56 protein-coding genes (1 of these 56 cut by a window edge) are annotated in these 54,706 nt (G+C 66.5%); 29 read left to right on the top strand and 27 right to left on the bottom strand.

What is annotated here, in order from left to right:
* Window positions 1-325, top strand: the 3' portion of a protein-coding gene (locus BFL28_RS03690) for a hypothetical protein (RefSeq protein ID WP_069319257.1). The gene continues 86 nt to the left of window position 1, outside the view; the window shows 325 of its 411 coding nt (coding positions 87-411); its start codon lies off the left edge, out of view; its stop codon occupies window positions 323-325.
* Between the two features lie 457 nt (window positions 326-782).
* On the opposite strand, the gene BFL28_RS03685 is transcribed toward BFL28_RS03690, so the two are convergent.
* From BFL28_RS03685 to BFL28_RS03675, 3 genes are read right to left on the bottom strand one after another with little or no spacing between them, the layout of a single operon-like run.
* On the bottom strand, window positions 783-1,760 hold the full coding sequence (locus tag BFL28_RS03685; protein WP_069319256.1) for an NAD(P)H-dependent glycerol-3-phosphate dehydrogenase: 978 nt from the start codon (window positions 1,758-1,760) through the stop codon (window positions 783-785).
* Entirely contained in the window at window positions 1,757-2,782 is a 1,026-nt protein-coding gene (gene tsaD, locus BFL28_RS03680) for a tRNA (adenosine(37)-N6)-threonylcarbamoyltransferase complex transferase subunit TsaD (protein ID WP_069319297.1), read from the bottom strand. The genes BFL28_RS03685 and tsaD overlap by 4 nt, the downstream gene beginning before the upstream one ends.
* Window positions 2,783-2,798: 16 nt before the next feature.
* Window positions 2,799-3,470, bottom strand: coding sequence for an MBL fold metallo-hydrolase (locus BFL28_RS03675; protein ID WP_069319255.1), 672 nt, complete (start codon window positions 3,468-3,470; stop codon window positions 2,799-2,801).
* An 80-nt stretch (window positions 3,471-3,550) separates the two neighbouring features.
* On the opposite strand from BFL28_RS03675, the gene pabB reads away from it, so the two are divergent.
* The 3 genes from pabB (at window position 3,551) to msrA (ending at window position 7,461) form a co-directional block, all read left to right on the top strand.
* Window positions 3,551-5,314 (top strand): aminodeoxychorismate synthase component I, encoded by a 1,764-nt coding sequence (pabB, locus tag BFL28_RS03670; RefSeq protein ID WP_173655667.1) that lies wholly within the window; start codon window positions 3,551-3,553, stop codon window positions 5,312-5,314.
* Between the two features lie 30 nt (window positions 5,315-5,344).
* Window positions 5,345-6,544: a pyridoxal phosphate-dependent aminotransferase gene (locus BFL28_RS03665; RefSeq protein ID WP_069319254.1), complete on the top strand. Its 1,200-nt coding sequence runs from the start codon at window positions 5,345-5,347 to the stop codon at window positions 6,542-6,544.
* 239 nt (window positions 6,545-6,783) lie between these two features.
* Entirely contained in the window at window positions 6,784-7,461 is a 678-nt protein-coding gene (gene msrA, locus BFL28_RS03660; protein WP_420911750.1) for a peptide-methionine (S)-S-oxide reductase MsrA, read from the top strand.
* 10 nt (window positions 7,462-7,471) lie between these two features.
* On the opposite strand, the gene BFL28_RS03655 is transcribed toward msrA, so the two are convergent.
* Both BFL28_RS03655 and mgtE read right to left on the bottom strand, forming a co-directional pair.
* Entirely contained in the window at window positions 7,472-7,867 is a 396-nt protein-coding gene (locus BFL28_RS03655; RefSeq protein ID WP_069319253.1) for a DUF1489 family protein, read from the bottom strand.
* Between the two features lie 31 nt (window positions 7,868-7,898).
* Window positions 7,899-9,296 carry a magnesium transporter gene (gene mgtE, locus BFL28_RS03650; protein WP_069319252.1) on the bottom strand — a complete coding sequence of 466 codons (1,398 nt, stop codon included), beginning with the start codon at window positions 9,294-9,296 and terminating at the stop codon, window positions 7,899-7,901.
* Between the two features lie 128 nt (window positions 9,297-9,424).
* Between mgtE and BFL28_RS03645 the strand changes: the two genes are divergently transcribed.
* The 4 genes from BFL28_RS03645 to ribA all read left to right on the top strand — a co-directional run bounded on the left by BFL28_RS03645 (window position 9,425) and on the right by ribA (window position 12,732).
* Window positions 9,425-9,883 carry a peptidylprolyl isomerase gene (locus BFL28_RS03645; protein WP_069319251.1) on the top strand — a complete coding sequence of 153 codons (459 nt, stop codon included), beginning with the start codon at window positions 9,425-9,427 and terminating at the stop codon, window positions 9,881-9,883.
* A 60-nt stretch (window positions 9,884-9,943) separates the two neighbouring features.
* Window positions 9,944-10,552, top strand: coding sequence for a LolA family protein (locus tag BFL28_RS03640; protein WP_079246907.1), 609 nt, complete (start codon window positions 9,944-9,946; stop codon window positions 10,550-10,552).
* A gap of 345 nt (window positions 10,553-10,897) precedes the next feature.
* Window positions 10,898-11,683, top strand: a complete 786-nt coding sequence (locus tag BFL28_RS03635) for an exodeoxyribonuclease III (RefSeq protein ID WP_069319249.1) — start codon at window positions 10,898-10,900, stop codon at window positions 11,681-11,683.
* Entirely contained in the window at window positions 11,680-12,732 is a 1,053-nt protein-coding gene (ribA, locus tag BFL28_RS03630) for a GTP cyclohydrolase II (RefSeq protein ID WP_069319248.1), read from the top strand. Before BFL28_RS03635 ends, ribA begins: the two co-directional genes overlap by 4 nt.
* A 101-nt stretch (window positions 12,733-12,833) precedes the next feature.
* Here the strand turns inward: ribA and ygfZ are convergent, their stop codons facing one another.
* The gene (gene ygfZ, locus BFL28_RS03625; RefSeq protein WP_069319294.1) at window positions 12,834-13,562 is read right to left on the bottom strand and encodes a CAF17-like 4Fe-4S cluster assembly/insertion protein YgfZ; all 729 of its coding nucleotides are present in this window, start codon (window positions 13,560-13,562) and stop codon (window positions 12,834-12,836) included.
* Between the two features lie 45 nt (window positions 13,563-13,607).
* Between ygfZ and BFL28_RS03620 the strand changes: the two genes are divergently transcribed.
* Window positions 13,608-14,933, top strand: coding sequence for a dihydroorotase (locus tag BFL28_RS03620; protein ID WP_069319247.1), 1,326 nt, complete (start codon window positions 13,608-13,610; stop codon window positions 14,931-14,933).
* Window positions 14,934-15,053: 120 nt separating this feature from the next.
* On the opposite strand, the gene BFL28_RS03615 is transcribed toward BFL28_RS03620, so the two are convergent.
* On the bottom strand, window positions 15,054-16,871 hold the full coding sequence (locus tag BFL28_RS03615) for an ABCB family ABC transporter ATP-binding protein/permease (RefSeq protein ID WP_173655666.1): 1,818 nt from the start codon (window positions 16,869-16,871) through the stop codon (window positions 15,054-15,056).
* Between the two features lie 113 nt (window positions 16,872-16,984).
* On the opposite strand from BFL28_RS03615, the gene BFL28_RS03610 reads away from it, so the two are divergent.
* The 4 genes from BFL28_RS03610 to BFL28_RS03595 all read left to right on the top strand — a co-directional run bounded on the left by BFL28_RS03610 (window position 16,985) and on the right by BFL28_RS03595 (window position 20,267).
* The gene (locus tag BFL28_RS03610; RefSeq protein WP_069319292.1) at window positions 16,985-17,212 is read left to right on the top strand and encodes a hypothetical protein; all 228 of its coding nucleotides are present in this window, start codon (window positions 16,985-16,987) and stop codon (window positions 17,210-17,212) included.
* 75 nt (window positions 17,213-17,287) lie between these two features.
* Window positions 17,288-18,481 (top strand): MFS transporter, encoded by a 1,194-nt coding sequence (locus BFL28_RS03605; protein WP_069319291.1) that lies wholly within the window; start codon window positions 17,288-17,290, stop codon window positions 18,479-18,481.
* Window positions 18,482-18,501: 20 nt separating this feature from the next.
* Window positions 18,502-20,085 carry a peptide chain release factor 3 gene (locus BFL28_RS03600; protein WP_069319246.1) on the top strand — a complete coding sequence of 528 codons (1,584 nt, stop codon included), beginning with the start codon at window positions 18,502-18,504 and terminating at the stop codon, window positions 20,083-20,085.
* Window positions 20,082-20,267: a hypothetical protein gene (locus tag BFL28_RS03595; protein ID WP_069319245.1), complete on the top strand. Its 186-nt coding sequence runs from the start codon at window positions 20,082-20,084 to the stop codon at window positions 20,265-20,267. The genes BFL28_RS03600 and BFL28_RS03595 overlap by 4 nt, the downstream gene beginning before the upstream one ends.
* 180 nt (window positions 20,268-20,447) lie before the next feature.
* On the opposite strand, the gene BFL28_RS03590 is transcribed toward BFL28_RS03595, so the two are convergent.
* Together BFL28_RS03590 and BFL28_RS03585 are read right to left on the bottom strand one after the other, a co-directional pair.
* On the bottom strand, window positions 20,448-21,713 hold the full coding sequence (locus tag BFL28_RS03590; RefSeq protein ID WP_069319244.1) for a spinster family MFS transporter: 1,266 nt from the start codon (window positions 21,711-21,713) through the stop codon (window positions 20,448-20,450).
* An 80-nt stretch (window positions 21,714-21,793) separates the two neighbouring features.
* Complete coding sequence (locus BFL28_RS03585; RefSeq protein WP_069319243.1) at window positions 21,794-24,109, bottom strand: TonB-dependent receptor; 2,316 nt, start codon at window positions 24,107-24,109, stop codon at window positions 21,794-21,796.
* Window positions 24,110-24,216: 107 nt separating this feature from the next.
* On the opposite strand from BFL28_RS03585, the gene BFL28_RS03580 reads away from it, so the two are divergent.
* On the top strand, window positions 24,217-24,876 hold the full coding sequence (locus BFL28_RS03580; protein WP_079246902.1) for a TetR/AcrR family transcriptional regulator: 660 nt from the start codon (window positions 24,217-24,219) through the stop codon (window positions 24,874-24,876).
* A 3-nt stretch (window positions 24,877-24,879) separates the two neighbouring features.
* Here BFL28_RS03580 and BFL28_RS03575 read toward each other — a convergent pair whose 3' ends face one another.
* The 3 genes from BFL28_RS03575 to BFL28_RS03565 form a co-directional block, all read right to left on the bottom strand.
* Window positions 24,880-25,971: an ATP phosphoribosyltransferase regulatory subunit gene (locus BFL28_RS03575; protein ID WP_173655665.1), complete on the bottom strand. Its 1,092-nt coding sequence runs from the start codon at window positions 25,969-25,971 to the stop codon at window positions 24,880-24,882.
* A 126-nt stretch (window positions 25,972-26,097) separates the two neighbouring features.
* Window positions 26,098-27,675, bottom strand: coding sequence for a phosphoglycerate dehydrogenase (gene serA, locus BFL28_RS03570; RefSeq protein WP_069319241.1), 1,578 nt, complete (start codon window positions 27,673-27,675; stop codon window positions 26,098-26,100).
* 96 nt (window positions 27,676-27,771) lie between these two features.
* Entirely contained in the window at window positions 27,772-28,932 is a 1,161-nt protein-coding gene (locus tag BFL28_RS03565; protein ID WP_069319240.1) for a phosphoserine transaminase, read from the bottom strand.
* Between the two features lie 338 nt (window positions 28,933-29,270).
* On the opposite strand from BFL28_RS03565, the gene rnk reads away from it, so the two are divergent.
* Genes rnk through BFL28_RS03550 form a run of 3 tightly spaced genes read left to right on the top strand, consistent with a single transcriptional unit; the run spans window position 29,271 to window position 31,320 of the window.
* A complete protein-coding gene (rnk, locus tag BFL28_RS03560; protein ID WP_069319239.1) occupies window positions 29,271-29,681 on the top strand; it encodes a nucleoside diphosphate kinase regulator in 411 nt (136 codons plus the stop codon).
* A 57-nt stretch (window positions 29,682-29,738) separates the two neighbouring features.
* Complete coding sequence (locus BFL28_RS03555; protein ID WP_069319238.1) at window positions 29,739-30,428, top strand: extensin family protein; 690 nt, start codon at window positions 29,739-29,741, stop codon at window positions 30,426-30,428.
* Window positions 30,429-30,450: 22 nt separating this feature from the next.
* Window positions 30,451-31,320: an LOG family protein gene (locus tag BFL28_RS03550; RefSeq protein ID WP_069319237.1), complete on the top strand. Its 870-nt coding sequence runs from the start codon at window positions 30,451-30,453 to the stop codon at window positions 31,318-31,320.
* Between the two features lie 92 nt (window positions 31,321-31,412).
* Here BFL28_RS03550 and BFL28_RS03545 read toward each other — a convergent pair whose 3' ends face one another.
* Entirely contained in the window at window positions 31,413-32,084 is a 672-nt protein-coding gene (locus tag BFL28_RS03545; protein ID WP_069319236.1) for a c-type cytochrome, read from the bottom strand.
* Window positions 32,085-32,202: 118 nt separating this feature from the next.
* Between BFL28_RS03545 and BFL28_RS03540 the strand changes: the two genes are divergently transcribed.
* Window positions 32,203-33,096 (top strand): prephenate dehydratase, encoded by an 894-nt coding sequence (locus tag BFL28_RS03540; RefSeq protein WP_069319235.1) that lies wholly within the window; start codon window positions 32,203-32,205, stop codon window positions 33,094-33,096.
* A 167-nt stretch (window positions 33,097-33,263) separates the two neighbouring features.
* On the opposite strand, the gene BFL28_RS03535 is transcribed toward BFL28_RS03540, so the two are convergent.
* On the bottom strand, window positions 33,264-34,277 hold the full coding sequence (locus BFL28_RS03535) for a polyprenyl synthetase family protein (RefSeq protein WP_069319234.1): 1,014 nt from the start codon (window positions 34,275-34,277) through the stop codon (window positions 33,264-33,266).
* Between the two features lie 99 nt (window positions 34,278-34,376).
* On the opposite strand from BFL28_RS03535, the gene BFL28_RS03530 reads away from it, so the two are divergent.
* The gene (locus BFL28_RS03530; RefSeq protein ID WP_069319289.1) at window positions 34,377-34,667 is read left to right on the top strand and encodes a chorismate mutase; all 291 of its coding nucleotides are present in this window, start codon (window positions 34,377-34,379) and stop codon (window positions 34,665-34,667) included.
* A gap of 112 nt (window positions 34,668-34,779) precedes the next feature.
* Window positions 34,780-37,182 carry a hypothetical protein gene (locus BFL28_RS03525; RefSeq protein WP_069319233.1) on the top strand — a complete coding sequence of 801 codons (2,403 nt, stop codon included), beginning with the start codon at window positions 34,780-34,782 and terminating at the stop codon, window positions 37,180-37,182.
* 58 nt (window positions 37,183-37,240) lie between these two features.
* Here BFL28_RS03525 and BFL28_RS03520 read toward each other — a convergent pair whose 3' ends face one another.
* From BFL28_RS03520 to flgB, 13 genes are all read right to left on the bottom strand, one after another.
* The gene (locus tag BFL28_RS03520; RefSeq protein WP_069319232.1) at window positions 37,241-38,143 is read right to left on the bottom strand and encodes a flagellar motor protein MotB; all 903 of its coding nucleotides are present in this window, start codon (window positions 38,141-38,143) and stop codon (window positions 37,241-37,243) included.
* Between the two features lie 37 nt (window positions 38,144-38,180).
* Window positions 38,181-39,044: a flagellar motor stator protein MotA gene (motA, locus tag BFL28_RS03515; protein ID WP_069319231.1), complete on the bottom strand. Its 864-nt coding sequence runs from the start codon at window positions 39,042-39,044 to the stop codon at window positions 38,181-38,183.
* A 121-nt stretch (window positions 39,045-39,165) separates the two neighbouring features.
* Window positions 39,166-40,068, bottom strand: coding sequence for a flagellin N-terminal helical domain-containing protein (locus tag BFL28_RS03510; protein ID WP_206599062.1), 903 nt, complete (start codon window positions 40,066-40,068; stop codon window positions 39,166-39,168).
* 11 nt (window positions 40,069-40,079) lie between these two features.
* Window positions 40,080-41,414, bottom strand: coding sequence for a flagellar hook-associated protein FlgK (gene flgK, locus BFL28_RS03505; RefSeq protein ID WP_069319230.1), 1,335 nt, complete (start codon window positions 41,412-41,414; stop codon window positions 40,080-40,082).
* Window positions 41,411-41,758 carry a rod-binding protein gene (locus BFL28_RS03500; protein WP_069319229.1) on the bottom strand — a complete coding sequence of 116 codons (348 nt, stop codon included), beginning with the start codon at window positions 41,756-41,758 and terminating at the stop codon, window positions 41,411-41,413. Before BFL28_RS03500 ends, flgK begins: the two co-directional genes overlap by 4 nt.
* Window positions 41,755-42,849, bottom strand: coding sequence for a flagellar basal body P-ring protein FlgI (locus tag BFL28_RS03495; RefSeq protein WP_069319287.1), 1,095 nt, complete (start codon window positions 42,847-42,849; stop codon window positions 41,755-41,757). Before BFL28_RS03495 ends, BFL28_RS03500 begins: the two co-directional genes overlap by 4 nt.
* A gap of 11 nt (window positions 42,850-42,860) precedes the next feature.
* Window positions 42,861-43,559 carry a flagellar basal body L-ring protein FlgH gene (locus BFL28_RS03490; RefSeq protein WP_079246900.1) on the bottom strand — a complete coding sequence of 233 codons (699 nt, stop codon included), beginning with the start codon at window positions 43,557-43,559 and terminating at the stop codon, window positions 42,861-42,863.
* Window positions 43,560-43,574: 15 nt separating this feature from the next.
* Window positions 43,575-44,363: a flagellar basal-body rod protein FlgG gene (gene flgG / locus BFL28_RS03485; protein WP_069319228.1), complete on the bottom strand. Its 789-nt coding sequence runs from the start codon at window positions 44,361-44,363 to the stop codon at window positions 43,575-43,577.
* Between the two features lie 92 nt (window positions 44,364-44,455).
* Window positions 44,456-45,199 carry a flagellar basal-body rod protein FlgF gene (flgF, locus tag BFL28_RS03480; RefSeq protein WP_069319227.1) on the bottom strand — a complete coding sequence of 248 codons (744 nt, stop codon included), beginning with the start codon at window positions 45,197-45,199 and terminating at the stop codon, window positions 44,456-44,458.
* A gap of 25 nt (window positions 45,200-45,224) precedes the next feature.
* Window positions 45,225-46,538, bottom strand: coding sequence for a flagellar hook protein FlgE (locus tag BFL28_RS03475; protein ID WP_069319226.1), 1,314 nt, complete (start codon window positions 46,536-46,538; stop codon window positions 45,225-45,227).
* An 18-nt stretch (window positions 46,539-46,556) separates the two neighbouring features.
* Window positions 46,557-47,246, bottom strand: a complete 690-nt coding sequence (locus BFL28_RS03470) for a flagellar hook assembly protein FlgD (RefSeq protein WP_069319225.1) — start codon at window positions 47,244-47,246, stop codon at window positions 46,557-46,559.
* 2 nt (window positions 47,247-47,248) lie between these two features.
* Entirely contained in the window at window positions 47,249-47,659 is a 411-nt protein-coding gene (flgC, locus tag BFL28_RS03465; protein ID WP_069319224.1) for a flagellar basal body rod protein FlgC, read from the bottom strand.
* Between the two features lie 2 nt (window positions 47,660-47,661).
* The gene (gene flgB, locus BFL28_RS03460) at window positions 47,662-48,027 is read right to left on the bottom strand and encodes a flagellar basal body rod protein FlgB (RefSeq protein WP_069319223.1); all 366 of its coding nucleotides are present in this window, start codon (window positions 48,025-48,027) and stop codon (window positions 47,662-47,664) included.
* Here flgB and BFL28_RS21280 point away from each other — a divergent pair.
* From BFL28_RS21280 to BFL28_RS03415, 9 genes are all read left to right on the top strand, one after another.
* Entirely contained in the window at window positions 48,026-48,259 is a 234-nt protein-coding gene (locus BFL28_RS21280) for a hypothetical protein (RefSeq protein WP_131818583.1), read from the top strand. The genes flgB and BFL28_RS21280 overlap by 2 nt on opposite strands.
* 43 nt (window positions 48,260-48,302) lie before the next feature.
* Window positions 48,303-48,989 (top strand): motility protein A, encoded by a 687-nt coding sequence (locus tag BFL28_RS03450; protein WP_069319221.1) that lies wholly within the window; start codon window positions 48,303-48,305, stop codon window positions 48,987-48,989.
* Complete coding sequence (locus BFL28_RS03445) at window positions 48,986-49,498, top strand: OmpA family protein (RefSeq protein WP_069319220.1); 513 nt, start codon at window positions 48,986-48,988, stop codon at window positions 49,496-49,498. Before BFL28_RS03450 ends, BFL28_RS03445 begins: the two co-directional genes overlap by 4 nt.
* A 13-nt stretch (window positions 49,499-49,511) precedes the next feature.
* A complete protein-coding gene (locus BFL28_RS03440; protein ID WP_069319219.1) occupies window positions 49,512-50,018 on the top strand; it encodes a flagella basal body P-ring formation protein FlgA in 507 nt (168 codons plus the stop codon).
* A gap of 67 nt (window positions 50,019-50,085) precedes the next feature.
* Window positions 50,086-50,370 (top strand): flagellar biosynthesis anti-sigma factor FlgM, encoded by a 285-nt coding sequence (gene flgM, locus BFL28_RS03435; RefSeq protein ID WP_069319218.1) that lies wholly within the window; start codon window positions 50,086-50,088, stop codon window positions 50,368-50,370.
* Window positions 50,357-50,677 (top strand): hypothetical protein, encoded by a 321-nt coding sequence (locus tag BFL28_RS03430; protein ID WP_069319217.1) that lies wholly within the window; start codon window positions 50,357-50,359, stop codon window positions 50,675-50,677. The genes flgM and BFL28_RS03430 overlap by 14 nt, the downstream gene beginning before the upstream one ends.
* 149 nt (window positions 50,678-50,826) lie before the next feature.
* Window positions 50,827-51,705 (top strand): flagellar biosynthesis protein FlgJ, encoded by an 879-nt coding sequence (locus BFL28_RS03425; RefSeq protein ID WP_069319216.1) that lies wholly within the window; start codon window positions 50,827-50,829, stop codon window positions 51,703-51,705.
* Between the two features lie 20 nt (window positions 51,706-51,725).
* Window positions 51,726-53,804, top strand: coding sequence for a flagellar biosynthesis protein FlhA (gene flhA / locus BFL28_RS03420; RefSeq protein ID WP_069319215.1), 2,079 nt, complete (start codon window positions 51,726-51,728; stop codon window positions 53,802-53,804).
* On the top strand, window positions 53,801-54,544 hold the full coding sequence (locus BFL28_RS03415) for a sigma-70 family RNA polymerase sigma factor (RefSeq protein ID WP_069319214.1): 744 nt from the start codon (window positions 53,801-53,803) through the stop codon (window positions 54,542-54,544). Before flhA ends, BFL28_RS03415 begins: the two co-directional genes overlap by 4 nt.
* Window positions 54,545-54,706: the final 162 nt, after the last annotated feature.

The raw sequence follows: 54,706 nt of genomic DNA, 5'->3' as shown, positions 1-54,706 counted from the left end.
ACCGCAAAGCACATCATCGGCCGCCGATAACCAGGACGGGGAACAGCCGGTGACCCAGCAGCGGCCGCAGACCCCGATCGAGACAAACCCAAGCGGCCGCACCGCGCGCTCCTCGGTCGGGCAAGTCGGTCAGCGCCAGACCCGGGATACTGCGGCTGACCAAGCCGGTATCAAGCCGATGGCCCGGATTGCGAGCCGGGTTCAGAACCGGGTGCAAAATCGTATTCGAAACCGGATCGATCGCTATTACAGTCCCCAGGCGAACGCGACCGACCCCTTTGCCGTTGCGGGGCAACAGGCCCGCAAGGTCAGCCGTCCGCGCTGATCTGCATGGGATCGCCGATCTGTCCGATCCAGAGGCTGCCGTCGCTCATCTGAGTCTGACATCACCCCCAAAGCGACGTGGTTCGGAAAAACCCCCGTCCTCGGTCCTCCGCCCGGATAACTATGGCCCCGCCCTTTGCTCGGATGCGCCCGCCGATGAGCATCGATGTCCGAGCTAAACGCTATCCAACATCAAGGTAAATCTGCCGCCACGTCCCATCGGCTACGATTCCAATCGAACCAATCAAACGCAGCCAGACTCAATATGCCTTGTTGCAATTTGCAACATGTAGTAGAGTGTTTACGGAAGCAGAAGAGGCGACTTTTTCTGGTCGTGACTAATCTGTAACTAAGCTCGAACAAATCTATACTCCGAGCCAACTTTTCAGAGCCTCTGACTCCTTCGATCAAGGTTCGAATCCTTGTGGGGCATCCATTTCCCTGAAATCGCCAACCGGCTAGACCGCCTCGCCCCGTAGCGGCCGCGCGAGTAGGGAGCGCACCACCGCGTCCACCGGCGCGCCTTCCAGCAGGGCACATACCGCCGCCGTCACGGGCATCTCCACGCCGGCCGCTGCCGCCGCCTCGCGCAGCACCGGTGCCGTGGCCGCGCCTTCGGCAACCGTGCGCCGGTCGGCCAGCAATTCCGCCGCCGGCCTGCCCTGTCCCAGTCCCACGCCCAGCGAAAAGTTGCGCGAATTGGTCGACGAGCAGGTGAGCACCAGATCGCCCAGCCCGGACAGCCCCGCCAGCGTCTCGGGCCGGCCGCCGCGTGCTACGCCGAACCGCGTCATCTCGGCAAAGCCGCGCGCGATCAGCGCCGCACGCGCATTGAGCCCCAGCCCCGCGCCCTCGACCACGCCGCAGGCGATCGCCAGCACGTTCTTGACTGCCCCGCCGATCTCCGCCCCCGTCACGTCGGACGAGCCATAGGTGCGAAAGGCCGGCCCGGCGAGCCGCTCGGCCAACGCGTTGCGCAGGCCATCATCCTCGCACGCCAGCGTCACCGCAGTCGGCAGGCCCTTGGCCACCTCATGCGCAAAGGTGGGTCCTGACAGCACGGCAACTGGCGCTTGTGGATGCAGTTCGCGCGCAATCTCCGCGACCAGCTTGCGCGTCCCCGCCTCTATCCCCTTCGCACACAGCACCAGCGGCCGTGCGCCGACCGCCAACTGGGTCAGCACACCGCGCAGGAACTGCGCCGGCACCACGACCAGCAGCGCTTCGCATTCGTCCAGGTCATCCAGCACGTTTGTCGCGCGGATCGCCGGCGACAGCGCTACGCCAGCCAGGAAGGCGCGGTTCTCATGTGCTGAATTGACCGACTCGACCACCTCGGGCTCGCGCGCCCACAGCTTCACTGGCGTATCGCCGCGCGCAGCCACCTGAGCCAGTGCCGTGCCCCACGCCCCGCCGCCTAAAACGCCGATCTTCATGCCTTCACCCCCGCCCCGCGCACCTTTTCCGCATCCGGGTCGAGCGGCCAGCGTGGCCGTGCCGGCATGTCGAGCGGATCGCTCAATCCGGCGGCGAAGCGCTCCGCTCCCGCCCAGCCGATCATGGCGGCATTGTCGGTGCAAAGCCAAAGCGGCGGCGCAACGAAGCGCAGGCCCTGCTCGCCCGCCAATCGTTCGAGCGCTCCGCGAACCGCACCATTGGCCGCGACGCCGCCCGCGACGACCAGGGCGGTCGCGCCTGCCGCCTTGCCCAGCGCGATCCGCGTGCGATCGACCAGGCAATCGACCACCGCCTGCTGGAACGAGGCGGCGAGATCGGCCACCGCATACTTGCCGGCCTTGCGCGCCACATCGCTCTTCAACCCGGCGAACGAGAAATGCGGCTCGCCCGATCCCACCAGCGGGCGCGGCAGCGGCACGGCGAACGGGTCACCGTCGCGCGCCACGCGCTCCACCGCCGGCCCACCGGGAAAACCGAGGCCAAGCAGCGTGGCGGTCTTGTCGAACGCCTCCCCCGCCGCATCGTCGATTGTCGTCGCCAAGCGTCTGTAACGCCCCACGCCCTCAACCAGCAGCAGCTGGCAATGCCCGCCGGACACCAGCAGCAACAGATAGGGAAAGGCAAGATCAGGGTCAGCCAGCCGCGGCGAAAGCGCATGGCCTTCCAAATGATTGACGGCGACCAGCGGCTTGCCGGCAGCATGCGCCAGCGCCTTGCCGGTCACCAGGCCCACCATCACGCCGCCGATCAGTCCCGGCCCGGCGGTGGCGGCGATTGCATCGACCTCGTTCAGCGTGACGCCAGCTTCGGTCAACACTGCCTCCACCAGCGGCGCCAGCACCTCGACATGCGCGCGCGCGGCGATCTCGGGCACCACGCCGCCAAATGGACGATGCGCTTCTTCCTGCGTCGCCAGTTTATGGGCCAAGACCTCGCGCCGATCGCTTACCAAGGCGGCGGCGGTCTCGTCGCAGCTCGATTCAAGACCCAGGATCAGCATGACAGGCTCATCAGCATCAGGCGCGTGCCAGCACCGCATCCGCGACGAACGGATTGCTGCGCCGCTCTTGCGCGAAGGTACTGGGCTGGCCGTGGCCCGGCACGAACACCGTCTCGCCGCCCAGCGGCCAAAGCTTGCCAGTGATCGCGTCGATCAGATCCTGGTGATTGCCCATCGGGAAGTCGGTGCGACCGATCGATCCCTGGAAAATCACGTCGCCGACGATCGCCAGTTGCGACGGCGCATGATGGAAAACGACATGACCCGGCGTGTGACCGGGGCAATGATACACGTCGAGCGTCAGCTTGCCGACACTTACCGTATCGCCATCGACCAGCCAGCGATCCGGCTCGAACACGCGGCCGTCGATGCCATAGCTGCGACCGTCATCCTCCAGCCGGCTGATCCAGAACCGGTCCGCCTCGTGCGGCCCCTCGATCGGCACGCCCAATTGCCTGGCCAGCGTGCCGGCCTGCCCGCAATGGTCGATATGGCCGTGCGTGATCAGCAATTTCTCGACCGTGACGCCATGCTGCTTCGCCGCGGCCTTCAGGCGATCGAGGTCGCCGCCCGGATCGGTGAAGGCGCCGCGCATGGTCTCAGTGCACCAGATCAGCGTGCTGTTCTGCTGAAGCGGCGTCACCGGCACGATCGCGGCGCGCAGCGGGGGATTGTTAGCGTCGGTCATCGCTTGTGGAGATAGGCGGCGGACAAGTTCGCGGCAACAGAGGGTTGCGGAGCCGCGCGCAGGATTGCATGCCCCTGCCGATGCGCGCCGACGCCCCTTTCGTGCTGCTCGACGATGCCCGGTCCGGCGGCGTCGATGCGCATCTCTATTCGCGGCCGGTGCGGACCGTCGTCGCGCGCAATACCGCGCAGGTGCGTCCCGCATTGGCTGCGCTCGATGCGGCGCGTGCCGAGGGCCTGCATGCCGCGGGCTACATTGCCTATGAAACCGGACATGCGCTGGAGGCAAAGCTCGCTGCGCCACGCGGCGATGGGCCGCTGCTGTGGTTCGGGCTGTTCGAAGGCGTCGAGCGTATCCCGGCTACACACGTCGCGGCCCGGCTACCCGATCCGGCCGGCGCGTGGCTAGGCCGACCCCGTCCCGGCATCTCGCGCAAAGCTTATGACGAGGCGTTTTCGCGCGTGCACGAATGGATCGAGGCCGGCGACATCTACCAGGCCAACCTCACGTTTCGCGCCGCGGTCACGCTGCTCGGCGATCCGCTTGCCGCCTATGCCGCCGTTCGGCAGCGCGCGGCGGCAGGTTATGGTGGCATCGTCTGGACCGGCACCGATTGGCTGCTGTCCTTCTCGCCCGAACTGTTCTTCGCGTTGCGCGACGGGCAACTGATCGCGCGGCCCATGAAGGGAACCACGGCGCGCGGGGCGACGCCGGAGGAAGACTCGCTCGCCCGGGCGCAACTCGCCACGGATGCCAAGCAGCGCGCCGAGAATCTGATGATCGTCGACTTGATGCGCAACGACCTGGCGCGCATCGCGGCGCCCGGCAGCGTGCACGTGCCTCACCTGTTCAAGGTCGAAACCTACCCCACGCTGCACACCATGGTTTCGACCGTTGCGGCAAGGGTCGCGCCCGGCACGGGCATCGGCGACCTCCTTGCGGCTACCTTTCCCTGCGGCTCGGTCACCGGGGCGCCCAAAATCCGCGCGATGCAGGTGATCGAGGCGGTCGAGCCGGATACGCGCGGCGCTTATACGGGCTCGATCGGTCGCATCGATCCGGATGGCGACGCCGCCTTCAACGTCGCGATACGGACGCTGCATCTGCGATCGGACTCGCAGACGGCGACGCTGGGTTTGGGTTCGGGCGTTGTCGCCGATTCGACCGCTGGCGAGGAGTGGGACGAATGCCTCGCCAAGGGCGCGTTCCTTCGCCGCGGACAGCGACCGTTCGACTTGATCGAGACCATGCGCTTCGATCCGGCCGACGGCATTGCGTTGCTCGAACGCCATCTCGCGCGGATGAAGGCGAGTGCCGGCGTGTTCGGCTTCGCCTTCGATCGCCATGCCGCGCGCAACGAACTGCAGGCGGCAACCTTCCGGCTGCATGGGCCGGCGCGTATCCGGCTGCTCCTGTCGGCGCAGGGCAATATCGCCATCGGCACCGCGCCGCTGCCGCCCGCCCCCTCGTCACCCGTCCACGTCGCGATCCGTTCGCGCGAAGTTGCGCCGCGCGACTTTCGGCTGGCTCACAAGACGACCGACCGGCGCCTCTATCCGCGCAGCGCCGGCGCGTTCGAGACGCTGTACATCGATGCCGACGGCTGGCTGACGGAGGGCAGCTTCACCTCGATCTTCGTCCGCCGCGATGGCATGCTGCTGACACCGCCGCTCGCGCGCGGCATCCTTCCGGGGATCCTGCGGGCCGAGCTGATCGCGAGCGGGCAGGCGATCGAGGCAGACCTCACACCCGCCGATCTCGCGGACGGCTTCTTCATCGGCAATTCGGTTCGCGGACTGGTTGCCGCTGTTACGGTTGCGGAAGAGGCGATGGCGGACCTATAGGGCGCGCATTCCCTCCATACAGGACCTGTCATGCAGACCTCCGCCGCGCTCAACCGTATCCAGCCGTCCGCCACGCTCGCCATGACGAGCCGGGTCCTGGACCTGAAACGGCAGGGCATCGACGTGATCGGCCTGGGCGCTGGCGAGCCCGATTTCGACACGCCCGACTTCGTCAAGGAAGCGGCGATCGAAGCGATCCGCAAGGGCGCGACCAAATACACGAACGTCGACGGCACCGCCGAGCTCAAGGCGGCGATCGTCGCCAAGTTCGCGCGCGAGAACGGCCTCACCTATGCCGAAAACCAGATCAGCGTGAATTCCGGCGGCAAGCACACGCTGTTCAACGCCTTTTGTGCGACCATCGATGCCGGCGATGAAGTGATCGTGCCCGCACCCTATTGGGTCAGCTATCCCGATGTGGTCGAGTTCGCCGGGGGTAAGCCGGTCTTCATCTCGGCCGGTGCGGAGCAAGGTTACAAGATCAAGCCCGAACAGCTGGAAGCGGCCATCACCGCAAAGACCAAGTGGGTCGTGCTGAACTCGCCGTCCAACCCCACGGGCGCCGCCTACAGCGCGGACGAATTGCGCGCGCTCGGCCAGGTGCTCGAACGCCATCCGCACGTGCTGATCTATGCCGACGATATGTACGAGCATATCCTGTACGATGGCTTTGAATTCGCGACGATCGCACAGGTCTGCCCGTCGCTGATCGATCGCACGCTGACCGCGAACGGTGTGTCGAAGGCTTACGCCATGACCGGCTGGCGCATCGGCTATGCCGGCGGGCCGCAATGGCTGATCAAGGCGATGGGCAAGCTGCAGTCGCAGTCGACGTCGAACCCGTGCAGCATCAGCCAGGCCGCCTCGGTCGCGGCGCTGAACGGCGACCAAAGCTTCCTCAAGGATCGCGCCGCCGCCTTCCAGAAGCGCCGCGACTTGGTCGTCGGCATGCTCAACGAGATCGAGGGCATGAACTGCCCAACACCCGAAGGCGCATTCTATGTCTATCCCGAGTTCAGCGCGCTGATCGGCAAGACGACGCCAAAGGGCGTGGTGATCGACACGGACGAGACGATGATCGGCTATCTGCTCGACGAGGCGAAGGTCGCGGCCGTGCATGGCGCGGCGTTCGGCTTCTCGCCCGCGCTGCGCATCAGCTATGCGACGAGCGAGTCGATCCTGACCGAGGCATGCAGCCGCATTCAGCAAGCCTGCAAGGCGCTGCGCTGAGCGCGTGACGCGCGGATGAACGGTCCGCCCACGGCTCGTTCATCCGGCCAAACTAGATCTATGCTTGGTTTTCGCGGGCTGGTTCCGACCTTCCCGCAATCAGGCAAGAGGAAATTCTCATGATCGCGATGCTCAAATCCGCGATGTTCCACCGGTTCGTTGCCGGCTTTTCGCTCGGCACGATCGGCATGGTGGCGCTCAACATTGAACAGGTGGCGACGCACACCATCTTTTAAGGCGTGCGCACGCCACTCGCCCTTGCCGCTGCCGGGCTGATCAGTCTCGGCGTCCTTGCCGCGGCCGGTTATGTGCCGGGCTTGGGCGCAAGCGCGACCGAGCAGACCTTTCGCATCCCCGCAGCGACACACGATGTCGCGCCCGCGCCCGGCAACCAGGTCGCAGTGCTTGCCGGCGGCTGTTTCTGGGGAATGGAGGCGGTGTTCGAAGGCGTGAAGGGCGTGGCGTCGGTGACCAGCGGCTATGCCGGCGGCACCCGCGCCACCGCGACCTACGCCCAGGTCTCGACCGAGCGTACGCGCCATGCCGAGGCGGTTCGCATCGTCTACGATCCGCGCCAGTTGTCCTACGCCACGCTGCTGCGCATCTATTTCTCGGTTGCGCACGATCCCACGCAGCTGAACCGGCAAGGGCCGGACCACGGCCCCAGCTACCGCTCGGCGATCTTCCCGCAAAATCCGGGGCAGGCCAGCGTCGCGCGCAGCTATATCGCGCAACTGCAGCAAAGCCGCGCTTATCCGGCGCCGGTCGTCACCACGGTAGAGAGCGGCCAGTTCTTCCCGGCCGAGGCGGAACATCAGGACTTCGCGCGCCGAAACCCGCGTCATCCCTATATTGTGCGCTGGGATAAGCCTAAGGTCGCAGCGTTCAGGGCCGCCTTCCCCGGCCTCGCACGCTAGGGCCAGGACGCTAGGCCAGCCCCAATTCCGCCAGCTTGCCCGCCAGTTCCGGCGGCAGCGCGGCCATGTCCCCGTCGCCCAGATCCGCCGGCGCATCCACGCCCTCCAGATAGCGCCAGCCCTGATGCGCGCGCTTGGGACGCGGCTGCACCAGGATCAGCTGCGGCTCGAGGTGGATCGCGACGCGCCCGCCTTCCGCCTCGCCGAAGCGCACGATCGGCGTCCGCCCGATCAACTGGTGCTTGATGATCCAGAACAGCGAGCCGCCGACAATTTCCGCATGACGTTTCGGCAGATAGCGCGTGGTCAGGAACGATGGCCCATGCGCAGCGCGCAGCGCCAGCCGCTCCTTCAGGAACTCGACACTGTCGCAACCATAGGCGACCTTGGTAATATGCAGCGGCATCGCCCTGATCTGGGCACCGCGCCGCCGGTGATCAACCCGTCAGCCCGAACGCCACGGCCAGACCCAGGAACGCCAGGAACCCCATCGAATCGGTGACCATCGTCACGAACACCGATGAAGCGACGGCAGGGTCCTGCTTCATCCGCTCCAGCGTCACCGGCACCAGCACGCCGGCGAGCCCCGCGACCAGGATGTTGACCACCATCGCTGCCGCGATGACGCCGCCGAGCGCGGGATTGCCGAACACCAGCGCCGCCCCGATCCCCAGCAGCACCGCGATCGTCGCGCCATTCAGCAGTGCGACCAGGATCTCCCGCCGGATCGTGCGCACGGTGTTCGATTGGGTCAGCTGGTTGGTCGCCAGCGCGCGCACGACGATCGCCATCGTCTGCGTCCCGGCATTGCCGCCCACCGAAGCCACGATCGGCATGAGCACCGCCAGCGCCACCATCTTCTCGATCGCCGCGCCGAACAGCGCGATGATCGACGATGCGACCAGCGCGGTGAACAGATTCGCCACCAGCCAGCGCACCCGCGCCTTGTAGCTGTCGCGGATCGGCTCGTTGATGTCGCCATCGCCCGCCCCGGACATCAGCAGCGCGTCTTCGCCGGCTTCCTCGCTGATGATGTGGACGATGTCGTCGACCGTGATCACGCCGACCAGCCGTCCGCTATCGTCGGTCACCGCGGCGGAGATGAGCGCATATTTCTGGAATTTGAGCGCCACTTCCTCCTGGTCCATCTCGACCGGGATCAGCGTCTGTTCGCGCTTCATCACGTCGCCGACACTCACGCCGCGCGGCGTGCGCAGGATCCAGCTGAGCGCACAGGTGCCGACCGGCTTGTGCGCGGGATCGACGACGAAGATTTCCCAGAAATCCGTCGGCAGCTCCTCCTGCCCGCGCAGGAAGTCGAGCACATGACCAACGGTCCAATGCTCCGGCACCGCGATCAGCTCGCGCTGCATCAGGCGCCCGGCGGACTCCTCGGGATAGGACAGCGCCTCCTCGATTGCCGCACGATCATCCGGGTCCAGCGCGCGGAGGACGGCGCGCTGATCCTCCTCCTCCATATCCTCGATGATCGCGACCGCGTCGTCGGTATCCAGCTCGGCGGCGATATCGGCGACTTCGTGCGGGTCGAGCGCTTCGATCAGCTCCTCGCGCACCCAGTCGTTCATTTCCGACAGCACGTCGCCGTCGATCAGTCCGGCGATGGCGGCGGCCAGCTGCCGTCGCTGCTCGCCCGGCGTCAGTTCGACCAGGTCGGCAATGTCGGCGGGGTGCAGCGGCGCGACCTTCTCGCGCGCGGCCTCGATCTCGCCTGCCTCGACCAGGTCGAGCACGGTGCGCACGAATTCGGGGCTGAGGTGTTCGGGATGCTCGCTCGGCGATTCGGCGGCAATGGTGGTATCGGTCTCGTCGGTCATCGAGCCTTCCCCCGAAATTGCGCGTCACGCCCTCTAACGCGCAGCGATTGCCCTGCCAATCCGCCTGATTTGCAACCATCGCCCGACACGCCTAGGTGCCGTGCAAATTCCCATTGTTGGAGTAACCCATGTCCGATCTTCCCACGCGCCTCGTCATGACCCTCGACAGCGGCGACGTGCACATCAAGCTGCGTCCCGACCTTGCGCCCAAGCATGTCGAGCGCATCACCAAGCTCGCTGACAGCGGCTTCTATGACGGCGTCGTCTTCCACCGCGTCATCGCCGGCTTCATGGCGCAGGGCGGCGATCCGACCGGCACGGGCATGAGCGGATCGAAGGAGCCGAACCTGCCGCAGGAGTTCAGCAGCGAACCGCACGTGCGCGGTGTCTGCTCGATGGCTCGCACCAATGATCCCAACAGCGCCAACTCGCAATTCTTCATCTGCCTGGACGACGCGACCTTCCTCGACCGCCAGTACACCGTCTGGGGCGAAGTGACCGAAGGCATGGAGCATGTCGACGCGCTGCCGAAGGGCGAGCCGCCGCGCAACCCGGGCAAGATCCTGAAGGCTCGCAGCGAGGCGTAATCAGGGTTCAGGACGCGTTAAAGCGGAACCGGCGATGGGGCGGATATGTTTGGCACGACCATGACTATTCGCCCGCTCGCCGCGCTCGCGGCCCTCACCATCGCGCTGCCTGCAGCCGCGCAGCAGAACACGCTTGCCCAGGTGCAGGCGCATCTTCGCTCGACCCAGTCGATGACGGCCTCGTTCGAGCAGACCGATCGCGCGGGCAAGACCGTGCGCGGCACCCTGACGCTCAAGAAGCCGGGGAAGGTTCGCTTCCAGTATGAAAAGGGCGTGCCGCTGCTGATCGTCGGCGACGGCAATGCCCTGTGGTTCATCGACTATTCGGTCCGACAGGTGTCGCGCTGGCCGGTCAAGAACTCGCCGCTCGGCGTACTGCTCGATCCCAACCGCGACATCTCGGCCTATGCCAAGGTCGTGCCCACCGGCAATCCCCAGGTCGTCAGCATCGAGGCGCACGATCCCAAGCGGCCGGAATTCGGTCGCATGACCATGATCTTCGCGCGCAACGCAGCGGCGCCCGGAGGGTTGATGCTCAATGGCTGGGTCGCGCTCGACAGCCAGAACAATCGCACCACCGTCCGGCTCGCGAACCAACGGTTCAACGCGCCGGTTAGCGACGGAGCGTTCCGCTGGAACGATCCGCGGAGATCGGGTGCCCGTCGCTGAACGTCAGCGTTCATGTTGGCGACAGCTTCGACTCGCTAATAAGGAATGGCGGACGGGGCGTCGGGATTTTTCCCCCTGTTGCCCGGCAAGTGCCCCTTCCCGCCTGCGTGACGAACGCCAGGTCGGCCCTCGCTCCATGCCCCCGGAGCGGGGGCCTTTGGCGTTTTGGCTGTTCGTGCGCCGTGCGGCGCAGGCGGTGCCGGCCCGCTCCCTCACCCGGCCGCCCATCAAGATACACTGAAGTGGGTGGCCGGGGGAGCGGACCGGCACCGCAACCGCGCGAAGCGCGAAAACACCACCTCATGCTGGTGCGCGTCGGCGAAGCCGACTAAAGGCGCGCTAGCCATGAAAATCGCCTCCTGGAACATCAACTCGATCCGTTTCCGCATGGACATCGTCCAGCAGTTCCTGCGCGAAGAGGCACCCGACATCCTCTGCCTTCAGGAAACCAAGGTTGTCGACGGGGACTTCCCGCATCAGCCGCTTCGCGACCTTGGCTATGATCACATCATCATCCACGGGCAGCGGATGCATCACGGCGTCGCGATCGTCAGCCGCGTGCCGGTGACCGAGGACGATCGGCTCGACTGGCAGGCCAATGGCGAGGCGCGGCATGTCGGGGTGCGGCTACCCAATGGCGTGCGGCTCGAAAATGTCTATGTCCCGGCCGGCGGCGACATTCCCAACCGCGATCTCAACCCCAAATTCGGTCAGAAGCTCGATTTTGTCGAGCGCATGACGCGCTGGTCGGAGGGGCTCGGCGACCTGCCCGTCATCGTAACCGGCGACTTCAACATCGCTCCGCTCGAATGCGATGTGTGGAGCCACAAGCAGCTGCTGAACGTCGTCAGCCATACGCCGATCGAGGTTGAGGCGCTCGCCCGGCTGCAGGCCGCGAATGACTGGGTCGATCTCGGCCGCGCATTCATCCCTGCGCCCGAGCGCTGCTTCACCTGGTGGAGCTACCGCGCGAAGGATTGGGCAGCATCGGATCGCGGCCGCCGGCTCGATCATATGTGGGCCAGCCGCGACATCGCGGCCAGCGCAACGGCGCATAAGGTGTGCGAGCCGGTGCGCGGCTGGCTGAAACCATCGGATCATGTGCCGATCGTCACGGAATTCGCTTTTTGAGCGCGCGCGCAGTTGCTCAGGCAGTCGATGCGCTGCGCCGCGGATGGCCGATCGCGATTCGCGACGGTGCCGATGTGCTGTCGCTTTTGGCGATCGAGACCGCCGACGCCGCCCGGCTTGCGGAGTTCGACCCGGATGCGGCGGCACCAGTGCTCATTTCTGCCGGCCGCGCCTTCACGCTCAAGCTCGCCAACCAACTCGACGCCGCAACGCCCGATGCGCCGGTGCTGGTGGAGCGTGCGCCCTGGCTGGAGTTCGACGGCGCGGTGGCACTGGCCGATCCGCAGCTCGACCTGGCGACGCCGTTGAAAGGGCCATTCCGCGCGGTTCCGGTCATTGCGCCGGATGCTGCCAGTGCGGCCCTGCGGCTTGCGCGGATCGCAGGATTGCTGCCCGCCTTCTTCGTCAGGTGCGGCGGAGCGGATGCGATCACCCCGGCCGATATCGACGCGCACGAAGACCCCGCGCGGCTGCGCATCGTCACCCGCGCCCGACTGCCCGTCGCGGGCGCGGAAGATGCCGAGATCGTCGCCTTTCGCACGCCCGAATCGCCCGACGAGCATATCGCGCTGCTGATCGGCCATCCCAACGGCCAGCCCCCGCTCGTCCGCCTGCACAGCGAATGCCTGACCGGCGACGTGCTCGGCAGCCTGAAGTGCGATTGCGGCCCGCAATTGCACGCCGCCATCCATGCCATCGCCGACGCTGGCTGGGGCGTGCTGCTGTACCTGCGTCAGGAAGGGCGCGGGATCGGCCTCATCAACAAGCTGCGCGCCTATGCGCTGCAGGATCAGGGGTTCGACACGGTCGATGCCAACACGCGGCTCGGCTTTGCCATCGACGCGCGCGATTTTGGCGTGGCCGGGCAGATGCTCAAGCTGTTGGGGCAGGACCGCATCCGCCTGCTGACCAACAACCCGGCGAAGGTCGCCGGCCTGCAAGCAACCGGCGTCGACGTGATAGAGCGCGTACCGCACCACCTCCCGCCCAATCCGCATAACGAGCGGTACCTCGCGACGAAGCGCGACCGCACCGGACATCAGCTCTAATTTCCCTCTCCCACCGGGAGAGGGAGCGAGGCGCGAAGCGCCGGAAGGGGGAGGGCGGCCACGCATCCGTCATCGCGGTCTTGTGCCGGGATGATGAGGAGTTATTCGGAGGGCGCGGCCAACGCCTCCGCGAGCCACCCCACCACCACCGCATTGCCCAGCGCCTCGACGCGGCGATGCTCGACCATCAGCCCCAGCTCCGGATACACCGCCCGCGTCCGTTCACCTGCCTCGCCGAGCGGTGCGACAACCAGCCGCCGGTTGACCTTCGCGCGCCAGTTCATCCGCGCGGTATTCTCCTGGCCGACGTAACAGCCCTTCGAAAAGCTGACGCCGTTCAGTTCGGCGGCATTGCACTCCAGCCACAGCGTCTTGTCAGAGCCCAATTCGGCCACGCCCTCCGTCACGCCGAGCCGCAGGCGATGCTCAAGCCAGCCGGTCGCCGATTCGCCCGCCGCGTCACCCAACCAGCGCCAGCCCAGCGCCGCCAGCCGCGGGTCGGGCACGCCCTGTCCAGGTTCCAACGACCAATGCACCCGGCCGTCGGCCGGTTCGATCGTTATCGGCCGCCGCAGCCGGTACATCGACAGCCGCCGCACCAGCGCCTCGCGCTGATCCGCCTCGCAATCGATCAGGATCGCTCCATCGTCATCCCACAGGATGAAGTCGAACAGCGCCTTGCCCTGCGCCGTCAGCAGCCCGGCCCATTGCGGCGCATCCGGCCGTACCGCATTCAGATCCTGCGTCACCAGCCCCTGCAGGAAGCCACGCGCGTCCTCGCCCGAAACGCGGATCAGGGAACGGTTCGCAAGCAGGGTGGTCTCACTCATGGCGAACAGGTAGGACGCCGACGACGTAACCGGAAGAGGCAGAACATGGCGACCTTCGACCTGAAACTCACCGGCGGCACCGTCCATCTGCCTTCCGGCCCGGCACAGGTCGATGTGGGCGTGCGCGATGGCAAGATCGTGCAGATCGGCGGCACCGGGGACGCGGGCGAGACGATCGACTGCACCGGCCTCGACGTGCTGCCCGGCGTGATCGACAGCCAGGTCCATTTCCGCGAACCCGGTCTCGAGGCCAAGGAAGACCTGGAATCCGGCAGCCGCGCTGCCGTGCTGGGCGGCGTCACCGCCGTGTTCGAAATGCCGAACACCAAACCCAATACCGACAGCGCCGAGGCGGTAAACGACAAGCTTGCCCGCGCCAGGGACCGCATGTGGTGCGACCATGCCTTTTACGTCGGCGCGACCAACAACAACGCCGAACATCTTGCCGAGCTGGAGCGGATGCCGGGCACCGCCGGCGTCAAGATCTTCATGGGTGCCTCGACCGGCGACCTGCTCGTGTCGGACGACGCCAACCTCGCGCGTGTGCTGGCCAGTGGTCACCGCCGCGTCGCCGTCCATTGCGAAGACGAATTCCGCATGAACGCGCGCGAAGGCGAACGGATCGCGGGCGACCCGTCCTCGCACCCGGTGTGGCGCGACGATGAAAGCGCGATCCTCGCCACGCGCCGCATCCTGAAGCTGGCGCGCGAGGCCGGCCGCCGCATCCATGTCCTGCACGTCACCACGCCCGCCGAGCTGGAACTGCTGGGCCAGCACAAGGACATCGCAACGTGCGAGGTCACGCCGCAGCATCTGACGCTGGCGGCGGAAGACGCCTATCCGCGCCTTGGCAGCTATGCGCAGATGAACCCGCCGATCCGATCGGCGGCACACCGCGACGGACTGTGGCACTGGCTCAACCAGGGCGTGCCCGACGTGCTCGGCTCCGACCATGCGCCCCACACGATCGAGGAAAAGGCCAAGCCTTATCCCGCCAGCCCGAGCGGCATGCCGGGCGTCCAGACGCTGCTCCCGTTGCTGCTCGACCATGTCGCCAAGGGGCGCACGACGTTGCAGCGGCTGATCGACCTGACCAGCGCCGGACCGCAGCGCGTGTTCGGGCTGGTCGGCAAGGGGCGGATCGTGCCCGGCTATGACGCCGATTTCACCGTGGTGGACCTGAAGGCGCAGTGGACGATCGAGGAAAGCTGGCTCGCCAGCCGCTGCGGCTGGTCACCCTTCACCGGCGATACGCTGACCGGCAAGCCGATCGGCACGATCATCCGCGGCCGCAAGGTGATGTGGGACGGCCAGCTTGCCAGCCACGCCCACGGCCGCCCGGTGCGGTTCGAGGCGGTCGAGTTCGGGTAAAAGATCGCCAAATAACCGTCATCTCGGCGAAAGCCGGGATCCCAGCGATGGCGCAGGACAGGAACCGCATGAGATCCCGGCTTTCGCCGGGATGACGGACAGCGTTCCACGCAGTGCGGATTACTCCGCCGCTTCGGCCACCGCCTCGCGCTCGGCCTGCTGCCGCGTCCACATCTCGGCATAGACACCGCGCGCTTCAAGCAACTGCGCGTGCGTCCCCTGCTCGACGATCCGTCCGCCCTCCAGCACGACGATCCGGTCGGCATTGACCACCGTCGACAGCCGGTGCGCGATCACGATCGTCGTGCGCCCGCGCTCGATCGCTTCCAGCGTGTCCAGAATCTCCGCCTCGGTCCGCGAATCCAGCGCGCTGGTCGCTTCGTCCAGGATCAGGATCGGCGGGTCCTTCAGCAGCGTCCGCGCAATCGCCACGCGCTGCTTCTCGCCGCCCGACAGCTTCAACCCGCGCTCGCCGACTCGCGTGTCATAGCCGTTCGGCATGCTTTCGATGAACCCGGCGATCGCAGCGCCGCGCGCCGCCGCCGCGACTTGCTCGGCCGTCGCGCCCTCGCGGCCATAGGCGATGTTATAGCCGACCGTGTCGTTGAACAGCACGGTATCCTGCGGCACGATCCCGATCGCCGCGCGTAAGGACGCCTGCGTCACCTGGCTGATATCCTGGCCGTCAATCGTCACCCGACCGCCGTTCAGATCATAGAAGCGGTAGAGGATGCGCGCGAGGGTCGACTTCCCGGCCCCCGAGGGCCCGACGACCGCCACCGTCTGGCCAGGCAGGATGGTGAGGTCGATGCCCTTCAGGATGTCGCGACCCTTGTCGTAACCGAACCGCACGCCTTCGAACCGCACCTCGCCGCGGGTCACGTCCAGCGCCGGCGCATTCGGCACGTCCTGTACCTCGGCACGCGTGTCGATCAGGTCGAACATCGCGCCCATGTCGATCACACCCTGCCGGATCGTGCGATAGACCCAGCCGAGCATGTCGAGCGGCCGGAACAGCTGGCTCAAGAGCGTCGAGACGAACACCACGTCGCCTGCCGTGAACTCGCCCGTCGACCAGCCCCACGCCACCACCGCCATGCCGGCGCCCAGCATGAAGTTGGTGATCAGCGACTGGCCCATGTTGAGCCAGGCCAGCGAGTTTTCACTCTTCACCGCCGCCGTCGCATAAGCCTCGACCGCGCTGGAATAGCGGTCGGCCTCGCGCTTCTCGGCGTTGAAATACTTGACCGTCTCAAAATTCAGCAGCGAGTCCACCGCATGCGCGACCGCGCCGGTGTCGAGCTCGTTCATCTGTTCGCGCAGCTTCGCGCGCCAGTCGGTCACCCAACGCGTGAAGGCGATATAGATCACCACCATCGCGATCGTCGATGCGACCAACCACCAGCCGAACTTGCTGCCAAAGATTTGCAGCACGAGCGCAAGCTCCAGGATCGTCGGCGCGATGTTGAACAGCAGGAAATACAGCATCGAATCGATGCTTTTCGTCCCACGCTCGACCACCTTGGTCACCGCGCCCGTCCTGCGCTCCAGATGAAAGCGCAGCGAGAGCTGGTGCAAATGCGTGAAGGTGACGATCGCCAGCCGCCGCGTTGCGTCCTGCCCGACCTTCTCGAACACGGTGTTGCGCAGATTGTCGAACACGGTCGTGAACAGCCGGGCGGCGGCATAGCCGATCACCATCAGCACGACGAAGGTTACCGCACCGCGATCGTCGATCGACATCGCATCGACTGCTGCCTTGAGCGCATAGGCCGCGCCATAGACTTGCACGACCTTAGACAACAGCACGAGCAGCAAGGAAACGACGATGCGCGCCTTCAGCCCCGGCATGCCGGCAGGCCACAGATAAGGAAGGAAGCGCCGGAGCGTTGCGAACATCGGACGCTCGCCGCCGGCCGTCGCGATGTCGGGCGGCATGCCCGCCAAATGGGCGCGCCCGGACGGTTATGCAACCGCCAAGCTCGTCTCGCAGGTGCAACAGTTGGAACGAGCCCGCGCCCGGTCCGTTTATGATCGCAAGGAGCGAGGCGATGGGACCGGTCTATTTTGTAATGGCGATTCTTGGCTGCGGCGATCTACAGGATCAATGCCAGCAGGCACGGGTCGAGCCCACCCGGTATCAAAGCGTGGCACAATGCCAGGCTGCGATGGCCGCCGTGCTGCCACGTCATACCGACCTGTCGTTCCCGACCATCGCCGCCACATGCCAGCGGCAGGGCCAGCAGATGGCGCGAGCAGAGAACAAGAAACGCAGCTGATCGATTGCGCCCGCCGTAATCGCCGGCGCTTCCCCCGCAATTGACGTTGCAGTGCAGCATAACCATCTCGATGCGATGCCCGCTTCCGTTCGCATCGCGCCCGTCTGGCTGATCCACCTCGCGCTTGCGGTCGGCGGCTTTGCCATCGGCACGACCGAATTTGCGACGATGAGCCTGCTGCCGTTCTTCGCCGCTGATCTGAATATCGACGCCACGGCAGCCGGGCACGCTATCAGCGCCTATGCGCTCGGTGTCGTGGTCGGCGCGCCAGTCCTGGCGATCCTCGGCGCGCGGCTGTCCCGGCGCAAGCTGCTGATCGGCCTGATGCTGATGTTCGCGGCCGGCAATGCGCTGTCAGGCCTTGCCGCCAGCTATACTCAGTTGCTCGTCTTTCGCTTCCTCGCCGGGCTGCCGCACGGCGCCTATTTCGGGGTCGCCGCGCTGGTCGCTACCTCGTTGGTGCCGCAGGATCAGCGGACCCGTGCAGTCGGACGCATCATGCTGGGGCTCACCGTTTCGACGATTGTCGGCGTGCCGGTCGCCAATGCGCTGGGGCAGCTTGTTGGCTGGCGCGCGGTGTTCGGGATCGTCGCCGCACTGGCCCTGCTCACCGCGCTGCTCGCCTGGCGGCTCGCGCCGCGCGATGCGGGCGATCCGGCCGCCAACCCGCTGGCCGAACTCGCCGCGCTTGCCCGGCCGCAAGTGTGGCTGGCGCTGGGCATCGGCGCGATCGGCTTTGGCGGCCTGTTCGGCGTCTACACCTATCTGGCCGATACGCTGCTCGCGGTGACCGGCGCCTCGGCGAGCGCGATCCCGTTTGCGCTGGCGATCTTCGGCGTCGGCATGACGGCCGGCAACCTCATCGTACCGCGCTTCGCCGATCGCGCGCTGATGCCGACCGCTGCCGGGCTGCTCGCCTGGTCGGCGATCTCGCTGGCGCTGTGGCCGTTCGCGGCGGGCCAGTATTGGACGGCATGCCTTGCCATGCTCGCCATCGGGATCGGCGGCGCACTGGGTTCGATCCTGCAGACGCGGCTGATGGACGTGGCCGGAGACGCGCAGACGCTCGCCGCCTCACTCAACCACAGCGCGTTCAACGCGGCCAATGCGCTCGGCCCCTGGCTCGGCGGGCTCGCCATTGCGGCCGGCTTCGGCTGGACATCGACCGGCTGGGTCGGTGCGGGCCTCGCGCTCGGCGGCCTGGCGCTGGTGCTCGTCTCAATCGCGCTCGAACGCGGGCAAGCGCGCGCCCTCTCGCCTCAGCTGTGATGACTCGCTAGAGGCGCGCAATGTCTGCTTCCTCTGGGCCTCAACATACCGGCCGCCGTACCTTCGCGATCATCGCGCACCCCGACGCGGGCAAGACCACGCTCACCGAAAAGCTCCTCCTGTTCGGCGGCGCGATCCACCTGGCGGGCGAGGTCAAGGCACGCGGCGACGCACGGCGCGCACGGTCCGACTGGATGAAGATCGAGCAGCAGCGCGGCATCTCGGTCACCTCGTCGGTGATGACGTTCGAGCGGGACGGGGTCACGTTCAACCTCCTCGACACCCCGGGGCACGAGGATTTCAGCGAGGACACGTATCGCACGCTGACGGCCGTCGACAGCGCGGTGATGGTGCTCGACGTTGCGAAGGGCGTGGAAAGCCAGACCCGCAAGCTGTTTGAAGTCTGCCGGCTGCGCAACGTGCCGATCATCACGTTCGTCAACAAATGCGACCGCGAAGGGCGCGAGGTGTTCGAGACGCTGGACGAGGTCGCCGAGTTGCTCCAGCTGGACGTGACCCCGATGACTTGGCCGGTCGGCATGGGCGGCACGTTCGAAGGCATTTACGACCTGCGCACCAACCGCTTGCTGCTGCCGGAAGGCCCAAGCCGCGAGTTCAACGGCGAGGTCGTCCAGACCACCGGCCTCCACGATCCGCAACTCGACGCGATCTTGTCCGCCGACAACCTCGCCAAGCTGCGCGAGGACGCCGAACTGGCGCTGGCCGGTTACGCCGAGTTCGATGGCGAAGCGTATCGCAACGGCGACCTGACGCCGGTCTTCTTCGGATCTGCGCTGAAAGAGTTCGGCATCGATTCGCTGATCGAGGCGCTGGCCGCGCACGCACCGCCGCCCCACGCCCTGCCCGCCGAACCCGCACCGGTCGCCCCCGACAACCCCGAAGTTACCGGCTTCGTGTTCAAGGTCCAGGCGAACATGGATCCCAACCATCGCGACCGAATCGCCTTCATGCGACTCGTCTCGGGCACCTTCAAACGCGGCATGAAGCTGACCCCGACGGGACATGGCAAGCCGATCGCGATCCATTCGCCGATCATGTTCTTCGCCCAGCAGCGTGAGCTGGCCGACGAAGCCTTTCCCGGCGACATCATCGGCATCCCCAATCACGGCGTGCTGCGCGTCGGCGATACGCTCTCCGAAAGGGCGCAGGTGCGCTTCACCGGCCTGCCGAATTTCGCCCCCGAAATCCTGCGCCGCGTCGCACTCAAGGACCCGACCAAGACCAAGCAGCTGCGCAAGGCGCTGGACGACCTGTCCGAGGAGGGCGTCGTGCAGGTCTTCTATCCCGAGATCGGCTCGAACTGGATCATCGGCGTCGTGGGCCAGCTTCAGCTCGACGTGCTGCTCAGCCGTCTGGAGGCGGAATACAAGGTCGGCGCGGTGCTCGAACCTGCACCCTACGATACGGCGCGCTGGCTCGGCGGCGAGGCAGCGGACGTGAAGGCGTTCATGGACCTCAATCGCGGCGCACTGGCCAAGGACCGCGACGGCGATCCGGTCTTCCTCGCCAAGTCCGCGTGGGAAGTGGGCTATGTCGCGGACCGGTATCCCGCGGTGAAGTTCCTGGCGACGCGGGAGCGGTGAAGACGCGCCCCGGCATCTGCGCGCGCAAGCGGCGGTTCCGGAGCGAGGATGAGGCGATGGCGGTCGCGGCGGCGGCACGCGTCACGCTGCGCGTGTACCGCTGCGCGCTGTGCCGCGATTATCACCTGACCAGCCGAACGAAGGGGATGCGCCGCCCGCCCTCACTGTCAGCTTCGACCTGATCCGGGGCCAGCTGAGCTGGGGCGGGCAGCGTTGCTCGCACGAAGACACCAAGCCACAAGGACGGCGTCCGCCCACTGCGCCGCCTGGCGGCTCAAACGGCTATTCAGCGGGAACGCCGGCACGCTCCGCTTCTTCGTCGCTCGTCGCTCTGTGTCTTCGTGCGAGACCGCGCTTCTACCTCACCCCACCCAATCACGCCGCAGCGGCTTCACCGCCAGCAGCATCAGCACCGCCGCGACCAGATAGAAGGACAGCGCCGCTACCGCCGCATAGCGCAGCGCTTCGTTGCCATAGCTTGCGGTCATTGCGTCCGACATCGCGCCCATCACCCACGATCCCGCGCCCAGTCCGATCAGATTGTTGATAAGCAGGAAGCTGGCACTCGCCGTGGCGCGCATATGTGCCGGGACAAGGTGCTGGACCGCGGTGTTCACCGGCCCCAGCCACAGGATGTTGAGGCCGTTGGGAATCAAGAACAGGAACCACGCCAGCGTGATGTTGCTGCTCAGGAACCCGCCGGCAAACAACGGCACGCAGGTCAGCCAGGCAAAGGCCGGCAGCTTGGCATAGAATCCGCGATCGCCCTGTCCCATTCGATCCGCGAACCATCCGCCAGCAAACACGCCGATCGTCCCGCCGATCAGCAGGATCGATCCGAACACATAGCTCGTCGTCGCCAGGTCGAGTCCGAAGCTGCGGATGAAGAAGCTTGGCGCCCAGAAGGCAAGGCCATAGCCGCACATCGAACTGAAGCCCGCCGCGAAAGACATGAGCCAGAAGGACGGCTTCTTCGCCAGCAGCGCGAACACCTGGCCCAGCGGAACGCGCTCGGCACTCGCTGCCGGGCGCGGCGGCTCCTTGACGACGAGGCGGAAGATCGGCGCGATCACCACGCCGGCCACCCCGACCACGATGAACGCCCAGCGCCAGTCGACGCTCGCCGCGATCCACGCGCCGAGCAGCGTACCTGCGGCAAGGCCGATCGGGATGCCCAGCGAATAGATGGCCAGCGCTCGCGCGCGCTGATGGGGCGGGAAATAGTCAGAGATGATCGCATAGGACGGCGCGACCCCGCCCGCCTCGCCCACGCCCACGCCGATGCGAAACAGGAACAGCTGCCAGAAATTGCCCGCCATGCCGCACAGCGCGGTAAACCCGCTCCATACGGTCAGCGACACCGTTACCACCCAGGTCCGGCTCGTGCGGTCGGCAATCAGCGCCAGCGGCACGCCCAGGATCGAATACAGAAAAGCAAAGGCGATCCCCCCCAGTGCGCCAAGCTGCGTGTCGGTGAGGCCAAGGTCGGCCTTGATCGGCGCCACCAGGATGCCGAGGATCTGTCGGTCGAGGAAGTTGAAGGTATACACCAGCAACAGCATCGCCAGCACCAGCGCGCGATAGCCGGGCGTTCCCTGCCCCTCTTGCGCGGTCGCCGTATCGCTCATCCAGCCCTCCCAAAAATTTGGCCGGACACTCACGGGAGCATCCGGCCAATCAGTCTGTCATACTCGATATTCGAACGCGATCAGAAACGGAATCCCGCCGTCACGCTCCACGTCCGCGGATCGCCATAATAGGCGGTCTGGATGTTGCCGATCGACGAAAATTCCTGCCCGTCGGTCTTGTAGATCGACTTGGTCAGGTTCTTGACCCCACCGCGAAGATAATATTTGCCCCCCGCCGCGTCGAACTGAACGAACGCGTTGACCAGCCAATAGCCGTCCTCGATCAGGCCGGGGCGGTTGTCGATCGACAGATAGTGCTTGTCGACGAAGCGCGCGTCCCCGCCCAGCGTCAGCGACCCGGCATTGCCGAGCGGGATCGCATAGTCGCTCGCCAGCGAGAAGCTGATCGGCGGTGCAAAGGGCGGCTCGCACACGATCGCGCTGCCGGTCGGGTTGCACGAATAGGCCGGCGCGCGACGACCGTCGTTGAACTCCTCATAATCGGCATTCAGATAGCCGAAGCTGGTGCGGATGCTCCATTCGCGCACCGGGCGCACCGCCGCTTCGAACTCGATACCCCAGATGCGCAGCTCGCCGGCATTGACCACCGGGAATGCGCCAGCGCTGCCGCCGCCGACGCGCGCCTGAAAGTCCTGGTAGGTCGAGTAGAAGCCGGTCGCGGCCATGGTCACGCGACCGTCGAGGAAGCTGCCCTTCGCGCCGCCTTCATAGGTCCATACCGTCTCCGGCTCGAAGAACGGCACGATCGTCGGCACCCCGCCGATCACTTGCGTGACGTCGCCCACGCCGTTGACGCGGCCGTTGAACCCACCCGACTTGAACCCGCGCGAGGCCGAAGCATAGAGCAGCGTGTCTCGCGTCGGCTTGAACGACAGGCTTAGCGTCGGGGTCCAGGCGTCGAAATCGACATGATCGATGCCGTTGAACGGTGCCGGCAGGCTGTTGGGATACTCGTAAAAGCCACCCGTCACGCCGCCCGTGACCGTGCTGGTCACGCGGTGGTAGCGCTTGCGCTCCTTGGAATAGCGCAGGCCTGCCGTCGCCGAAAACTGGTCGGTGAAATCATAAGTCACCTGTCCGAACGCGGCATAGCTCTTGGTGTTCTGCTCGTCGTCGATGAACCGCGTGAAGGTAAGCGGCGGACCGGCCGGAGCCAGATAGACGAGGTTGTCGCTATACGCTTCCTGATGCGAGGTGACGTCCTCGTTCAGGTAATAGAGACCGAACACGCCCGACAGCGGTCCGCTGTCGTACTTCAGCTGAAGTTCCTGGCTGAACTGCTCCTGCCGCACACCGACGAACGCGTCCGATACCTCAAGCTCGGTCGCATCGAAGTCGAGATAATAGTCCGGGCTCAGCTTGCGATAACCGGTGATCGAGGTGAAGGTCAGCGCGTCGCTGAGTTCGATGTTGCCGGTGAAAGACACGCCCCAGTGATCGACACGCTGGCCCTGTCCAGGCGCCAGGCTGGTCGAGGCGCGGTAGTTCCACGTCCGGCCATAGGGATAAGCAGGCTTGAGCACCGGGAAGCCGAGCAGGCCGGTCAGCGGCGCAGTCGCCTGCCCCAATGCGGCGGCATTGCGCTGCTTGTAGTAATCGCCCGACAAGATGAGTTCGACATTCTCGCTCGGCGTCGCGCGCAGGATGCCGCGCGCGGCCCAGCTGTTGCGATCGTTATAGTCGCGGCCCGTCAGCGGATCGATCACCACGCCGTCACGCTTGTCGTAGACGCCCGCCAGCGACAGCGCGAGCTTGTCGGTCACCAGCGGCGCCGAGACATAGCCGTTCAGCAGGATCTGATCATAGCTGCCATAGGTCGCCGACCCCGCCGCGCGGAACTGAACCGTGTCCGGCTTGCGCGTCACGACGTTGACCGCGCCGCCCACCGTGTTCTTGCCATACAGCGTACCCTGCGGCCCGCGCAGCACCTCGACGCGCTCGACGTCGAACAGGCCGAACAGCGCGCCCTGGATACGGCTCATGTACACGCCGTCGACATAGATGCCGACCGCCGGATCGAAGGTCTGGAGCGCGTCGGGCTGGCCGATACCGCGGATGAAGATGTTGGCGTTGCTGGTCGACCCGCGGCCCTGCACCAGGTTGACGTTCGGCACGGTGCCCTGGATACCGCTCAGATCCGTCGCCTGCAGCTTTTCGAGCGTGTTGGCGGAAATAGCGGTGACCGCGACCGGCACGTCGAGCAACCGCTCTTCGCGACGCCGGGCAGTCACGACGATGTCACCCGTTTCGCTATCGCCGATGACCGTATCGTCGTCGACCTGAACAGCCTGCGCGAACGCAGGCGCGGCGGCCAGCGACCCCAGCGCGACACCGGCATACAGCAACGGACGGACAGACGGAATCAGGCGCAGCATCGATGCTTCCTCCCCAAAATACCGGCCTTCGCGCGCCGGCTTGTAAGACGTTGAGCGGCGCTATACTGAAACCTGAACCGGGTTTCAACTTACGATCACGGGGGAGGATGTCAGTGGCCGAAAAACGTGGCATCACCGCCACAGTCGCCTCGAACGACAGGGGGTCTGCGATCGCGAGCGAAGGCAAGCAACCGCGTACCGCACGCGGGCAGCGTACATTGCGTGCGATCCTCGACGCGGCTGCCGCCGAATTCGGGGAAAAAGGCTTTCACGACGGTTCGATCAGCGGGATCACGCGCCGCGCCGGTGTCGCGCTCGGCAGCTTCTACACCTATTTCGATTCAAAGGACGCGGTGTTCCGTGCCCTGGTGCGCGACATGTCCGATCAGGTGCGCGAACATGTTGCCCCATCGATCCGCGCCGCGCCCGAACAGATCGCCGCGGAGCGCGCCGGCCTTCAGACGTTCATCGAGTTCGTCCGCGACCACAAGGAAATCTATCGCATCATCGACGAGGCCGAGTTCGTCGATCCCGACAGCTTCCGCACCCATTACACCACTACGGCCGATCGCATCGCCGCACGACTGAAAGCGGCGGCGGGACGCGGCGAAATCCGCGCCGATGTGGACGAGGTCCATGCCTGGGCGATCATGGGGATGAACGTGTTTCTGGGCCTGCGCTACGGCGTATGGGAAGCGGACCGCACGCCGCAGGCCGTCGCCGACACGGTCGCAGCGATGCTGGCACGCGGTCTCGCCGCGGACTAGCGCTTAAAGCTCGACCGGCATCCCATCGCGCAGTTCGTGCGTGCACAGCTGCGCCGCTGCGCTGTCTTCCGGATCCAGCGCCGCAACGGCAACCCAGCCGGCGGCGCGCAGCAGCGCGGCAGCGTCTGCGTCGGTACCATAGGGGACGAACAGGCGCCGGCGCTCGGCCGGGGCCAGCTGCGCGTCGAGGATCGGATCGGCGAACAGCGAGAAGCCGACCGCCGGCTCATCGCCTGCCGCGCCGATCACCGAATAGCTCCCGCCCCGTCCGATCTCCCCGCGCACGCCGCGCGCGAATAGCGAAAAGCCGATCCAGCTTTGATATTCGAAGCCATGCCGCTCGGTCGGATCGAGCGTCAGCGACACGCGGCCCGCCACGGCCTGCGCCACCTCTTCCAGGCCATCCAGGCGCGACGCCAGCACGCCGGCGCTGTCGTGCGCGCGCAGCCGTGCGATCGCAGCTTCGAACGGACCGGCCGCTTCGATCAGCGGCAGGAAAGCCGGATCGATCGCCGCCACCCCGGCCGCGTCCTTGGCGTCGAGTCGCTCGCGCAACGCCGCCAGCTGCGTCGCCGCCATGTCCGGCGCCAGCTGCTCAACCAGGTCGGGCAACGTGAAGTCGAGCGCCAGGCTCGGCACACCCGCCGCTTCCAACGCTTCTACCGCGACGGTCACGATCTCGCGTACCGCCGCCACGCTGTCGCGTCCGATCAGTTCGCAGCCGACCTGCTGCATCGCGCGCTCGGGCCGCAGCTGCGACGCGCGCAGCTTCAGCACCTGGCCGGCATAGGAGAGGCGCACCGGGCGCGGGTGGTGAGCCATGCGCGTCGCGGCGATCCGCCCCACTTGCGCGGTGATGTCGGGCCGGATCGCTAGCGTGCGGCGCGAAACCGGATCGGTAAAGCGAACCGCATCCTTCGCGCTTCCCGCTTTCAGGCGCGCGCCCAGCGACTCCTCGAACTCGGCCAGCGGCGGATCGACCTGCTCATAGCCATAGAGGCGCGCAACATCGAGCACGCGCCGCGCCAGCGCCGCAGCCGCATCGGCATGCGGCGGCAAGCGGTCGTGAAAGCCTTCGGGAAGCAGTCCGTTCATGTTCAAAACCTCGTCACCCCGGCTTCGTGCCGGGGTCCACTGGCCACGAACGTCACCGCTCAAGGCTCACGCGCAGCGCTTGCCGCACTGTGGACCCCGGAACAAGCCCGGGGTGACGGTCGAGGCTTAGAAACGCAGTGCCATCGCCGTCTTGACGCCGGGCAGCGCGCGCACCTTGGCGATCAGTTCGGGCGTGACGGCTTCGTCCACGCTCAGCAGCAGCACCGCCTCGCCACCGGCGTCGCGGCGGCCAAGATGGAAGGTGCCGATGTTCACCCCAGCGTCGCCCAGTGCGGTGCCGATGCGGCCGATGAAGCCGGGCGCGTCCTCGTTCACCACATAGAGCATATGACCGGCCAGATCGGCCTCGACCTTGATCCCGAACAGTTCGACCAGACGCGGCTCGCGGTTGTTGAACAGCGTGCCGGCGACCGACCGCTCACCGGCATCGGTCTTCACCGACACGCGGATCAGCGTGTGGTAATCGCCTTCCTTCTCGGTCTTGACCTCACGCACCTCGATCCCGCGCTCTTTGGCCAGGAACGGTGCGTTGACCATGTTCACCGTGTCGGTCTGCGTGCGCAGGAAGCCGGACAGCACCGCGCTGACGATCGGCTTCTGGTTGACCTCGGTCGCCGCGCCCTCGCTGTGGATCGAGACGCGCGGGATCGTGCCGGTGGTCAGCTGCCCGACCAGGCTGCCCAGCTTTTCCGCCAGCGCCATATACGGCTTGACGCGCGGCGCTTCCTCGGCGGTCAGGCTCGGCACGTTCAGCGCATTGGTGACCCCGCCATTGACCAGGTAATCGGCCATCTGTTCGGCCACCTGGATTGCGACATTGACCTGCGCTTCGCTGGTCGACGCGCCAAGATGCGGCGTGGCGACGAAGTTGGGCGTGCCGAACAGCGCATGTTCCTTGGCTGGCTCGGTCACGAACACGTCGAGCGCCGCGCCGGCGACATGCCCCGAATCGAGCAGTTCCTTCAGCGCCGCCTCGTCGATCAGCCCGCCGCGCGCGCAGTTGACGATGCGCACGCCCTTCTTGGTCTTGAGCAGGTTCTCGCGGCTCAGGATGTTGCGCGTCTGATCCGTCAGCGGCGTGTGCAGCGTGATGAAATCGGCGCGGGCGAGCAGTTGGTCCAGCTCGACCTTCTCGACGCCCAGTTCCACCGCGCGCTCGGGGCTCAGGAACGGGTCGAATGCGACGACCTTCATCTTGAGGCCCAGCGCACGATCGGCGACGATCGATCCGATATTGCCCGCGCCGATCAGACCCAGCGTCTTGCCCGTGACCTCGACGCCCATGAAGCCGTTCTTCGGCCACTGGCCGGCCTGCGTCTGCGCGTTCGCCTCCGGCAGCTGGCGCGCAAGCGCGAACATGAGGGCGATGGCGTGTTCGGCGGTGGTGATCGAGTTGCCGAACGGCGTGTTCATCACCACCACGCCCTTCGAGGACGCGTAAGGAATATCGACATTGTCGACGCCGATGCCAGCGCGGCCGATCACCTTCAGGTTGGTCGCGGCGTCGATGATCTCCTTCGTCGCCTTGGTCGAGCTGCGGATGGCAAGGCCGTCATACTGGCCGATGATTGCCTTCAGCTCCTCCGGCGTTTTGCCGGTGATCTCGTCGACCTCGACGCCACGCTCGCGAAAGATCTGCGCGGCCTTGGGGTCCATCTTGTCGGAAATAAGTACCTTGGGCATTTTTCACCTCGTCACCCCGGCGAAAGCCGGGCCTCGTGCGGCAAGCGCACGGATTGTGGAGAGAGACCCCGGCTTCCGCCGGGGCGACGTAATTGATTAAGCGGCCTTCGCAGTCGCGTAGGCCCAGTCGAGCCACGGCCCCAGCGCCTCGATATCTGCCGTATCGACCGTCGCGCCGCACCAGATGCGCAACCCCGCCGGCGCATCGCGATAACCCGCGACGTCATAGGCGGCGTCTTCCTTTTCGAGCAGGCCGGCGAAGGTCTTGATGAACGCTTCGTCCGCGCCCTCGACCGTCAGGCACACGCTGGTGGTCGAACGGATCGCTTCGTCCGCCGCCAGATTGCCCAGCCAGTCGCGCTCCGCCACCAGCTTCTGCAATGCCGCCGCATTCGCATTGGACCGTGCGATCAGCGCGTCGGCGCCGCCCAGCGACTTGCCCCATTCCAGCGCGAAGATCGCGTCCTCGACGGCCAGCATGCTCGGCGTATTGATCGTCTCGCCCTTGAAGATGCCTTCGGCGAGCTTGCCCTTCGCCATCAGGCGGAACACCTTGGGCAGCGGCCAGGCCGGGGTGTAAGTCTCCAGCCGCTCGACCGCGCGCGGACCGAGGATCAGGACGCCATGGCCGCCCTCGCCGCCCAGCACCTTCTGCCAGCTGAACGTGGCGACGTCGATCTTGTCCCACGGCAGGTCGTAAGCGAACACGGCACTGGTCGCGTCGGCGAAGGTCAGCCCTTCGCGGTCCGCCGGGATCCAGTCGCCATTCGGCACCCGCACGCCGCTGGTGGTGCCGTTCCAGGTGAACAGCACGTCGTCGGCGAAGTTCACCTGGCCAAGATCGGGCAGCTGTCCGTAATCGGCGCGAATGACCGTGGGATCGAGCTTCAGCTGCTTGACCGCATCGGTGACCCAACCTTCACCGAACGATTCCCATGCCAGCGTCGTGACGCCGCGCGCGCCCAGCATCGTCCACATCGCCATCTCGAACGCGCCGGTGTCCGAACCGGGCACGATGCCGATACGGTGCGTCTCGGGCAGCTTCAGCAGCTCGCGCATCAAGTCGATGCAATAGGCGAGGCGCGCCTTGCCCAGCTTCGAGCGGTGCGAGCGTCCAAGAACGTCGGTCGCGAGCTTGGCGGCGTCCCAGCCCGGAGGCTTGGCGCAAGGACCGGAGGAGAAAAAGGGGCGAGCCGGCTTGGTCGCGGGCTTGGCAATGGACGCAGTTCCGGCGTCGGCGGCAGTCACTTCAGTCATGTCAGTCTCTCCTTGCAGAGAGCACGCGCGGCGTTGGGACCGCGTGGCCCGTGGGCGGCCCTAGAGATTTGCCCACCGCTGTCAATCGATCTTTGCCGAGCCGTGGTTTGACAGCGCCGCGCCCACCCCCCATCTTGCAAGGATGAACGGCGCGGCCATCTTTCAGCGATTCCGCGCGCATGCCGGTCAATCGGCAGCACGGCCCTAGCCCGGGCCTTTCATCCGGCGAACGCCCGTCAGGCCCGGGGACCGCTCACCCAATTCCGTTCTTTCGCCCCAGGCACGGGCCGCGTCGCGCGGCCGGCCGAGGCGCGTCCCATCATCGAAAGGCCGATGCCATGACCACCCCCTCACTTCCGCAATTGCATATCATCGACAGCGAATATGACCTGATCGCCGACCTCGCGCTGCGCATCGATGCGTCGCAGCCCGAACTGTCTTCGCGCCTGATGACCGAGCTCGAACGCGCGCAGGTCCACGCCGCCGCCGACATCCCCGCCGGCGTCGTGACGCTGAACGCTCAGGTCGACTTCATCGATGAGGGCAGCGGCGCACGCCGCTCGGTCCAGTTGGTCCTGCCCGCCGACGCCGATATCGAGTCCGGTAAGGTGTCGATCCTGACGCCGGTCGGCGCGGGGCTGATCGGCCTGTCACAGGGCGACTCGATCCTGTGGCCCGACCGGGAAGGCCATCCCCGCACGCTGCGCATCGTCAGCGTGTCGCCGCCGGCGGCCGCCTGCCTCGCTTGAACGCAGCGCGCGGTACAAGCGGTAGCGGCGGGGACGGCCATCGGTTACGCCGAGCGGATGCTTCGCGCTCGCCTGACCATTGCACTGTTAGTACCCATGCTGCTCGGCGGTTGCCTGTTCGGCGGCGGCGAGCGTGAACCGCCGCCACGCGCGCCGGTTCGCGCCGATCCGCGCGGCCCGGTGACGCTAAACTTGCCCACCAGCCGCGATACGCAGCAATGTTTCGCCGATCTGTCGCGGGCAGAGGTCCGCTTCAGTCCGATGCCGGATCGCGACTATGGCGGCGGCTGTCAGGTGATCGGTGCGGTTCAGCTGATCGATATCGGCGTGCCGGTTTCCAACCTGAAGGCGATGCGCTGCCCGCTGGCACGGGCTTTCCTTGGATGGATCCGCAACGGCGCCGTGCCGGCGGCACGCGAAATCCTGAAGGGCGAGCTGGTTCGGGTCGAGACGTTCGGCACCTATTCGTGCCGTGCAATCGTCGGCGGCGGCGCTGCGTCCGCGGGGCGATTGTCGCAGCACGGCCTTGCCAATGCCGTCGATATCAGCGCCTTCGTCCTTCGCGACGGTCGGCGCATCTCGGTCCGCGACGATTGGACATCGGCCGACATGCCGACCCGTGAATTCCTTCAGATCGTCCGCCGTTCCGCCTGCCGCCGGTTCACGACCGTGCTCAGCCCGGACTACAATGCGGCGCATCACGACCACCTCCATTTCGACATGGGCGGACGGCCTTTCTGCCGCTGAAGATTTGGATTAGAAGCCGGCGATGACAGACACCAAAGTTCCCTCGCGCGTGTTCGCGCCCGCTCGTGAAGACGCCGAATCCGCGCAAGGCGTGATCAGCACGCCGCAGACCGAGCATCCCGCCTATCGCCTCGCCTTTCAGGATATGGACTTCCTGCTGCGCGAGGATCTTCGCCCGATCCGCTTCCAGCTCGAGCTGCTGAAGCCCAGCCTGTTGATGGACGAGGCCAAGATCGCTTCGCTGTTCGTCATCTATGGCTCGGCGCGCATTCCCGAGCCTGCGAAGGCCCAGGCGCTGCTCGATCTCGCCACCGACGATCGTTCACGCAAGATCGCCGAGCGGCTGATCGAGAAGTCGAAATATTACGATGTCGCGCGCGAACTCGCGGGCCTCGCCAGCTGCTTCCCGCAGGACGAGAATGGCGACCGTCATTTCGTCGTCACCTCGGGCGGCGGCCCTTCGATCATGGAAGCGGCGAACCGCGGCGCGGTGGAAAAGGGGTGCGAGACCATCGGCCTCAACATCGTTCTGCCGCACGAACAGGCGCCGAACGAATATGTGACGCCCTCGCTCTCGTTCCAGTTCCACTATTTCGCGCTGCGCAAGATGCACTTCCTGCTGCGCGCGCGCGCCGTCGCGGTCTTTCCCGGCGGATTCGGCACGTTCGATGAATCGTTCGAACTACTGACGCTCATTCAGACCGGCAAGATCGCGCCCATTCCGGTGCTGTTCTACGGCAAGGACTTCTGGCAGCGCGTCGTCAATTTCGATGCGCTGTGCGAGGAAGGCGTGATCTCCCCGCGCGACCTCGACCTGTTCCACTTCTGCGAGACGGCGGAAGAAGGCTGGGAAATCGTCCAGGACTTCTACAAGGACAAGGACGGCCAGTAAGCCGTAGTCCAGACGACGGCTGGCAGGCCGCAACGAAAAGCGGCGGCCGGGAACCCCGACCGCCGCTTTTCTCGTTGGCGCTGGGCGGGGGCTTACTGCCCCTTCTTCGCCGCTTCGTCTGCTGCCGCGGGATCGACCGACGGCGCGCCCGTCGCCGGCTGCGCATCGTTCGCCAGCTCGTTGGTGTCGGTGCCGGTCGCGACGTTGCCTTCCGCCTCGCTCGCCGGAGCGGCGGCCTCGACCGCCGGCAGCGGCAGGTTCGAACCCTGCGCGTTCATGTAAGCGATGACGTTGGCGCGCTCCTGCGGGTCCGACAGGCCGGCAAAGGTCATCTTGGTGCCCGGCGCGTATTTGCGCGGCGACGCAAGCCAAGCGTCGAGCGCTTCGAACGTCCAGTTGCCCGGCACGCTCTTCAGCGCGTCGGAATAGGCAAAGCCCGCGATATGGCCGTGCGGCTTGCCGACGGTCGCCCACACGTTCGGACCGACGCCGTTCGCGCCGCCATTGGTGATGGTGTGGCACGCCGCGCACTTGGCGAACGACGCCTGCCCCTTGGCGACGTCGGCCTTCGCCAGGCGTGCCGCGATCGGCTCGGCTGCTTCGGCTGCGCCGCCGCCCTCGGCGCCATCAGCGCTCTCGACGGGATAGCCTTCCTTCTCGGGATGGCCGCTCTTGTAGATCATGCCGCTGGCGATCGAGAGGCCCAGCGCCGAGGCACAGCCGAACAGGACCCAGCCTGCGATCGTGTTCATGCGATTGTCCATTGCGCGCCTGTTCTGCCCCGATTGATGCCTGACGTTTGGCGGTTCCTTTAGTCAGCGCTTGTCCGCACCGCAACCTTGACTTGCTACACCCATGTCACCTCGTTAAGCGCGCCGGCCAATGGAAAATTTCGCCGCGCCCGCGCGCCCGATCGTGGAACGGATGACGCAGGCCGCGCTGGCCGAGCCCAGGCGCGCCGTCGCGTTCCAGGGCGCGCCCGGCGCCAACTCGCACATCGCGGTGCTCGAGGCGTTTCCGACCGGGCTGCCCTTGCCGTGCTTCAGCTTCGAGGATGCGATCGACGCCGTCCGTGAGGGCCGGGCCGACTGCGCGATGATCCCGATCGAAAATTCGCTTCACGGCCGGGTCGCCGACATCCACTTCCTGCTGCCGCGATCGGGCCTCGTCATCATCGGCGAACATTTCCTGCCGATCCGTTATGCGCTGATGGGCCTGGGCAAGCGCAGCGATATCCGCCAGGCGATGAGCCACCCCCAGGCGCTCGGCCAATGCTATCAGTGGCTGAAGGCGCAGGGCATTTCGCCGCTCTCCTATCCCGACACTGCCGGCGCCGCGGCCGTGGTCGCGGCGGAAGGCGATCCGGCAGTGGCCGCGCTCGCACCACCGGGTGCCGCGCCGCTCTATGGCCTAACCATCTTCGACAACGACGTCGCCGACGCGGATCACAACATGACTCGCTTCGTCGTGCTGGCGCGCACCGCGCCACCGCTCCGCGACAACGGCATGTTCATGACCACCTTCATCTTCGAGGTGAAGAACGTGCCCGCCGCGTTGTACAAGGCGCTGGGCGGCTTCGCCACCAACGGCGTCAATATGACGAAGCTGGAAAGCTACCAGCGCGACGGCAGCTTCGCCGCGACCGAATTCTACTGCGATATCGTCGGCCGCCCCGGCGACCCGGCAGTCGACCGCGCGCTGGACGAGTTGCGCTTCCACACCAAGTCGATGCGCGTGCTCGGCGCCTACCCTCAGGCACGCGCGCGGCCCGAGTAAGAAAAAGGGGTTCGCACAAAGGCGCAAAGGCGCGAAGCCGTTGTGCTGCCGCGACAGCGGCCATCGCTACCCTGACGTGCCACCTGCAGGGGCGCGAGTGATTGTTCCAGCGCTCCGCGCCGCGCACATCTTTGCGCCCTCGCGCCTTTGCGTGAACCAGTTTCTTCTCAATAAGCCCGCGCGACCGCGAACTCGACCGCTTCGATCATCGCATCCTTCGCCGCGCTGCCCGGGAACATGCCAAGCGAATCGATCGCGCGCTGGCCATAATGCCGCGCGCGGGCAAGCGTATCGTCCACCGCACGGCTCGACTGCACCAACGAGACGGCATGGGCGAAGTCCGCGTCGCTCACCCGCCGCCCCAGCACCGCTTCCTTCCAGAAGGCGCGGTCCTCGTCATTGCCGCGTGAATAGGCGAGGATGACCGGCAGCGTCATCTTGCCCTCGCGGAAATCGTCGCCAGCGTCCTTGCCCATCGTCCCGGCGTCGGAAACATAATCGATCGCATCGTCGACGAGCTGGAACGCGATGCCAAGATTGCGCCCATAGGCATCGAGCGCGGCTTCCTCCGCTTCGGGCCGCTCGGCCACCACCGCGGCGATGCGGCAGGCGGCGGCGAACAGGGCGGCGGTCTTGGCGTTGATGATCTCGAGATAGCGTTCTTCGCCCAGGTCGATCCGCCGCGCGGCAGTCAGCTGGTTGACCTCGCCCTCGGCGATCACCGCGCTGGCGTTCGACAGGATCTTGAGCACCTTCAGGCTCCCGTCCTCGACCATCAGCTCGAAGCTGCGGGAAAACAGGAAGTCGCCGACCAGCACGCTTGCCGGATTGCCCCAGATGAGGTTCGCCGTGCGCTTGCCCCGGCGCAGGTCGCTGCCGTCGACCACATCGTCGTGCAGCAGCGTCGCGGTGTGAATGAACTCGACCGTCGCCGCCAGCTTGTGGTGGCGATTGCCGGGATAACCGAGCAGCTTGGCGCTCGCTACCGTCAGCATCGGCCGCATCCGCTTGCCGCCGCCCGCGATCAGGTGCCCGGCAAGCTCGGGGATCAGCGGAATCTGCGACTGCATGCGATCGAGAATGACCTGGTTCACCAGGTTCATGTCGGCTGCGACCAGTGCGATCAGCGGGTCGAGCGAGGGTTCGGCGTCCCGGCCGATGCGGTGAATGGTCGCGTTCATGCCGCGCGCGATGTGGCCGCTGCGACGGGCAAAGGCAAGGGCACGGGGCTTGCGCGGCGAACAAAGCGCGGCGACAAGCGCGCGCGAAAGGGCCCTATCATGACCGACGAGACGCTGACCCGCTATCGCCAGAGCATCGACCGCATCGACGCCGCGCTTGTCTTCCTGCTCGCCGAACGGTTCCAGATCACGCAGGCCGTCGGGCGGTACAAGGCCGATACGGGACTGCCCCCCGCCGATCCGGGGCGAGAGGATCGCCAGATCGCCCGGCTGCGCGAACTTGCGCAGCAGGCCGATCTCGATCCCGAATTCTCCGAAAAGTTTCTGCGCTTCATCATCGACGAGGTCATCCGCCACCACGCGCAGATGCAGGACGGCAGCGCCGGCTAGACCCTGCCGCGCCGCTGCCAAAGAAACTTTTTTCCACCGGCACAATTGTGCGACACACGCTGGCTAGACACGCCAGCCAGGCCGACTTGCGTCGGCGCGCAAGGAGTTTGGCATGCGTCGGGTTGCGTGGGTATTGAGTGGGTTGATGATGACGGCGGCACCGGCGGCGCTGGCCGCTGCGCAGGATCCGACGACCAGTCCGCAGCCGCAGGCCGAGCCGGCTGAGGACGAGCCCGGCAGCGGCGGCGATGCCGGCGACCTAGTGGAGGGCGAGGAAATCGTCGTTTCCGGCGTATTGCGCGGTGCGGTGCCCGGCGACGTCAAGCCTGAACTGACGCTCAGTCCGGCCGATATCCGCGCTTACGGCGTCGGATCGCTGTCCGAACTGCTCACCGAACTCGAACCGCAGACTCGCAGCGGCCGGGGTCGCGACGGCGGCCGTCCGGTGCTGCTGCTGGCCGGGCGGCGCATCTCCGGCTTCGGCGAAATCCGCAACATTCCGCCCGAAGCGATCGAGCGGATCGACATCCTGCCCGAAGAGGCAGCCCTCAAGCTTGGCTATCGCGCCGACCAGCGCGTCGTGAACATCGTGCTGCGCCGTCGCTTCAGCGCGATAACGGCGGAGGTCGACGGTACGCTGGCCACCGCCGGCGGGCGCGACGGGCAGGATGTCGAGCTTTCGATGCTGCGCCTGAACCGCGACGGCCGCATCAACGTGACCGCCGAATATGAACGCGATTCCAGCCTGCTGGAAAGCGAGCGCGACGTCGTCACGGCCAACACCGATTCGCAATATCGCACGCTGCTGCCGGCGACGCAGAGCTTCTCGACGAACGGCGTCTACAGCCGCAACATCGGCAAGGTCGCGGCGACGGCCAATCTGCGGCTCGAACAGAATTGGAGCAAGTCGCTGCTCGGGCTGCCCGCCGCCGGCGGTACGACGCCGCTGCTGCGCGACAGCGATACCGGCACGCTGGCCGGCGGCTTCTCGCTCAACGGCGACCTATCGCCCAAATGGCGCTGGTCGGTCACCGGCAATTGGGACCGCAGCGAGAGCCGGACGGTCACCGACCGCAGCACCGGCCTCACCGATCGCGCCGTGTCGATCTCGAACGTCGGGACGGTCGATGCGCTGGTGAACGGCGGCTTCGCCGCACTCCCGGCGGGCGACATTTCCACCAGCCTGCGCGCGCGGGCGCGGACCAGCAATCTCGACAGCGAATCGCTTCGCTCGGGCCTGTTCGCAAGCCAGTCGATCGGCCGCGACGAAGGGTCGGTGCAAGCCAATATCGACCTGCCGATCGCCAGCCGCAATCGCGCCGTGCTGACCCCGCTCGGCAACCTGTCGCTCAACGCGAATGCCGAGGTCGAACGGCTCTCCGACTTCGGTACGCTGCTGACCTATGGTTACGGCGTGAACTGGTCGCCGATCAACGCGGTTCGCGTCATCGCCTCGTTCACCGAGGAGGAAGGCGCACCGTCGGCTCAGCAGCTCGGCAACCCGGCGATCACCACGCCCAATGTGCGCGTGTTCGATTTCGTGCGCGGCACGACCGTGGACGTCACGCGGATCGATGGCGGCAATCCCAACCTTACTGCCGACAATCGCAGCGTGATGAAGCTCGGGCTGAACGTCCGGCCGATCAGCGACACCGACCTCACGCTCAACGTCGATTACAACAAGAGCATCGTCCGTAATCCCGTCTCCAGCTTCCCCGTCGCCACTGCCGAGATCGAAGCCGCCTTCCCCGACCGCTTCTTGCGCGATGGCGCGGGCAACCTCATCCGCATCGACAATCGTCCGGTCAATTTCCTGCGCAGCGAGCGTGAGCAGATTCGCTGGGGCCTGAACTTCTCCAAGCCGATCAGCTCGCCCCTCGCCCGCCGTACGGCCGAGCAGTTCCAGGCGCAGCGCGCCGCGCGGCAGGCGGCGCGTGAGGCGGCCGAGGCGCGGGGCGAGACGCCCCCGCCCGATGCCCGCGGTCCCGGACAACGCGGCCCAGGCGGCGGTGAAGGTGGGCGGTTCGGCGGCGGCCGGCTGCAGTTCGGCGTCTTCCACACCGTCGCGCTGACGGATCGCATCGTGATCCGCGAGGGCCTGCCCGAGCTCGACCGGTTGAACGGCGCGGCGACCGGCAGCCGCGGCGGCTCGCCGCGCCATCAGGTCGAGGTGCGCGCCGGCGTGGTGCGCGACGGCCTCGGCCTGCGGCTCAATGCCGACTGGAACAGCGCGAGCACCGTGCGCGGCGGCCCGACCAGCAGCGACGTGCTGCGCTTCGACGATTTCGCCACGGTCAATCTGCGCCTGTTCGCGACACTCGGCCCCCAATTCAAGTTCGTGCGCGACAATCGCTGGCTGGCCGGCACGCGGATCACGCTGTCGGTCGACAACCTCTTCGACAATCGCCTCAAGGTCACCGACGCCAGCGGCGCGACGCCGCTGAACTACCAGCCCGCGCTGCTCGACCCGCTCGGCCGCACGGTGAAACTCAGCATCCGAAAGGTGTTCTTCTGACTTTTTGAGCTGCGTCCGCAACTGGCGGCGCCGGGTCGCTCAGCGCAGCTGACAGAACCTATCTGTCCAGCTTGCTCTGCCGGTACAGCAGTGTGATCGCCACGCGGCGGTTGCGCGGGTCGGCGGGGTCTTTCACGATCAGCGGCTCGCGATCGGCGACGCCCTCGATCCGCTCGAAACGCGATTCGGGCACGCCGTTGGCGACCAGCCGGCGGCGGGTTTCTTCCGACCGCGCGCTCGACAGCATCCAGTTGTTCATGTTGGTCGGGTCGCCATAGCGCAGGCTGTCGGTATGGCCGCGCACCATGATCTTGTTCTCCGACCCCGCGATCGACTGCGCCACCAGCGCTACCAGCTTGGCCGCGTCGGGGACGAAGCTGGTCGTGCCCACGGCGAACATCGAATAATCGGCATCGTCCATCAGGTCGATCCGCATGCCGTCGCGCGTCGGCACGAAACGGACCTGCTTGCCAAGCTTCGTCAGCCCCGGATTGGACCGGATCTTCTTCTCGATCTCGGCCTTCATCTTGGCAAAGCCCTTGCGGTCCTCGCTCGCGATTTCCTTGTTCTTGAGGCTGCCGATGCTGCCGGTGCCGACCTTGTCGCCCCCCGTCGCGCCCGATGGAATGGTCATCGATCGCGTGCCGGTCTGCTTGGCCATGGTCGGGTAATTGTCGCGGCCCTGCAGCGCATCGCCGCGCAACAGCCCGTTCGAACCGGCGCTGTTCTGCTTCAATTCGATCAGCGTCGGCGCGAAATAGTCGGCCAGCGCCTTGCGCTGCTTCTCGGTCGTTGCGCCGAGCAGCCACATCAGCAGGAAGAACGCCATCATCGCCGTCACGAAGTCGGCATAGGCGACCTTCCACGCGCCGCCATGATGACCACCGCCGCCTTCGACGATGATCTTCTTGACGATGATCTTGGGCGGCTGCTTGGCCGCATGGGGCGCCCTTGCGCTCATTTGCGCGCCTCACGGCGCGAGGTGCCGAAAGCCATGATCAGCGCCCGCGCAGCCCGTCGAACACTTCGGCAAAGCCGGGCTGATTGTGGTGCGCGATGCCGCTGCGCGCCGCCTCGATCACCAGCGGCTGCGGATGGCCGTGCAGCGAGGCGATGATGATCTGCTTGACCGTTTGATAGATCGCCGCATCGGCATCGATGATCTGCTTCAATCGTCCGGCCAGCGGCCCGACGATGCCATAGGCGAGCAGCACGCCCAGAAAGGTGCCAACCAGCGCCGAACCGATCATGCCGCCCAGGACGCTCGGCGGCTTGTCGATCGATCCCATCGTCTTGACCACGCCAAGCACCGCCGCGACGATGCCCAGCGCGGGCAGCGCGTCGCCCAGCCCCTGCAGCGCATGCTGCGGTTCCTCGACCTCGTGGTGGTGCGTCTTGATCGCATTGTCCATCACGTCCTCGACCGCGTGCACGTCCAGCGTGCCGGACGAGACGACGACCAGGCGCAGCGTGTCGCAGATCAGGTTGATCAGCGTGTGATCGGCCAGCAGCCGGGGATATTCGGCAAAGATGGCGGAGGACTTCGGATCCTCGACATGCGGTTCGAGCGCGATGGGCCCATCGACGCGCAGCATCTTCATCAGCTTGCTGACCAGGAAGATGACGTCGAGATAATCCTGCTTCTTGTACTTGGGACCCTTGATCACCTTCATGAAGCCGCCGCCCAGCGCCTTCAGCTCACGCCCGCTATTGCCGATGATCAGCGCGCCGATCGCCGCGCCGCCGATGATCAGCATCTCGTGCGGCAATGCGTGCAGCACCGGCCCCAGCGCACCGCCGGTCAGCGCAAAGCCGCCGAACACGATCGCGATCAGGAACACGAAACCGATGATGACGAACATTCAAAAGCCCCCACTGGCCACGCGCGAATGCGAAGCGCGCACCATTTGGTTCAGTCTTGCCGGCAAAGCCTGACGATACGGTAAACGCGGGGTTGATTATGTTGCGCGCGCGGGAAACCTGTCACCGCAGATAGTCGAACAGCGAAAGACTGGTCAGCTTGGTGAAGCTCGCCTGAGTCGCCTGCAGCACCGTCAGGGTCTTCTGCAATTGCGTGATCGCCTCGCTCGTGTCGACATCCTCGATCCCCGACCGCCGCGCCTCCCGCGCGATGCCGGCATCGGTGACACGCTCGGCCTCCAGGTCGAGGCGGAAGGCACGGGCGCCGATCGATGCCCGCGTCGTTTCGACCTGCGACAGTGCGACGTCGAGATCGTCCATCGCAGTCTCGATGGCGTCGGCCTCCGCGCCCGGCGCAAGCGCCGCGGCCAAGCTGGCCAGGATCGCGAACATGTCGGTCTCGCCATCCTTGCCGGCGATCCCGCCAAAAGCGCGCGCGCCGGTCTCGGTCGCGGCGATCGACTGGCCGTCGCCGATCGGGATCGACATGCCATCCTCGCCGCCGACATAGGCGATGCTGCCGTCGTCCTGCCGTGCGAAGGCCGTGTCGCCGGTCGCGCCGCCGAACAGTGGGTGGCCGCGCGAATCCTGCCGGTTCGCGACGCCGAGCAGGTCGGTGATGATCGCCTCGACATCCTTCAGGATCGACGCGCGCGCCTCGGGCGGCAACGTGCCGTTGTTCGCCTGCACTGCGAACGCCTTGGCGCGCTGCAGCTGCGTCGTCACCGCGTCGAGCGCGCTCTCGGTCTCGCCGAGCAGCGCCTGCGCCGTCTTGATGTTGGCGTCGTATGCCTTGTCGTCCGCACCGGCGCGCTTCAGACCGGAAAGCTGCTGCCATCCGGTGGCGCTGTCCGAGGGCGCGGCAATCTTGCTGCCGGTCGCGATCTGGGTCTGCAGCGTATCGGCCTGCTTGTTCAGGCCCGCCATCATCAGCGATGGACGGTCGAAACGCTGGGCGGTGGTCACACGCATCGTCGTCACCGGATGTTGAACAGCGTATCGAGCGTTTCGCGTGCCACCTGGATGACACGGCTCGATGCCTGATAGGCCTGCTGGAAACGGATCAGGTCGACCGCTTCTTCATCGATATTGACCCCGCTCACCGTATCGCGCGCGGCGATCGCATGAGCCCGGATCGTCGTCTGGACCTCTGCGATCGCGCGCCGTCCGGCCAGCGCGCTGGCGTTGCCGGTGGTCAGCGTGGTGACATCGCTTTCGAACGCGCCATCCTTGCGCAGCGCGGCCAGGGCGGTGAGGTTGCCGTTGTCGCGCGGACCCGCGCCGGCGGCCGCAGCGGCGATACCCCGCGGGTCGCTCAGCACCAGCTTCATGCTGGCGGCGCTGTCGCCTTCGAACATGTCGGTTCCGGCATTGCCGTCGAGATCAGCGCCGCCGGCCTGGACGGCGTTGACGCCCTCGACGAATGCGGCGGCGATCGTATCGAGCTCGCGGCGGGCGTCGGCCAGCCGCGCAGCGCCCTCGGCCATGCCGGCCAACGCGCCGCCCGAAGGGGTCAGTATATGCGAGCCGTCGATGCCATAGACGGCGAACGACACCGCGCCGTCGCTGCCGCGCGCATAGGTCGCGATCGCCGGCCGGTCGCCCTGAACCAGCAAGGGTCCGCCCGCTCCACCCTTGACGCTGACGCGGCCAAAGGAATCAAACTGTACCGCCACGTCGGTCAGCGCGCTCATCGCTTCGAGCAGCCGGTCGCGCTCGTCGAGCAGCGCGGCCTGGCCGCTGGTGCCCGCTGCGACGCGGCCCAGGCCGGCATTCACCTTCGCCAGGCTCGCCGACAGCGTGTTGAGCTGGCCCGTGCCTGCATCCGCCGAGGCGTCTAGATCGGCTATCGCACCGTCGAGTGCCGCGCCCGTCGCGGCAAAGCTGTTGGCGACGCTTGCCGCCGCCTGAAGCATCGTCGCGCGCGGTGCACTTGCCGATGGGTCCGCCGACAGCGTCGTCGCCGCGTTGAAGAACGCCGTCAGCCGCTCGTCCAGCTTGTTGCCGGTCAACGCGCCTTCGATCCGGTCGAGCCACACCGCGCCCGCCTCGCTGCGCGCCAGGTCGGCCCCGGCAGCGCGCACGTCGGCGCTGCGCATCGCGTCGCCGCTCCGCGCAATGCCGCTTACCGTCACACCCATGCCGTTGGCGGCGGTGGTCATGCCGCTGGTGGCGACGGCAACCTCGCGCGTCGTCGCCACGCGCTTGGCATAGCCTGCCGTGCCGGCGTTCGCGATGTTCTCGGACGTCGTCGTCAGCGCGGTCTGATAGGCCCGCACCCCGCTCGCGCCGATGGAGAGCATGTCGCTCATTCGGGCTTACCTTCGCTTGGCACGGCGGCGGGTGCGGCTGGCGTTACCTGCCCGGCCTTGGCCAGGAACTCGGTCATCGCCTTGCCGATCCCGATCGGCGCATGGCTCGCCATGTTCTGGGCAAGCTTGTCGTCCTGCATGTCGCGGAACTGGTCGAGCGCCTGGCTTTCGAACAGGCTGTCGGCCAGCTTCGCCTTGCGCATCGATCCCAGCATCATCTTGGTGAAGATCGCCTCGAACCGTTCGCCGGCTGCCTGCAGATTGTCGTGCGTCGCCAGGCGGGTCGTGTCACTCGACACGCTCCCGGCCAGTTTCGCAGCGACGGGGTTGCCGATCTGCGTCACAGCACGATCAACTCGGCCTTGAGCGCGCCCGCCTGCTTCAGCGCTTCGAGGATGGCGACCAGGTCGGCTGGCGACGCACCGATCGCGTTCACCGCCTTGACCACATCGGCCAGCTTCGGACCCGGCTCCAGCAGGAACATCGGACGCTTCTCCTCCTCCACGGCCACCCCGCTGCGCTGTTCAAGGGCGGTCTGCCCCTGGCTGAACGGCGCCGGCTGGCTGACGCGCTGATCTTCATCAATACGAACGGTTAGTTTACCATGTGTTACCGCGGCCGGGCTGACGCGAACGGCCGAGTTGATGACGACCGTACCCGTGCGCGCATTGACGATCACCTTGGCCGGCGCCTCGGCGGCATCGACGCTCAGATTCTCGATCTCGCTCATGATCTGCGCGCGAATGTCGGCGCCCGGGCGCGCGGTGACCGCGACCGACACGGCGTCGACCGCGCGCGCCGTGCCAAAGCCCAGCCGGCCGTTGATCGCGTCCGCAACGCGCTGCGCCGTGGTGAAGTCGGCACGGGCAAGGTTGTAGAGCAGCACCGGGCTCGTCGCGAACCCGGTCTCGACTGCCCGCTCGACCGTCGCACCTTCCGGGATACGGCCGGACGAGGGGATGTTGACCACGATCTTCGACCCGTCCGCGCCCTCCGCGCCCAGCCCGCCGACCGCGAGGTTCCCCTGCGCCATCGCATAGATCTGCCCATCCGCGCCCATCAGTGGGCTCATCACCAGCGTCCCGCCGCGCAAGGACTTCGCCTTGCCCATCGACGACACGGTGATGTCGAGCTTCTGCCCCGGCTTGGCGAAGGGCGGCAGCTCGGCCGTGATCATCACCACCGCTGCGTTCTTGAGCGCCGGATTGACACCAGGCGGCAGCGCCAGCCCGAAGCGGGCGGTGATGCCCTTCATCGACTGGACGGTATATTCGAGGTTGTCGTCGCCCGTGCCGGGCAGGCCGACGACGATGCCATAGCCGGTCAGTTGGTTCGAGCGGATGCCCTGGAACGCGCCCAGATCCTTGATGCGCTCGGCGTGAGCCGGCGCAATGACAAGCATGGCGACCAGACAGGCCAGGAGGAAACGGTTCATGCTGCGCATCCTCAGAACGGGCTGATGACTGAGAAGAAGCGGCTGAGCCACCCTTGGCGGCTGGCGCGGGCGACATCGCCCTTGCCGGTATAGGCGATGCGTGCGTCGGCGACGCGGGTCGATGCGATACGATTGTTCGCGTCGATATCCACCGTGCGCACGATCCCCTTGATCTGCACGAACTCGTCGCCGCGGTTCAGCGTCACACGCTTCTGCCCCTGGACCAGCATCGTGCCGTTGGGAAAGACCTGCGCCACCGTCACGCTGACTTCGCCCGACAGCGCGTTGGACTGGTCGGCGCTGCCCGAGCCCTTGAAATTGCGCTTCCCGCTCATCGCGATGTCGCTTGGCTGGAACAGCGAAAGGTTGCCGGTCGACGGCGGGGTCAGGCCGAACCCGCCATTGCTGTCGAGCTGCGAACCCGACGACTTGGACGCCGTCGTGCGTTCGACCAGCACGATCGTCAGCGGATCGCCGACGCGGCGCGCGCGCGTGCCTTCGTAGAGCGCGGCATAGCCGTCGCTGGCCTGGAAGATCGAACCGTTGGCGGGCGGCGCAACCGGCGCGGCGACCGGCAATGCGACCGAATAGTCTTCCTTCGCCTTCTTCTTGCCGAACAGCTGCGCCTTGGCCGGCTGCGCCGACAGGGCGATCGCCGCGACGATGGCGGCACCGGTGAGCAGGCCTGCGGTAAACTTCATGATCTTCATCCTAAAAGCCGCGCCTCAGATGTTCTGGTTGATATATTTGAGCATCTCGTCGCTGGCCGAGATCATCTTGGAATTGACCTCATAGGCGCGCTGCGTCTCGATCATGTCGACCAGTTCCTCGACGACGTTGACGTTCGATTGCTCGAGCATGCCCTGGCGGATGTTGCCGCGCCCGTCCTGCCCGGCGATGCCCAGGTTCACCGCGCCGCTCGCCGCGGTTTCGATCAGGTAATTGTCGCCGATCGCCTGCAGGCCCGCTGTGTTGGGAAAGGCCGCGATCTGGATCTGGCCGATCTGGCTCGCCTCGGTCTGGTTGGGCAGCTGCGCGCTGACCGTCCCGTCGCTGCCGACGGTGATCGAGATTGCGCCCTCTGGGACCGTGATGCCGGGCATGACCTGATAGCCCTCGCCGGTCACCAGCTGCCCTTCGGGGCTGCGCGTGAAGTTGCCCGCGCGGGTATAGCCAAGCTGGCCGCCGGGCAGCTGCACCTGGAAATAGCCATTGCCGTCCAGCGCCATGTCGAGCGCATTGCCCGTCGTCTGGAACGATCCCTGGGTATCGATCCGCGCCGTGCCCTGCACGCGCACGCCGGTGCCGAGATTGAGCCCGGTGGCATATTGAGTCTCGGACGTACTGGCCGCGCCCGGCGCCGTCACGACCTGATAGGCCAGCGCCTCGAAGCTCGCCCGGTCGCGCTTGAACCCCGTCGTGTTGACGTTGGCAAGGTTGTTCGAGATCACCCGCATGCGCATGTCCTGGGCGTCGAGCCCCGTGCGCGCGATGTGCATTGCTGCTGAACCCATGGTCCTAGTCCTTCTTCAAATCCTTCAGCTCAGGCGCATCACGATCGCGAGCTGATGTTTCGGTCAGAGCGCATCAAAGACGCGCTGATGTTTCAGCTGAGCCGCATCAGGCTCGCGGCGCTCTCGTCCATCGACTTGGCGTCGCGCAGCAGATTGGCCTGCACTTCGTAGCTGCGCTGGTTCTCGATCATGTCGACCAGCGCCTGCGTCATGTTGACGTTCGACTGCTCGAGCGCGCCGGTCTGCACCCGCGCATCCAGGTCGTCGGGCAGTACGCCGCCGCCGCGCACGTGCAGCAAATTGTCCAGGCCCTTGACCGTCTTGCTGCCCTCGTCGCTCGCCAGCTTCAGCCGGTCGATGATCGTCGGCGGCTGGCTCGGATCGGCGCCGGGCGCGACGATCGATATCGTGCCGTCCTCGGCAACCATGATCTTGTCGTGCGGCGGCACGGTGATGGGGCCCCCCGACCCCATCACCGGGAAACCGTCGCCGGTTTCCAAGACGCCGCTCGGTGCGACGCGCAGGTCGCCGCGCCGCGTATAGGCTTCGCTCCCGTCGCTCGCCTGTACCGCCAGCCAGTTGTCGCCGGTGATCGCGATGTCGAGGCCGCGGCCGGTCTGCTGGATGGCGCCGGCACGGCGATCCATGTCGACCACCGTTTCGGCGCTGGGCTGGCGCGAGTCGAACCCGTCGCCCTTCACCATCATGCGCTCGAAGTTCACACGGTCGGCACGAAAGCCGATCGTGGAGGCGTTCGCGATGTTGTTCGCGATCGTCGCTTGCGCGTTCATCTGCCCCTTCAGGCCCGACAGCGCGGTATAGACGAGCTTGTCCATCGGTTAGCCTCCCGAACCTTTCAGCTTACGAGCGGATGTTGAAAATGGTCTGCGAGATCTGGCTCGCGGTATCGAGCGCCTTGGCGTTCGCCTGGAAGTTGCGCTGCGCCGCGATCAGCGCGACCAGTTCCTCCGTGATGTCGACGTTCGACCGTTCGATCGCGCCCGACATCAACCCGCCAAAGCCGTTGGTGCCGGGTTCGCCCAGCCGCGCTTCGCCCGACAGACCGCTCGACGCCCAGGTGCTGCTGCCCATCTGGCGCAGGCCCGACGAGTTGGCGAAGGCGGCCAGCACGACCTTGCCCAGCGCCTGGCTGTCGCCGTTTGAAAAGCTCGCCATGACGGTGCCGTCGTCGGCGATGGTCACGCCCTCGATCTGGCCGACGGCCGATCCATCCTGCACCGTGCTGTTCAGGCTGAACGGCGAACTGACCTGCGTGGTCGAATCGCCGAAGTCGAGCTTGATCACCTGTTCCGACGTCGCGCCCGGGGCGAGGAAGCCCATGAAGGTGGTCGGCGCCGACGGGTCGGACAGCTTGCCGGTCGAATCGAAGGTCAGCTGGATCGGCTGCAGCGATTCGGGATCGCTCCCGGCGTTCAGCTGCTGGTCGCCGATGAACGAATAGACGGTCCAGGTGCTGGTCGCGTCATCCGTCGTCGGCTTGGTCTCGCGGACGAAATAGTTGGTCAGCGTCAGCGCATTGCCGTTCGCGTCATAGATCGTCGTCTGGGCCGACTGGTTGTACGTGCCCGGGTCGAAGCGGTCGAAGACATATTCGTCGTCCGGGTCCTGGAAGCGGGTCGCATCCTTGGGGATCGCCGAACCGGCATTGAGGTTCAGCGACATCTTGACGTTCTCGGTCGCCTCGGGCGTCCCGCTGGTCTGCGGCAGGCGCAGGCTGACCGTGGAACCAAGGCCGGTCGCGACGACCGCGCCCGAACCGTCGACCGGATAGACCTGCAGCTTGTTGCCCTGCGCGTCGGTGACATAGCGGTCCGACGTGACCTGAAAGCTGCCGTTGCGCGTGAACGCGACGCCGTTGCCGCTCTTCTCGTCACCCTTGACGATGAAGAAGCCGTCGCCCGAAATCGCGACGTCCAGCGCGGAGGCCGACTGGGTGAAGCCGCCCTGGCTGAACTGCTGGCGCACCGCCTTTACCACCGTACCCGACCCGACCATCTGGGTGGGGTTGGAATTGGCGGTCGACGCGATCACGTCGGCGAATTGCGTGACGCTCTTCTTGAAGCCGTTGGTCGAGACGTTCGCCAGATTGTGCGAGATGGTCGACATGTCGGTCTGTGCGCCCTGCAGGCCGCTCAAGGAAGTGAAGAAAGACATACGAGTTACTCCTTGGGATTAGCCGACTTGCCAGACGGCGGAGAGGGGGACCTGGCCGATGCCGGGCAGTTCGAGGACGGGCTGCTGATCGGCACCCCGCGAAACGGAAGAAACGGGCGCCCACACCAGCGGGTTGGCCTGGACGGCGCCGCCCTTGGCGTTCTGCGCGGAAACCTTGACGGTGAATGGCCCTTCGCCGGCTGGCTCGCCGCTGTCGGTGACCCCGTCCCAGTCGAAGGCGACGGCGCCCTCGGCCTGCCGGCCCAGGTTCAGCGTGCGCAGCGTCTCGCCATTCTTGCCCTGGATGGTGACCTTTACCTCGCGAGCGTCGCCGTCCAGGTTGACCGCGCCGGAGAGGCCGCCGCTGGTGCGCGGATAGGCGGTCGACCCTTCGACCAGCACGGTCTTGCCGACATAGTTGATCGCCTCGCCCATGCTGGTGCCGGTCAGCTTGGCGGCGATCGCCTGCAGCGTGGTGTTCATCTCGCTGATGCCGGCCAGCGACGAGAATTGCGCCATCTGGGCGACCATCTGCGTGTTGTCGACCGGATCGAACGGATCCTGGTTCTTCATCTGCGCCGTCATCAGCGTCAGGAAGGACGACTGGTCCATGTTCTGCGAACCGAGCTTGCTCGTGTCCGCACCGGTCTTCGCGCCGGTGCGGCTGATGCCCAGATTGGCCATCGTGGTGTCAAAGCTTGTGGTCATGATCAGCGGCCCAGCTGCAGGGTCTGGGTGATCAGCTGCTTGGCAGTCTGCATCACCTCGACATTGTTCTGATAGGTGCGGGCGGTCTCCATCATGTCGACCAGCTCGCGGGTTTCATCGACCGCGCTTTCCCAGATGTTGCCGTCCTTGTCGGCCATCGGGTTGCCGGGGTCATAGCGCTTGGTGGGGCCCTCGCCGGCGGCGACGACCTTTTCGACATCGACCGTCGCCATGCCGCTCGCCGCGTCGAAGGCGGTGCGGAACACCGGCTTCTGCGTGCGATAGGCTTGCGCCTCGCTCGTCGCGACCTGGCCGGCATTGGCAAGGTTCGACGCGGTCGTGTTCATCCGCACGAGCTGCGCCGACATGGCGCGCCCCGCGACCTGGAAGATGCTGAGCGGTTGGTTGGCCATGCTTATTCGCCCTTCAGCGCGCGGGTGATGGTCGAGATGCGCCCGTTCAGGAAAGCCAGCGTCGTCTGATAGGCGACGGCGTTTTCCGCAAAGGCGGTCTGTTCGGTGCTGAGCTCGACCGTGTTGCCGTCGATGCTCGGCTGCAGCGGAACGCGATACTTGACCGCGCCGTCGATCGAATGATCGCCGCCGATGCCGCCGGTCGAGTCGGCATTCTCAATCGCATTCAGCGCCTCGCCAAAGTCGATGTCCTTGGCCTTGAAGCCGGGTGTCGAGGCGTTCGCGATGTTCGACGCGAGGACGCCCATGCGTTGCGAACGCACCGCAAGCGCCGCGCCGTGCACCCCGAAAAGACTGTTGTTGCCCATGTTCCGTGCCTCCGCACCAATGTTCGCAGCCGTCCTAGCAATGGGCGTGCCAGTTTTTCGCAGTCGGGCCGAAATCGCGCAATTTTCCGGGAAACACGGTGGACACGGCAAGATGTTGCCGGTGGCGGCAATGCTTTTGCCGTTCTTGCCGGTGTCGATCGGTCGCGATCGGTCGCTCGACGAAAAGGTCGGCACCGCTGCGCCGGACACCGCCTGGGCAAGCCCGCCCTGAACCGTCCCGCGGCAAATGGCCCGCGCCTTGCAGGGCATCGCGCATGAATATCACCGCGCTACCCGCGTCCGCAGCCGCCGCGACGTTCTCGCCGGACATCTTCCTCGATCCGCTGGCGATCGGGATCGTGCTGGGCGGCACGCTGGCCAGCCTCGTGCTGCGCAACCAACTGCGCGATGTCGCCCGCGCTTTCGCCGCGCTGCGCACGCTGTGGCGCGCGCCGTTCGCTGCCGCGCCGCTGCTTCACCAGACCGCCGCGCTCGATCGGATCGCCCGGCGTCATGGCGTGCTCTCGCTCGATCGCTCCGTGATCGCCGATCCCGACATGGCTGCCGCCATCCACGCCGCCGTCGATGGCGCGACGCCGGACCAGGTCGCCACGCTTGTCTCCGACTGCATCGAAGCGCGCGCCGACCGCCACCGCGCTGCGATCGAGGTCTGGGTGGGCGCGGGCGAGGCAGCGCCGGCAATGGGCCTCATCGGCACCATCCTCGGCCTCGTCCAGATGTTCGCTGCGATGACCGATCCCGACACGATCGGCGCCGCGATGGCGGTCGCCCTGCTCGCGACGCTCTATGGCGCGCTGCTCGCCAACCTCGTCGCGATGCCGATCGCCGCGCGGCTGAAGCGCCTTGCCCGCACCGAAGCGGCTCAACGCCACCGCCTGATTGCGCCGCTCGCCGCGCTCGCTACACTGGAGCGCGCACGCAAGCGCGACTTCGCCGCATGACCGCACAAGTCTCTGGCGACGCGTGGGACGACATCGCGCCCGCACGCTCGGCTTGGATCATCACGCTCGCCGATCTCGCGCTGCTTTTGGTCGGCTTCTTCGTGCTGCTCCAGGCCAACCGCGAGCTCGATCGTGAGCGGCTGCTGGCCGGCCTGCGCGCCGGCTTCGGGATCGAGGAAGCGGCCCCGCCGCCGATGACCGTGGCAACCGCCCGGCTCGTATTTGCGACCGGCAGCGCCGACGCCGACCCGCGCCAGGTGATCGCCTGGGCGCGCGATGCGGCGCGCGACCAGCGCACGCGCATCACCGTCACCGGCTCGACCGGCCCGGCCGGCGACGCCGATCCCGCGACCCATAGCCCGGCGATCCTTGCCGTCGACCGCGCCCGCCATGTCGCCGCCGCGCTGATCGCGGCCGGCGTCCATCCGGCACGGATCTCGATAACCGTCCAGCCCGGCCGCGCGCCGGTCGTCATCCTTTCCGTCGGCTTTGCCGGCGACGCCAGTTGAACCGGAGGCACACATGATCGCCATTCTTCTCCTCGCCAGCGCTGCGGCGCCCGGCTTCCAGTCAACCGAAGCGCTCGACCGGCTGGTCGAACGGTTCGCTGGCGCCCCGATCGGGCAGGAAGGCGGCGCCCGCGCGCCCGTCGACAAGCGGCTGAAGCTTGCCGCCTGCGCCGATCCGCAGCTCTCGTGGCGCTCGGCAGCCGAGGATGCGGTGGTGATCCGCTGCCAGGGGCCGCAGCAATGGCGGCTGTTCGTCCCGGTGATCGCACTGCCCCGGCCCGCCGCGCCGCCGCGCACGGCCGCGCCTGCGATCGTGAAGCCCGACTTCGTCATCAAGCGCGGCGATCCCGTCATGGTCGAGGCCGGCGCCGCCGGCTTCTCGATCACGCGTGAGGGGATTGCGGTCAGCGACGCCGCCGCCGGCACGCGCGTCGCGGTCAAGGTCGACGACAAGCGCCCGCCGATCGCTGCGGTCGCGGTCTCGCCGGGCCGAGCGCGCCTACCTGGATCCGGCGAATAAAATTTTCGCTAAAGCTTCTGCGCCATCGGCCGTTTGAGCAGATGTCCGCAGAAAAGGGGTTGCAGACATGGTAGATCCAGTCGGCTTCAAGCCTGCATCGTTCAACCCCCGGCTCGCGCCGGTGGCTCCGGCTGCGCCCGTCAAAGGCGCGCAGACCGCAACGCAGGTTGCGCAGGCCAGCACCGCTGCGTCGCTGACGCAGGCCGCGGCCGCCAGCGCACCGGTCGATGCCGATCGCGTGGCGAAGATCAAGAAGGCGATCGCGGACGGCAAGTTCCCGCTGGTCCCTTCGACCATCGCGGATCGCCTGCTCGCGCTCAAACTGCAATGGAACCCACATGACAAGGCGTGACGCCCTGGTCCGCATGATCGACGCACTGCATGCCGAGATCGATGCGCTGAAGGCGAACGACGTCGCCGCGCTGGAACGCGCGACGCGTGAGAAGCTGGCCGGGATCGACGCGGTGGGGGCCGCGAACGACGACACGCCCGAGCTTTCGCCGGAGCTGAAGGCTTTGGCGGAAGAGGCGCATCGCCTGAACGAGACGTGCCGCATCTACGTGAACCTCATGTCCGCCAACGTCCGCCGGCGGCTTCAGGCGCTGACCGGCAACAATTTGCCGTCCTACCGGCCCGGTATTGCCGGAGCTTATGCCTGACCTAATTTCGTCATCCCGGCGAAAGCCGGGATCTCGCGGGGTTTGCGCCTGACGCCCGACGCCCCGGCTTTCCCGGGGTGGCGAACAGGAGCAACTGGCACGCCTCTTGCTGATCCCCCCTGACCCAAGGGGAACAAGAGCAAGAGCGGATGAGCGTACCTTCCATCGGAGCCAGAGCGAGCGTCACCTCGGCGATTCAGCTGGCCAGCCAGAAGACCGGCATCGACTTCAATTATCTGCTCGGCCAGGCGCAGGTCGAAAGCGGCCTGCGCACCAACGCGCGCGCCGCCACCTCGTCCGCCACCGGCCTTTATCAGTTCATCGAACAGAGCTGGCTCGGCGTGGTCAAGGAACATGGCGACAAGCACGGCCTTGGCTGGGCGTCGAACAGCATCCGCCAGACCGGATCGGGCCGCTTTGTCGTCTCCGACCCCGACACGCGCCGCGCGATCCTGTCGCTGCGCAACGATCCCCAGGCCGCTTCGCTGATGGCCGCCGAACACGCTAGCGACAACAAGGACGCGCTTGAATCCGCGCTCCGCCGCGAAGCGACGGGCACCGACCTCTACATGGCACACTTTCTGGGCCTTGGCGGCGCGCGCAAGTTCCTGAAGGCGATGGACGCCAGTCCTGACCGGTCCGGCGCCGCGCTGTTCCCCGCCGCCGCCCGCGCCAACCGCGGCATCTTCTATTCGCCGAACGGCACGCCGCGCTCGCTTGGCCAGATCTACGAACGCTTCGCCGGCAAGCTCGACAAGGGCGCGGCAGCAGTCGGCGGCACCGGCGCGGCATCGGGCAGCTTCGGCGCAGGCGATGCCCGGTTCCAGCAGCTCGTCCAGTCGCTCGGCCCCGATGCCGAAGTCGTTCTCGGCAACGATGCGGTCGGCCGCGACCAGCAATGGCTGACGACTCTGGACCGCTTCAAAAACACGACGGCCACGCGTGACGATGCCCGCGTCAACCCTCTGCGCCCGACGCCGCAGACCGCACGCCTCGCCTATATGATGCTCGCGAGCATGGGAGCCTGACCCCAGTGAATGCTGCCGCAATGAAGGGGAACATCCTCCCCGCGATCAAGGGGTTCGCGCTCCCCGTCGCCATCCTGGTGCTGGTCGGCATGATGGTCGTGCCGGTGCCGACCTTCCTGCTGGACGCCTTCTTCATCATGAATATCATCATCAGCCTCGCCGTGCTGATGGTGGCGCTCAACGCGCAGAAGCCATTGGACTTCTCCGCCTTCCCGACCGTACTGCTCTTTGCGACGCTGTTCCGCCTCGGCCTCAACGTCGCCTCGACCCGCGTCGTGCTCGGCCATGGGCATGAGGGCGAAGCCGCCGCCGGCCATGTGATCGAGGCATTCGGCACCTTCATGATCGGCGGCGACTATGTCGTGGGCCTGTTCGTGTTCGCGATCCTCATCATCATCAACCTGATCGTGGTGACCAAGGGTGCGGGCCGCGTGTCGGAAGTCAGCGCGCGGTTCACCCTCGACGCGCTGCCGGGCAAGCAGATGGCGATCGACGCCGACTTGAACGCCGGCCTCATCACGCCCGACCAGGCCAAGGCGCGCCGCGTCGAAGTCGGCGCCGAAGCCGATTTCCACGGCGCGATGGACGGTTCGTCCAAATTCGTGAAGGGCGACGCGGTCGCCGGCCTGCTGATCCTGTTCATCAACGTCATCGGCGGCCTGATCCTCGGGCCGGTCAGCCACGGCCTTACCCTGGGCGAAGCGGCGCAGACCTATGTGCTGCTGGCGATCGGCGACGCGCTCGTCGCGCAAATCCCGGCGCTGCTGCTCTCGATCGCCGCCGCCGCGATCGTCACGCGCGTCAACGCCGACCGCGATCAGGACCTGACCAGCCAGATCGGCAGCCAGTTCAACAGCCACCGCACCTGGACGCCGGTCGCGATCATCATCGGCCTGCTCGGCCTGCTGCCCGGCATGCCCTTCCTCATCATCGCGCCGGCCGCTGCCGGCTCGGGGTTCATGGCGTGGAAGCTCTATCAGGCAAGCAAGCGCCCGCCGGCGCCCGAGCCGGTCGAGGTCGAGGCCGAACCCGCCGATCCGTCCAGGATCGGCTGGGACGAAGTCACCGACAACATGCAGGTGATGATCGACATCGGCTATGGCCTGGTGCCGCTGATCGACGAACGTCGCGGCGGCGCGCTAATGGGCCGCATCACGGGCGTGCGTCGCCAGCTGTCGAAGGATCTGGGCTTCGTCGTGCCGCAGGTACGCGTGCGCGACGACATCAACCTCGATCCCTTTACCTATCGCATCATCGTCGGCGGCGTCGTGATCGGGGAGGACAGCGTCTCGCCGGACGAGATGCTGGCGCTCGATACCGGCCAGGCGGTCGGTCACTTGAATGGCAAGACTGCCAAGGATCCGACCTTTGGCCTGGATGCAGTGTGGATTTCGCCCGCCGATGCCGACGCCGCGACCGGTCAGGGCTGGCTGGTGGTCGATCCCGGCACCGTTATGGCGACGCATCTCAACCAGGCGCTGATCAGCAACGCGTCCGACCTGCTCGGTCCGGATGAGGTGCAGGCACTGCTCGACGGCCTGCGCGAACGCGCGGCGCAGCTCGTCGCCTCGCTCTCGCCCAACCCGCTGCCGATCACGACGCTCACGCAAGTGCTCCGCGGGCTGCTGGCCGAGAATATCCCCTTGAAGGAGTTCCGCCGCATCGCCGCCGCCATCGCCATGGCCGCGCAAAAGACGCACGATGCCGACGAGATCATCGAGCTCATCCGCCCCGAACTTGGTCAGCTGATCATCCAGCGCCTGTGCGGCGTGCGCGAACCGCTGCGCGTCATGACCTTGGAGGGGCATCTTGAGGCGCTGCTCGGTCAGGCGGTCCGTTCGGACCCGGCCAAGCGCCACACGATCGAACCCGATCTCGGTCGCCGCATCGTCGATGCGCTGCAACGCGCGGCGCAGCCGCTCGTGGCCGAGGCCAAGCCCTTCGCGCTCGTCGTCCAGCCCTCGATCCGCATCGCGATCCGCAAGCTGGTCAAGACGTGCCTACCGGATACCCCTGTCATGAGCTTCTTCGAAGTGCCCGAGGACAAGTCGGTCGAAGTCGTCGCCGTGATCGGCGCGCCGGAGGCGCTCGCAGCATGAACGCGCTCCCGAAACGCAACGAGTTCGCGCTGACCTATGGTCGCACCGGCAACACACGCCGCGACATGGACGGGCTGGTGCGCAAGCATATGCCGCTGGTCCGCCGGCTCGCCTGGCACGTCCATGGGTCGATGAGCAGCCTGATCGACGTCGAAGACTTGGTGCAGATCGGCCTCGTCGCACTGGTCGAAGCGGCCGGCAGCTTCGAGGATCGCGGCCTCGTCAGCTTCGACCAGTATCTCCAGACTCGCGTGCGCGGCGCGATGATCGACGAATTGCGGCGACAGGCGACACTGACGCGCGGCGCGATGAAGCGCCGCCGCGCCTATGTCGACGTAGTCGGCGCGCTCACCGCTGAAACCGGCAAGCGCCCGGACGAGGCGCAGGTCGCCTCGCGCCTCGGCGTCACGATCGACAAGCTGCGCAGCGACTATGCGACGGCCGAGGCGGTGCGCTTCGACTCGATCGACAACGTCTATTCGGACGAAGGGCCATGGTTCATGTCGGACGAACCGTCCGCCTTCGACGCACTTGCCGACGCCGACCAGCGCGAGGCGCTGATCGCCACGATCAGCGAACTGCCCGAAAAAGAGCAGCTCGTCATCCAGCTCTATTATGTCGAGGAATTGAACCTCGAGGAAATCGGCCAGGTCCTCGGCGTCGGCGGCGCCCGCGTCTGCCAGATCAAGAAGAGCGCGCACGACCGGTTGAAAAAGGGCCTGATGCGCAGGCTGGGCTAAAATCCCTCTCCCGTTGGGAGAGGGAGGGAGCCGCGCAGCGGCGGAAGGGTGAGGGCAGGCCGGTTGCAAAGCCGCCCACCCTCATCCAAGCTACGCTAGGCAGCACGCTGCCAAGCTTCGCTATCCTTCTCCCTGTGGGAGAAGGTTTGGGGGACGAATGGC

Source organism: Sphingomonas turrisvirgatae, from assembly GCF_001721295.1.
GTDB lineage: Bacteria > Pseudomonadota > Alphaproteobacteria > Sphingomonadales > Sphingomonadaceae > Sphingomonas > Sphingomonas turrisvirgatae.
This window is presented reverse-complemented; position numbering and strand designations above follow the sequence as displayed.

What these genes read in the sequence shown, in the direction of transcription:
- BFL28_RS03685 (WP_069319256.1), bottom strand. Translation starts at nt 1,760, where the DNA reads ATGAAGATCGGCGTTTTAGGCGGCGGGGCGTGGGGCACGGCACTGGCT.
- tsaD (WP_069319297.1), bottom strand. Translation starts at nt 2,782, where the DNA reads ATGCTGATCCTGGGTCTTGAATCGAGCTGCGACGAGACCGCCGCCGCC.
- BFL28_RS03675 (WP_069319255.1), bottom strand. Translation starts at nt 3,470, where the DNA reads ATGACCGACGCTAACAATCCCCCGCTGCGCGCCGCGATCGTGCCGGTG.
- pabB (WP_173655667.1), top strand. Translation starts at nt 3,551, where the DNA reads ATGCGCGCCGACGCCCCTTTCGTGCTGCTCGACGATGCCCGGTCCGGC.
- BFL28_RS03665 (WP_069319254.1), top strand. Translation starts at nt 5,345, where the DNA reads ATGCAGACCTCCGCCGCGCTCAACCGTATCCAGCCGTCCGCCACGCTC.
- BFL28_RS03655 (WP_069319253.1), bottom strand. Translation starts at nt 7,867, where the DNA reads ATGCCGCTGCATATTACCAAGGTCGCCTATGGTTGCGACAGTGTCGAG.
- mgtE (WP_069319252.1), bottom strand. Translation starts at nt 9,296, where the DNA reads ATGACCGACGAGACCGATACCACCATTGCCGCCGAATCGCCGAGCGAG.
- BFL28_RS03645 (WP_069319251.1), top strand. Translation starts at nt 9,425, where the DNA reads ATGTCCGATCTTCCCACGCGCCTCGTCATGACCCTCGACAGCGGCGAC.
- BFL28_RS03640 (WP_079246907.1), top strand. Translation starts at nt 9,944, where the DNA reads ATGACTATTCGCCCGCTCGCCGCGCTCGCGGCCCTCACCATCGCGCTG.
- BFL28_RS03635 (WP_069319249.1), top strand. Translation starts at nt 10,898, where the DNA reads ATGAAAATCGCCTCCTGGAACATCAACTCGATCCGTTTCCGCATGGAC.
- ygfZ (WP_069319294.1), bottom strand. Translation starts at nt 13,562, where the DNA reads ATGAGTGAGACCACCCTGCTTGCGAACCGTTCCCTGATCCGCGTTTCG.
- BFL28_RS03620 (WP_069319247.1), top strand. Translation starts at nt 13,608, where the DNA reads ATGGCGACCTTCGACCTGAAACTCACCGGCGGCACCGTCCATCTGCCT.
- BFL28_RS03615 (WP_173655666.1), bottom strand. Translation starts at nt 16,871, where the DNA reads ATGCCGCCCGACATCGCGACGGCCGGCGGCGAGCGTCCGATGTTCGCA.
- BFL28_RS03610 (WP_069319292.1), top strand. Translation starts at nt 16,985, where the DNA reads ATGGGACCGGTCTATTTTGTAATGGCGATTCTTGGCTGCGGCGATCTA.
- BFL28_RS03605 (WP_069319291.1), top strand. Translation starts at nt 17,288, where the DNA reads ATGCCCGCTTCCGTTCGCATCGCGCCCGTCTGGCTGATCCACCTCGCG.
- BFL28_RS03600 (WP_069319246.1), top strand. Translation starts at nt 18,502, where the DNA reads ATGTCTGCTTCCTCTGGGCCTCAACATACCGGCCGCCGTACCTTCGCG.
- BFL28_RS03590 (WP_069319244.1), bottom strand. Translation starts at nt 21,713, where the DNA reads ATGAGCGATACGGCGACCGCGCAAGAGGGGCAGGGAACGCCCGGCTAT.
- BFL28_RS03585 (WP_069319243.1), bottom strand. Translation starts at nt 24,109, where the DNA reads ATGCTGCGCCTGATTCCGTCTGTCCGTCCGTTGCTGTATGCCGGTGTC.
- BFL28_RS03580 (WP_079246902.1), top strand. Translation starts at nt 24,217, where the DNA reads ATGTCAGTGGCCGAAAAACGTGGCATCACCGCCACAGTCGCCTCGAAC.
- BFL28_RS03575 (WP_173655665.1), bottom strand. Translation starts at nt 25,971, where the DNA reads ATGAACGGACTGCTTCCCGAAGGCTTTCACGACCGCTTGCCGCCGCAT.
- serA (WP_069319241.1), bottom strand. Translation starts at nt 27,675, where the DNA reads ATGCCCAAGGTACTTATTTCCGACAAGATGGACCCCAAGGCCGCGCAG.
- BFL28_RS03565 (WP_069319240.1), bottom strand. Translation starts at nt 28,932, where the DNA reads ATGACTGAAGTGACTGCCGCCGACGCCGGAACTGCGTCCATTGCCAAG.
- rnk (WP_069319239.1), top strand. Translation starts at nt 29,271, where the DNA reads ATGACCACCCCCTCACTTCCGCAATTGCATATCATCGACAGCGAATAT.
- BFL28_RS03555 (WP_069319238.1), top strand. Translation starts at nt 29,739, where the DNA reads ATGCTTCGCGCTCGCCTGACCATTGCACTGTTAGTACCCATGCTGCTC.
- BFL28_RS03550 (WP_069319237.1), top strand. Translation starts at nt 30,451, where the DNA reads ATGACAGACACCAAAGTTCCCTCGCGCGTGTTCGCGCCCGCTCGTGAA.
- BFL28_RS03545 (WP_069319236.1), bottom strand. Translation starts at nt 32,084, where the DNA reads ATGGACAATCGCATGAACACGATCGCAGGCTGGGTCCTGTTCGGCTGT.
- BFL28_RS03540 (WP_069319235.1), top strand. Translation starts at nt 32,203, where the DNA reads ATGGAAAATTTCGCCGCGCCCGCGCGCCCGATCGTGGAACGGATGACG.
- BFL28_RS03535 (WP_069319234.1), bottom strand. Translation starts at nt 34,277, where the DNA reads ATGAACGCGACCATTCACCGCATCGGCCGGGACGCCGAACCCTCGCTC.
- BFL28_RS03530 (WP_069319289.1), top strand. Translation starts at nt 34,377, where the DNA reads ATGACCGACGAGACGCTGACCCGCTATCGCCAGAGCATCGACCGCATC.
- BFL28_RS03525 (WP_069319233.1), top strand. Translation starts at nt 34,780, where the DNA reads ATGCGTCGGGTTGCGTGGGTATTGAGTGGGTTGATGATGACGGCGGCA.
- BFL28_RS03520 (WP_069319232.1), bottom strand. Translation starts at nt 38,143, where the DNA reads ATGAGCGCAAGGGCGCCCCATGCGGCCAAGCAGCCGCCCAAGATCATC.
- motA (WP_069319231.1), bottom strand. Translation starts at nt 39,044, where the DNA reads ATGTTCGTCATCATCGGTTTCGTGTTCCTGATCGCGATCGTGTTCGGC.
- flgK (WP_069319230.1), bottom strand. Translation starts at nt 41,414, where the DNA reads ATGAGCGACATGCTCTCCATCGGCGCGAGCGGGGTGCGGGCCTATCAG.
- BFL28_RS03495 (WP_069319287.1), bottom strand. Translation starts at nt 42,849, where the DNA reads ATGAACCGTTTCCTCCTGGCCTGTCTGGTCGCCATGCTTGTCATTGCG.
- BFL28_RS03490 (WP_079246900.1), bottom strand. Translation starts at nt 43,559, where the DNA reads ATGAAGATCATGAAGTTTACCGCAGGCCTGCTCACCGGTGCCGCCATC.
- flgG (WP_069319228.1), bottom strand. Translation starts at nt 44,363, where the DNA reads ATGGGTTCAGCAGCAATGCACATCGCGCGCACGGGGCTCGACGCCCAG.
- flgF (WP_069319227.1), bottom strand. Translation starts at nt 45,199, where the DNA reads ATGGACAAGCTCGTCTATACCGCGCTGTCGGGCCTGAAGGGGCAGATG.
- BFL28_RS03475 (WP_069319226.1), bottom strand. Translation starts at nt 46,538, where the DNA reads ATGTCTTTCTTCACTTCCTTGAGCGGCCTGCAGGGCGCACAGACCGAC.
- BFL28_RS03470 (WP_069319225.1), bottom strand. Translation starts at nt 47,246, where the DNA reads ATGACCACAAGCTTTGACACCACGATGGCCAATCTGGGCATCAGCCGC.
- flgC (WP_069319224.1), bottom strand. Translation starts at nt 47,659, where the DNA reads ATGGCCAACCAACCGCTCAGCATCTTCCAGGTCGCGGGGCGCGCCATG.
- BFL28_RS21280 (WP_131818583.1), top strand. Translation starts at nt 48,026, where the DNA reads ATGTTCCGTGCCTCCGCACCAATGTTCGCAGCCGTCCTAGCAATGGGC.
- flgB (WP_069319223.1), bottom strand. Translation starts at nt 48,027, where the DNA reads ATGGGCAACAACAGTCTTTTCGGGGTGCACGGCGCGGCGCTTGCGGTG.
- BFL28_RS03450 (WP_069319221.1), top strand. Translation starts at nt 48,303, where the DNA reads ATGAATATCACCGCGCTACCCGCGTCCGCAGCCGCCGCGACGTTCTCG.
- BFL28_RS03445 (WP_069319220.1), top strand. Translation starts at nt 48,986, where the DNA reads ATGACCGCACAAGTCTCTGGCGACGCGTGGGACGACATCGCGCCCGCA.
- BFL28_RS03440 (WP_069319219.1), top strand. Translation starts at nt 49,512, where the DNA reads ATGATCGCCATTCTTCTCCTCGCCAGCGCTGCGGCGCCCGGCTTCCAG.
- flgM (WP_069319218.1), top strand. Translation starts at nt 50,086, where the DNA reads ATGGTAGATCCAGTCGGCTTCAAGCCTGCATCGTTCAACCCCCGGCTC.
- BFL28_RS03430 (WP_069319217.1), top strand. Translation starts at nt 50,357, where the DNA reads ATGACAAGGCGTGACGCCCTGGTCCGCATGATCGACGCACTGCATGCC.
- BFL28_RS03425 (WP_069319216.1), top strand. Translation starts at nt 50,827, where the DNA reads ATGAGCGTACCTTCCATCGGAGCCAGAGCGAGCGTCACCTCGGCGATT.
- flhA (WP_069319215.1), top strand. Translation starts at nt 51,726, where the DNA reads ATGAAGGGGAACATCCTCCCCGCGATCAAGGGGTTCGCGCTCCCCGTC.
- BFL28_RS03415 (WP_069319214.1), top strand. Translation starts at nt 53,801, where the DNA reads ATGAACGCGCTCCCGAAACGCAACGAGTTCGCGCTGACCTATGGTCGC.